This window comes from Pseudomonas sp. Pseusp88 (assembly GCF_047303955.1).
Taxonomy (GTDB): domain Bacteria; phylum Pseudomonadota; class Gammaproteobacteria; order Pseudomonadales; family Pseudomonadaceae; genus Aquipseudomonas.
The window spans coordinates 399,085-456,755 of record NZ_JBGLYM010000003.1 but is presented as its reverse complement, the minus strand read 5'-3'; the positions used below and the strand labels follow the sequence as shown (position 1 = coordinate 456,755).

45 protein-coding genes and 3 pseudogenes (2 of these 48 only partly in view) are annotated in these 57,671 nt (G+C 58.7%); 20 read left to right on the top strand and 28 right to left on the bottom strand.

Going from position 1 to position 57,671, the window contains the following annotated elements; all coding sequences use genetic code 11:
- Both ACCD02_RS06575 and ACCD02_RS06570 read right to left on the bottom strand, forming a co-directional pair.
- A protein-coding gene (locus tag ACCD02_RS06575) for an ABC transporter permease (protein ID WP_413299629.1) crosses the window boundary here: on the bottom strand, positions 1–23 show its 5' end (the start). Its footprint begins 1,486 nt before the window's first position; 23 of the gene's 1,509 nt are visible here — the first part of the coding sequence; the start codon lies at positions 21–23; its stop codon lies off the left edge, out of view.
- A gap of 108 nt (positions 24–131) precedes the next feature.
- The gene (locus ACCD02_RS06570; protein ID WP_413299627.1) at positions 132–1,094 is read right to left on the bottom strand and encodes an iron ABC transporter substrate-binding protein; all 963 of its coding nucleotides are present in this window, start codon (positions 1,092–1,094) and stop codon (positions 132–134) included.
- Between the two features lie 318 nt (positions 1,095–1,412).
- On the opposite strand from ACCD02_RS06570, the gene ACCD02_RS06565 reads away from it, so the two are divergent.
- From ACCD02_RS06565 to ACCD02_RS06555, 3 genes are all read left to right on the top strand, one after another.
- Positions 1,413–2,678, top strand: a complete 1,266-nt coding sequence (locus ACCD02_RS06565) for a sensor histidine kinase (RefSeq protein WP_413299595.1) — start codon at positions 1,413–1,415, stop codon at positions 2,676–2,678.
- A 433-nt stretch (positions 2,679–3,111) separates the two neighbouring features.
- Entirely contained in the window at positions 3,112–3,789 is a 678-nt protein-coding gene (locus ACCD02_RS06560) for a class I SAM-dependent methyltransferase (RefSeq protein ID WP_413299593.1), read from the top strand.
- Between the two features lie 186 nt (positions 3,790–3,975).
- On the top strand, positions 3,976–5,574 hold the full coding sequence (locus tag ACCD02_RS06555; RefSeq protein WP_413299625.1) for an ArnT family glycosyltransferase: 1,599 nt from the start codon (positions 3,976–3,978) through the stop codon (positions 5,572–5,574).
- A gap of 87 nt (positions 5,575–5,661) precedes the next feature.
- Here the strand turns inward: ACCD02_RS06555 and ACCD02_RS06550 are convergent, their stop codons facing one another.
- From ACCD02_RS06550 to ACCD02_RS06505, 10 genes are all read right to left on the bottom strand, one after another.
- Positions 5,662–7,029 (bottom strand): UDP-glucose dehydrogenase family protein, encoded by a 1,368-nt coding sequence (locus tag ACCD02_RS06550; protein WP_413299591.1) that lies wholly within the window; start codon positions 7,027–7,029, stop codon positions 5,662–5,664.
- Complete coding sequence (arnF, locus tag ACCD02_RS06545) at positions 7,026–7,442, bottom strand: 4-amino-4-deoxy-L-arabinose-phosphoundecaprenol flippase subunit ArnF (protein ID WP_413299589.1); 417 nt, start codon at positions 7,440–7,442, stop codon at positions 7,026–7,028. The genes ACCD02_RS06550 and arnF overlap by 4 nt, the downstream gene beginning before the upstream one ends.
- A complete protein-coding gene (gene arnE / locus ACCD02_RS06540) occupies positions 7,439–7,783 on the bottom strand; it encodes a 4-amino-4-deoxy-L-arabinose-phosphoundecaprenol flippase subunit ArnE (RefSeq protein WP_413299587.1) in 345 nt (114 codons plus the stop codon). The genes arnF and arnE overlap by 4 nt, the downstream gene beginning before the upstream one ends.
- The gene (gene arnT / locus ACCD02_RS06535) at positions 7,780–9,429 is read right to left on the bottom strand and encodes a lipid IV(A) 4-amino-4-deoxy-L-arabinosyltransferase (protein WP_413299585.1); all 1,650 of its coding nucleotides are present in this window, start codon (positions 9,427–9,429) and stop codon (positions 7,780–7,782) included. Before arnT ends, arnE begins: the two co-directional genes overlap by 4 nt.
- Complete coding sequence (gene arnD, locus ACCD02_RS06530; protein WP_413299583.1) at positions 9,426–10,310, bottom strand: 4-deoxy-4-formamido-L-arabinose-phosphoundecaprenol deformylase; 885 nt, start codon at positions 10,308–10,310, stop codon at positions 9,426–9,428. Before arnD ends, arnT begins: the two co-directional genes overlap by 4 nt.
- The gene (gene arnA, locus ACCD02_RS06525; protein WP_413299581.1) at positions 10,310–12,301 is read right to left on the bottom strand and encodes a bifunctional UDP-4-amino-4-deoxy-L-arabinose formyltransferase/UDP-glucuronic acid oxidase ArnA; all 1,992 of its coding nucleotides are present in this window, start codon (positions 12,299–12,301) and stop codon (positions 10,310–10,312) included. The genes arnD and arnA overlap by 1 nt, the downstream gene beginning before the upstream one ends.
- Positions 12,298–13,317 carry an undecaprenyl-phosphate 4-deoxy-4-formamido-L-arabinose transferase gene (gene arnC / locus ACCD02_RS06520; protein ID WP_413299579.1) on the bottom strand — a complete coding sequence of 340 codons (1,020 nt, stop codon included), beginning with the start codon at positions 13,315–13,317 and terminating at the stop codon, positions 12,298–12,300. The genes arnA and arnC overlap by 4 nt, the downstream gene beginning before the upstream one ends.
- A 5-nt stretch (positions 13,318–13,322) precedes the next feature.
- Positions 13,323–14,462 (bottom strand): UDP-4-amino-4-deoxy-L-arabinose aminotransferase, encoded by a 1,140-nt coding sequence (gene arnB, locus ACCD02_RS06515; protein ID WP_413299577.1) that lies wholly within the window; start codon positions 14,460–14,462, stop codon positions 13,323–13,325.
- A 949-nt stretch (positions 14,463–15,411) separates the two neighbouring features.
- Positions 15,412–16,467, bottom strand: a complete 1,056-nt coding sequence (locus ACCD02_RS06510) for a DNA topoisomerase IB (RefSeq protein WP_413299575.1) — start codon at positions 16,465–16,467, stop codon at positions 15,412–15,414.
- 188 nt (positions 16,468–16,655) lie between these two features.
- Positions 16,656–18,047, bottom strand: coding sequence for an aldehyde dehydrogenase family protein (locus ACCD02_RS06505; RefSeq protein WP_413299573.1), 1,392 nt, complete (start codon positions 18,045–18,047; stop codon positions 16,656–16,658).
- 368 nt (positions 18,048–18,415) lie between these two features.
- Here ACCD02_RS06505 and ACCD02_RS06500 point away from each other — a divergent pair, with 368 nt between their 5' ends.
- Positions 18,416–18,676: a hypothetical protein gene (locus ACCD02_RS06500; RefSeq protein ID WP_413299571.1), complete on the top strand. Its 261-nt coding sequence runs from the start codon at positions 18,416–18,418 to the stop codon at positions 18,674–18,676.
- Between the two features lie 120 nt (positions 18,677–18,796).
- Positions 18,797–19,126, top strand: a complete 330-nt coding sequence (locus ACCD02_RS06495) for a hypothetical protein (RefSeq protein WP_413299569.1) — start codon at positions 18,797–18,799, stop codon at positions 19,124–19,126.
- A gap of 231 nt (positions 19,127–19,357) precedes the next feature.
- Here ACCD02_RS06495 and ACCD02_RS06490 read toward each other — a convergent pair whose 3' ends face one another.
- Complete coding sequence (locus ACCD02_RS06490) at positions 19,358–20,986, bottom strand: methyl-accepting chemotaxis protein (RefSeq protein WP_413299567.1); 1,629 nt, start codon at positions 20,984–20,986, stop codon at positions 19,358–19,360.
- A 339-nt stretch (positions 20,987–21,325) separates the two neighbouring features.
- Here ACCD02_RS06490 and ACCD02_RS06485 point away from each other — a divergent pair, with 339 nt between their 5' ends.
- A complete protein-coding gene (locus tag ACCD02_RS06485; protein WP_413299565.1) occupies positions 21,326–22,336 on the top strand; it encodes an AraC family transcriptional regulator ligand-binding domain-containing protein in 1,011 nt (336 codons plus the stop codon).
- Between the two features lie 162 nt (positions 22,337–22,498).
- Here ACCD02_RS06485 and ACCD02_RS06480 read toward each other — a convergent pair whose 3' ends face one another.
- Positions 22,499–23,395 carry a LysR family transcriptional regulator gene (locus ACCD02_RS06480; RefSeq protein ID WP_413299563.1) on the bottom strand — a complete coding sequence of 299 codons (897 nt, stop codon included), beginning with the start codon at positions 23,393–23,395 and terminating at the stop codon, positions 22,499–22,501.
- 109 nt (positions 23,396–23,504) lie between these two features.
- On the opposite strand from ACCD02_RS06480, the gene ACCD02_RS06475 reads away from it, so the two are divergent.
- From ACCD02_RS06475 to ACCD02_RS06450, 6 genes are all read left to right on the top strand, one after another.
- Positions 23,505–23,930 (top strand): VOC family protein, encoded by a 426-nt coding sequence (locus ACCD02_RS06475; protein ID WP_413299561.1) that lies wholly within the window; start codon positions 23,505–23,507, stop codon positions 23,928–23,930.
- A gap of 314 nt (positions 23,931–24,244) precedes the next feature.
- Complete coding sequence (locus tag ACCD02_RS06470; RefSeq protein ID WP_413299559.1) at positions 24,245–25,096, top strand: CAP domain-containing protein; 852 nt, start codon at positions 24,245–24,247, stop codon at positions 25,094–25,096.
- Between the two features lie 394 nt (positions 25,097–25,490).
- Positions 25,491–26,318 (top strand): ABC transporter permease, encoded by an 828-nt coding sequence (locus ACCD02_RS06465; protein ID WP_413299557.1) that lies wholly within the window; start codon positions 25,491–25,493, stop codon positions 26,316–26,318.
- Entirely contained in the window at positions 26,308–27,672 is a 1,365-nt protein-coding gene (locus ACCD02_RS06460) for an ABC transporter ATP-binding protein (protein WP_413299555.1), read from the top strand. The genes ACCD02_RS06465 and ACCD02_RS06460 overlap by 11 nt, the downstream gene beginning before the upstream one ends.
- Positions 27,656–32,113: a glycosyltransferase gene (locus ACCD02_RS06455; protein WP_413299553.1), complete on the top strand. Its 4,458-nt coding sequence runs from the start codon at positions 27,656–27,658 to the stop codon at positions 32,111–32,113. Before ACCD02_RS06460 ends, ACCD02_RS06455 begins: the two co-directional genes overlap by 17 nt.
- On the top strand, positions 32,110–33,102 hold the full coding sequence (locus ACCD02_RS06450; protein WP_413299551.1) for a methyltransferase domain-containing protein: 993 nt from the start codon (positions 32,110–32,112) through the stop codon (positions 33,100–33,102). The genes ACCD02_RS06455 and ACCD02_RS06450 overlap by 4 nt, the downstream gene beginning before the upstream one ends.
- Before the next feature lie 49 nt (positions 33,103–33,151).
- Here the strand turns inward: ACCD02_RS06450 and ACCD02_RS06445 are convergent.
- Together ACCD02_RS06445 and ACCD02_RS06440 are read right to left on the bottom strand one after the other, a co-directional pair.
- Positions 33,152–33,649, bottom strand: a pseudogene (locus tag ACCD02_RS06445) (methyl-accepting chemotaxis protein); the annotation flags it as partial.
- A 786-nt stretch (positions 33,650–34,435) separates the two neighbouring features.
- Positions 34,436–34,705, bottom strand: a pseudogene (locus tag ACCD02_RS06440) (PAS domain-containing protein); the annotation flags it as partial.
- Positions 34,706–35,054: 349 nt separating this feature from the next.
- On the opposite strand from ACCD02_RS06440, the pseudogene ACCD02_RS06435 reads away from it, so the two are divergent.
- The 3 genes and pseudogenes from ACCD02_RS06435 to ACCD02_RS06425 all read left to right on the top strand — a co-directional run.
- Positions 35,055–36,209: pseudogene (locus ACCD02_RS06435) on the top strand (FIST signal transduction protein); the annotation flags it as partial.
- Between the two features lie 372 nt (positions 36,210–36,581).
- The gene (locus ACCD02_RS06430) at positions 36,582–37,076 is read left to right on the top strand and encodes a methyl-accepting chemotaxis protein (RefSeq protein WP_413299623.1); all 495 of its coding nucleotides are present in this window, start codon (positions 36,582–36,584) and stop codon (positions 37,074–37,076) included.
- 203 nt (positions 37,077–37,279) lie between these two features.
- Positions 37,280–37,960, top strand: coding sequence for a GNAT family N-acetyltransferase (locus tag ACCD02_RS06425; RefSeq protein ID WP_413299621.1), 681 nt, complete (start codon positions 37,280–37,282; stop codon positions 37,958–37,960).
- 96 nt (positions 37,961–38,056) lie between these two features.
- On the opposite strand, the gene ACCD02_RS06420 is transcribed toward ACCD02_RS06425, so the two are convergent.
- The 11 genes from ACCD02_RS06420 to ACCD02_RS06370 all read right to left on the bottom strand — a co-directional run bounded on the left by ACCD02_RS06420 (position 38,057) and on the right by ACCD02_RS06370 (position 50,022).
- Positions 38,057–38,488 carry a nuclear transport factor 2 family protein gene (locus tag ACCD02_RS06420; RefSeq protein WP_413299549.1) on the bottom strand — a complete coding sequence of 144 codons (432 nt, stop codon included), beginning with the start codon at positions 38,486–38,488 and terminating at the stop codon, positions 38,057–38,059.
- Between the two features lie 241 nt (positions 38,489–38,729).
- Positions 38,730–39,668, bottom strand: a complete 939-nt coding sequence (locus tag ACCD02_RS06415; protein WP_413299547.1) for a carbohydrate kinase family protein — start codon at positions 39,666–39,668, stop codon at positions 38,730–38,732.
- A gap of 17 nt (positions 39,669–39,685) precedes the next feature.
- Entirely contained in the window at positions 39,686–41,167 is a 1,482-nt protein-coding gene (gene xylB, locus ACCD02_RS06410; RefSeq protein WP_413299545.1) for a xylulokinase, read from the bottom strand.
- Positions 41,168–41,174: 7 nt separating this feature from the next.
- Positions 41,175–42,659, bottom strand: coding sequence for a mannitol dehydrogenase family protein (locus ACCD02_RS06405; RefSeq protein ID WP_413299543.1), 1,485 nt, complete (start codon positions 42,657–42,659; stop codon positions 41,175–41,177).
- 33 nt (positions 42,660–42,692) lie between these two features.
- The gene (locus tag ACCD02_RS06400; protein WP_413299541.1) at positions 42,693–43,796 is read right to left on the bottom strand and encodes an ABC transporter ATP-binding protein; all 1,104 of its coding nucleotides are present in this window, start codon (positions 43,794–43,796) and stop codon (positions 42,693–42,695) included.
- Positions 43,797–43,823: 27 nt separating this feature from the next.
- Complete coding sequence (locus ACCD02_RS06395) at positions 43,824–44,657, bottom strand: carbohydrate ABC transporter permease (protein WP_259105250.1); 834 nt, start codon at positions 44,655–44,657, stop codon at positions 43,824–43,826.
- An 11-nt stretch (positions 44,658–44,668) separates the two neighbouring features.
- Positions 44,669–45,601, bottom strand: coding sequence for a carbohydrate ABC transporter permease (locus ACCD02_RS06390; RefSeq protein ID WP_413299538.1), 933 nt, complete (start codon positions 45,599–45,601; stop codon positions 44,669–44,671).
- Positions 45,602–45,677: 76 nt separating this feature from the next.
- Entirely contained in the window at positions 45,678–46,991 is a 1,314-nt protein-coding gene (locus tag ACCD02_RS06385; protein ID WP_413299536.1) for an ABC transporter substrate-binding protein, read from the bottom strand.
- A 238-nt stretch (positions 46,992–47,229) separates the two neighbouring features.
- Positions 47,230–48,135 carry an AraC family transcriptional regulator gene (locus ACCD02_RS06380; RefSeq protein ID WP_413299534.1) on the bottom strand — a complete coding sequence of 302 codons (906 nt, stop codon included), beginning with the start codon at positions 48,133–48,135 and terminating at the stop codon, positions 47,230–47,232.
- 215 nt (positions 48,136–48,350) lie between these two features.
- Positions 48,351–49,670, bottom strand: coding sequence for a glycosyltransferase (locus ACCD02_RS06375; protein WP_413299532.1), 1,320 nt, complete (start codon positions 49,668–49,670; stop codon positions 48,351–48,353).
- Positions 49,663–50,022, bottom strand: coding sequence for a response regulator (locus tag ACCD02_RS06370; protein ID WP_413299530.1), 360 nt, complete (start codon positions 50,020–50,022; stop codon positions 49,663–49,665). The genes ACCD02_RS06375 and ACCD02_RS06370 overlap by 8 nt, the downstream gene beginning before the upstream one ends.
- Before the next feature lie 268 nt (positions 50,023–50,290).
- Here ACCD02_RS06370 and ACCD02_RS06365 point away from each other — a divergent pair, with 268 nt between their 5' ends.
- The 5 genes from ACCD02_RS06365 (at position 50,291) to ACCD02_RS06345 (ending at position 57,026) form a co-directional block, all read left to right on the top strand.
- Positions 50,291–53,803 carry a response regulator gene (locus ACCD02_RS06365; protein ID WP_413299528.1) on the top strand — a complete coding sequence of 1,171 codons (3,513 nt, stop codon included), beginning with the start codon at positions 50,291–50,293 and terminating at the stop codon, positions 53,801–53,803.
- Between the two features lie 153 nt (positions 53,804–53,956).
- Entirely contained in the window at positions 53,957–54,778 is an 822-nt protein-coding gene (locus ACCD02_RS06360; protein WP_413299526.1) for a CheR family methyltransferase, read from the top strand.
- Entirely contained in the window at positions 54,775–55,380 is a 606-nt protein-coding gene (locus ACCD02_RS06355) for a chemotaxis protein CheB (protein WP_413299524.1), read from the top strand. Before ACCD02_RS06360 ends, ACCD02_RS06355 begins: the two co-directional genes overlap by 4 nt.
- A complete protein-coding gene (locus ACCD02_RS06350) occupies positions 55,374–56,555 on the top strand; it encodes an ATP-binding protein (protein WP_413299522.1) in 1,182 nt (393 codons plus the stop codon). Before ACCD02_RS06355 ends, ACCD02_RS06350 begins: the two co-directional genes overlap by 7 nt.
- A 93-nt stretch (positions 56,556–56,648) precedes the next feature.
- Positions 56,649–57,026, top strand: coding sequence for a response regulator (locus tag ACCD02_RS06345; RefSeq protein WP_259105237.1), 378 nt, complete (start codon positions 56,649–56,651; stop codon positions 57,024–57,026).
- A 55-nt stretch (positions 57,027–57,081) separates the two neighbouring features.
- Here the strand turns inward: ACCD02_RS06345 and ACCD02_RS06340 are convergent, their stop codons facing one another.
- Positions 57,082–57,671 carry the final stretch of a response regulator gene (locus ACCD02_RS06340; RefSeq protein WP_413299519.1) on the bottom strand. 1,444 nt of this gene lie beyond the right edge of the window, so the window shows 590 of its 2,034 coding nt (coding positions 1,445–2,034); the start codon falls outside the window, past its right edge — the gene reads right to left on this strand; it ends in the stop codon at positions 57,082–57,084.

Sequence of the window (57,671 nt, the reverse complement as noted above, 5' to 3'; positions counted from 1 at the left end):
ATGGCGCTGCTGCTGATCCACAGGGGCGGGCGCTTGCCATTGGAGCGTCGCGCACGCAAGGCCGCCGGGGTGGCGTACAAGGCCTCCCCGGCGGCGGTATGCGTCAGCGCTTGAGTAGACTCTGGCAGCACTTACAACAGTCCTGCCTGGGTCATCAGCTCAACGACTTTCTTGCTGTCCAGTTTCGAGCTGTCCAGTGCCGGAGCATCGAGCTGCTCCAGAGGTACCAGCTTGCTGTTGGACTGGGCACCTGCGCCAACGGCGTATTCAAACGAGTTGCCATCCTTGAGGATAGCCTGGCCTTGTTTGCCGGTGATCCATTTCAGCAGCGCCTGGGCCTGTTCCGGATGTTTGCTGGAGGCCAGCACGCCGCCGCCGGAGATGCTCATGTAAGCGCCCGGATCCTTGTGCTTGAAGTAGTACAGCGAGGTGTTCTTGCTGTTCTCACCGGTCTTGGACTGATCGATCAGGCTGTAATAATGGAAGATCACGCCACTGTCGATCTGCCCGGCATTGACCGCCTTGAGCACGGTGCCATTGCCACGATAGGCAGTGGCATTGGTTTTCATGCCTTTGAGCCATTCCAGTGTGGCGGCTTCACCCTTGAGAGCGAGCAGGGCGCCGACGATGGCCTGGAAGTCGGCACCGGCAGGCGAAGCGGCCCAGCGGCCTTTCCAGTTTGGCTGGGCAAGGTCCAGCAGGGACTTGGGCAGCTCAGCCTCTTTGAGTTTGTCCTTGTTGTAGACCAGTACGGTCGAACGCGCGGCGATGCCGACCCAGGTGCCATGGGCCGGGCGATACGGAGCGTCGACCTGGGACAGGGTGGCAGGCGCTACCGGAGCGAATAACCCGGCCTTGTCCACCAGCACCATCGAAGGCGAGTTTTCAGTCAGGAATACGTCGGCCGGCGAGGCTTTGCCTTCCTGGACGATCTGGTTGGCCATCTCGCTGTCATCGCCGTTGCGCAGGGTAACCTTGATGCCGGTTTCCTTGGTGAAGCCGTCGACCCAGGCCTGGGTCAGGCTTTCGTGCTGGGCGTTGTAGACGACGATGCCATCATCGGCGGCATATACACAGGACGTGCCCAGAAGCATGGCGGAGAACAGCACGCTATTGACGAATGAATGAGTCTTGCTAGGCATGTCGTGTCGATTCCTGACGGGGGGAGGGAGAATTGCCATATCTTAGCCAATGCGAATCATTAGCAGTTAAAAGTCGCAGCAAACTAATTCCAGGCATGAGAAAAAAACGTCAAAACCGTGTCGAATTCGTGTCAGTTGTTACAAAGCTGAAAAAGTCCGGGGATTTGACGAAACCATGACATCGCTCATTCGATAATCGTCACCTGCCGTTGACGTCGACAGGTTGGGTGTTGGTGTCGTCTACATGAGTATGGGTATGTCTGGACCCCGATGGATATCAAGCACAGCTTAAAACAACGAATCGTGATCGTTTTTGCCCTGATGAGCGCATTGGTGGCAGGGACCTTCGCGGCCGGCATCTTTGTCACCGTGCATATTGTCGAGAAGCGCCTGACTGCCATCAGTCTGGGGAGCGATCTGCGGCGCATGTTGACTCAGGATGATATGAACGCCTGGCGCCATCGCCCGGAAAAAGAAGAGTTGTTCTATGTCGAGGGCGGCCAGGGTGACCTTGCCCTCAGCGATGATCTCGTTGATCTGCAGCCTGGTTACCACGAGTTGGACCGGGGCAAGAAAAGCTATTACGTGATTGTGCAACGGGTTGATGATCGTCGTTATGTACTGCTGCGCGATCAGCGCAAGTTCGCCAAGCGTGAGCGTATCCTGTTCGGCGTGGTGTTCATCGGCTTTATCCTCAGCGTGTTGTTGGCAATCCTGCTGGGAAGGCTGCTGGCTTCGCGGGTCATGGCGCCGGTCATACGTCTGGCCAGGCAGGTCCGCCATCGCGACCAGATCCTCGAAGTGGCCCCCAGGCTGGCCGAGGATTATGCCAAGGACGAGGTCGGTGAATTGGCGTTGTCCTTCGACCAGACCCTTGGGCGTCTGCGTGCGGCCCTGCAGCGGGAGAAACTCTTTACCAGCGACGTCAGCCACGAGCTGCGCACGCCTTTGATGGTCCTGGCCAGTTCCTGCGAGCTGCTTTTGGAACACCCGGGCCTGGATTCGCGTTCGCGGACCCAGGTCAGCCGCGTCAGTCGGGCGACCCTGGGCATGCGGCAGCTGGTCGAGACCTTTCTGTTGCTGGCCCGCACGGAGGTCCAGGCACCACGGTCTGGCTGCCTGCAAAGTCTGAGTCAGGTCGCCGACGAGTTGCTGGAAACCTGGCGCCAACCCATTGAGGAAAAGGGCCTGCAGCTTATCTATGTGCCTTGTGCGTCGGCGACCGGGTTGTACAACCCGACTCTGTTGCAGTCGGTGATGGGCAACTTGCTGCGTAATGCCTGGCACTACACTGACACAGGCTTCATTCGCCTGACGCTCAGCGAGCACGGTTTTACGGTCGAGGACAGTGGTATCGGTATTCCCCTGGAGAAACAGCAGGCCATGTTCCAGCCCTTTGTTCGCGGCGATGAGCAGCGCGGCGAAGGGCTCGGTCTGGGCTTGTCACTGGTACAGCGGATTTGCGACAACCAGCGCTGGACGGTTTCCCTGACCACTCGCGAACCTCACGGCTGCTGCTTTACGGTGGGGCTGTAGCGCGACCGATGTAACTATGTCTGCGCAGGAGCGGCCTTAGCCGCAAGGGCGCCTGCGGCTGGAGCTGCTCTTATCGGACAACGCCTGACCTGCTGAAACACGGGAACTCGCTACAGGGTCCAGTCCTGCTTCCCCGCCAGGGAGTGCCGCGCGACAGCACGACGTCGCGGACGCGGCGAGATTTTCTAGAGAAAACGCATCCAGTTCGATCTGTAGTGATACGGACACGTTTTTGTCGCTGTTATAGGAGGGGAAGTGTGCGACAAGTTTAACTGGATATATATCTTGTTACATATTTATATGGCCGTTCGTCGATGTGTAAGTTAATCATTACATTGATTTTTTGAAGTTGATGAAATTTTCACATGTGCACAACTTATTGTTTACGTCATATCGATTAGAGTGCATTGCACGCTCAAGGAGGCAACTTGCCATGACTCAGATCAAACTCAAGTTTTCCGAAAAGTATAACGACGAACACGCACAACAATACTTGCACAAACACCGTAATGGTCTTTCACGTCGACTGTCCAACTGGCGGGATATGCAACTGGCCCGCAAGGCGCTGGAAATAGCCGGTGATCCTGGACTGGTTCTGGACCTGCCCTGCGGGGCCGGGCGCTTCTGGCCGGTGCTGGCGGAAAAGAAAAACCGCGTGATCATGGCCGCCGATAATTCGGAAAGCATGCTGCGTACGGCCGCCAGTGGTCAGTCGATGGAGATCGTTGAGCGTATCGAGTTGAGGCAGATGTCGGCGTTTGATACCGGTCTGTCGGACAATTCGGTCGACACCATTTTCTGCATGCGCCTGCTGCACCATATCGGTGAAGCCGAGCACCGCAAGGCGCTGCTGGCAGAGTTCCATCGCGTGACCCGCGAGACGGTGATCATATCCTTATGGGTCGATGGCAACTTCAAGTCCTGGCGACGCAAGCAACAGGAGAGGAAACGCCTGGAGCAAAACAAGGTACATGGCTATCAGAACCGTTTTGTTCTGCCCGAGGCGACCGTCGAGGCCGAGTTCACTCAGGCCGGGTTCGATATCCAGGCCCGTCTGGATTTCATTCCGCTGTATGCCATGTGGCGGGTGTATGTTTTGCGCAAACGGTGAAGGGCAGGTTGGCATTTATTAACGGTGCAACGGGTCCATTGATTAATTTATGTGCATTGAACCGAACAAGCAGGTAAAACCCTGTCTACCGTCCGGTTCTTTCGACAGCGCCGGGAGGAACAGGTGATTCATTGAGAATAAGGAAAGTGTGCAGTGTCATTCTTCGCATCTGGTCGGAACTCTGTTCTGTCTGCCCCTGATATTCATCTGCATGCCATATTGGTCGGTGTGCTGGCATTGATCGTGTTTATTGTCGGTGATCCGCATCAGGCGGCCATCGGCTTCGATTCACGTTTTGTCCTGTTTGCCCAGGAAATGCTTCGCCACGGTCCCGGCTTTTTTCCGACCACCTATGGCGAGCCCTACGCGGATTACAGTTCCACTTCGACCTTCCTTATCTATCTGTTCTCGTTGCCGCTGGGACGGGTGACCAGCCTGACGGCCTGGTTGCCCACGGCCATCTCCTCGGCCTTGCTGGTCATGCTGATGTACCGCCTGCTGGCGCCGTACTCGCGACAGTGGGCGTTGCTCAGCATCACCCTGCTGATGCTCAGCACCACCTTTATCAGCGAGACGCGTGCCGTTTCCCTGGACCAGATGCTCGCCACTGTTGCCTTTGCCGTGTTCTACCTGGGCTACGCCGCCGATCATTTCGGTAAATCCCGGCGCCTGCCCTGGATCTTTGTTCTGCTGGTGCTGGGCTTTGCCATTCGCGGACCGATAGGACTGGTTGTGCCGACGGGGATCCTGTGCAGCTATTACATGCTCAACGGACAGTGGCGGCGCATGTTTATTTTCGGGGTCGTCGCAACCGTGCTACTGGCAGCCTGCATCGCGTTGTTGCTGCTGCTGGCCAAGGTCAGTGGCGGCGGCGATTTCGTCGCTGAAGTGGTGCGCATGCAGTTCACTTCGCGGATGGATGGCAGCGAAGGGACAAGCAGCCCGACCTATTACTTCACCAGTTCCCTGGGCAACTTTGCCATTGCCTACCCCTTGGCCATTGTCGTGCTGTTGACGCTCGTGTTGAGCCGCTGGCGCCATCAGGGGCCGGAGTTGCGCCTGGTGTGGGCCTGTCTGGCGGCGGGGCTGATCGTCATGGTCGGCCTGTCGGTGCCCCAGGCCAAGAAAGCCCGCTACATGCTGCCGATGGTGCCCATGGCCGCGATCATCGCGGCGTATCCTTTCCAGGCGGTCGGCAACCGGTGGCTGGTCGGGCTGCGGGCTCTGGTCATGGCCATTCTCTGTGTGCTACCGGGGCTGTTCATCGGTTTGCTGCTGGTGGCTCGCCAGCGCTTTCCCGAGCAGTTGACCAGCATCGGCGGCGTGCTGGTTTTCCTCGGGTTGTTGCAGATTCTTGCCCTGGCTTCGCTGTTCAGGCCACGGCTGCGAGTCTACAGTCTGGCGGCGTGTGCAGTGCTGGCGGTGTGGTCGAGTTACATCTGGGTGTTCGAACCGGTCGAGCGCAATCTGTATGACACTCGCAGCTTTAGCCTGGAGGCGGACCAGGTCATGCAGAAGGACCCGCTGCCCCTGGTCCTGCATGTCATGGGCAAGGACGCCAAGGCGATCAAGTTCATGGTCAACCTGGATCATGACCTGCAGCCGCAGTTCACCCAGACGCCACAGCAGTTGGCGGCGGTGACCGAGCCGGCCTATGTGATGATGAGCAACGCCAGTTACATGGCCTTGCAGGGCACTCGGATGGCTGACTCGCCGGTGTTGCTGCACGGGCGATTCGATAAGGAAGACTATGTGTTGCTGAAGGTGAATGGGCCGGTCAGGTAGGAGCCATCGCCTTGGTAAGCAGGGGGACGCGGTACGTCGGGTATAACGCCTCGCGACCCCGTTTGCTCTCCTGGCTTGCCACCTGTATTACGCGGCGACCCACTGATGCTGCGGAATCGGCAGGCTGCACGATTCGCCACGGCCGATCGGGAAGTAGTGGAAGCCATTGGCGGACAGGCGCTCGGTGTCGTAGAGGTTACGGCCATCGAAGATCACCGGAGCGCTGAGGCGTTGCTGAATCAGGTCGAAGTCCGGCGCTTTGAACTGCTGCCACTCGGTGCAGACGATCAACGCATCGGCGCCATTGAGGGCAGACTCCGGGGTGCCCATCAGCATCAGGTCCGGATGGTTACCATAGAGACGCTGAGTCTCCTGCATGGCTTCCGGGTCAAAGGCGCGAATGCTGGCGCCAGCCGCCCACAGTGCTTCCATCAGTACCCGACTCGGGGCGTCGCGCATGTCGTCGGTGTTTGGCTTGAAGGCCAGGCCCCAGATAGCGAAGGTCTTGCCGCGCAGATCGCCCTTGTAGAAGGCATTGACCCGATCGAATAGCTTGTTCTTCTGGCGCTCATTAATGTTTTCTACCGCGCGCAACAGGTCGTTGGAGCAGTGGGCTTCAGTGGCGCTGTGGATCAGGGCGCGAATGTCCTTGCCGAAGCATGAGCCGCCGTAGCCGCAGCCGGGATAGATGAAGTCATAGCCGATACGCGAGTCGGCGCCGATGCCCAGGCGCACGGATTCGATATCGGCGCCCAGGTGTTCGGCCAGTTCGGCGATCTGGTTGATAAAGCTGATCTTGGTCGCCAGCATGCAGTTGGCGGCGTATTTGGTCAGCTCGGCACTGCGTCGGTCCATGAACATGATGCGGTCGTGGTTGCGGTTGAACGGGGCATATAGCTCGCGCATGACCTTTTGCACTTCATCATTTTCACAGCCGATGACGATGCGGTCCGGGCGACGACAATCATTGACGGCAGAGCCTTCCTTGAGGAATTCGGGGTTGGATACCACATCGAATTGCAGAATCCTGCTGCCTTGGCGCAACGCTTTCTCAATGCAGTTAACCAAGGCGTCACCGCTGCCGACCGGTACCGTCGACTTTTCCACTACAATCACCGGCTCGACACGGTGACGGGCGATAGCTTCACCGACGGCGAAGAAGCCGCTCAGGTCCGCTGAGCCATCTTCCTGGGGCGGAGTGCCTACGGCGATGAACAACACTTCGCCATGTTCTACCGCGAGCTTTTCTTCACAGGTGAAGCGCAGGCGGTTTTTTTCCAGGTTCTCCTTCACCAGACTGGCCAGCCCAGGTTCGAAGATGCTGACCTGGCCTTGGCGCAGTTGCTCAACCTTGGCCTGGTCGATGTCCATACAGATCACGTCATGGCCGACCTCAGCCAACACTGTGGCCTGCACCAGACCTACATATCCGCTACCGAAGACACTGATTTTCATGGGGTTAGATCCTGGGTTTCATTACGAGGAGTGCGGCGAAAATTGATCGTCAGTACGCCAGCGACGATCAGGCTGACGCCCAGCGTCCGGGAGACGCTGAACGCTTCATGGAAAAATGGCAGGCACGCGGCGATCAGGTAGACCAGCGCGTAACTGAGGCTCAACAGTGAATAGGCGCGGCTCAGGGGCAGCTCGCGCAGGGCCAGCAACCAGCACAGCATGGACAGGGCATAGGCGAGGATGGCAATGGCGACTACTACCAGTGGCGCGACCTGCAACAGACCCTGGCTCAAGGCTTCGGGCCACTGTTCAGGCGTGGGCAGGCGCAACATGCTCCAGCGCATGCCAAGTTGAGCGGCGCTGACCAGCACGACGCTGCTCATGGCCAGGGCAATGCCTGACGTGCGGCTCATGCCTGGCGCCCCAGCAGCACGACGCCAATGAGAATCAGGGCGATGCCCAGCCAGTGCCGGGCGTCGACCTTTTCCTTGAACAGGTAGCGGCTGGTCAGGGTAATCAGCACGAAGTTCAGGCTCAGCATCGGATAGGCGATGCTGACCTCAAGCCGCTGAAGGACCAGCAGCCAGACCAGCAGACCCAGGCCCAGACACAACAAGGCCAACCACAGCCAGGTGTTTGTCATTGCCCTGGCTATACCAGGAAAACCACTGCGCCATTGTTCCACTGCCAGCTTTTGCGCAATCTGCCCAAGGCAGGTGAGCAGGCAGGCGGTCAACAGCAATACCAGGCTCATGGTGCGGTTTTCTCGAACAGGAGAATCAGCATGTTGCCCTGGGCAAAGCGCTTGCCGTCTTTTGGCAGCAGATCGATTTCCTGTTTTTCGGCATCGCCATCGCCACGGATGACCACGCCGACGGAGCCCTTGCGCCGAGCCTGATCCATCCAGGTCTGGACCGTGTTGAGATCGACCTTGCGGGCCTCGCCTTCAGGGTAGTCAAGCCCATACTCCAACTCGCCTACGGTGTTATAGAAGACCACGTCGTTGCGCTTGAGAGTCCAGGCCAGAGACGAGGCCGCGCCCAGGTCGTTGGACAGCAGACTGGTACTGGTCGCCAGTTCCTGTTCGTGTTGTTGAATGAAGAGCTGCGGGGTTTTGCTCAGGACCGTGGCCTTGGGCAGGGCATTAGGCAGCAGCGCCACCAGCAGGCCGATACCCAGGGCCGGGCTGGCCCAGCCACGGGCCGGACGCAGGGCCTGGAACAGGTTCGTCAAGACCCAGCCCGTCAACACGATGATCAGCAGCAGCTTGGCGACAGGCTCCTGGTTATAAACCGGTTGCTTGAATTGCAGCCAAGTCAGTGCAACCAGGCCAATCGCGCCCAGCAGGGCATTGAGCAACCCGTTCAGGCGCAGTGCTCCCAGGCGCTGATGCTGTAACAGGTTGACCACCGTATGGCCCATGAGCAGGGCCAGGGGGACCAGGCACGGCATGATGTAGGTAGGCAGCTTGCCCCGGCTCAGGCTCAGGAACGCCAGGGGCAGCAGCACCCAAAGCAGCAGGAAGCCGACAGACGCCAGGCGTTTATCCTGCCAGCTCTGTTTTATCGTGGCGGGCAGAAGTGCTGCCCAAGGCAGGCTCGAGACCACCAGGATCGGCAGGTAGAACCAGATCGGCTGAGCGTGCTGAGCGTCTTCGGCGGCAAAACGGCGGATATGTTCATGCCAGAAGAAGAACCGCCAGTAGTCCGGTTCCCTGCCATGCACAACCAAAACCCAGGGCAGGCAGACGGCAATGGCGACTGTCACGGCCAGAGGACCGTACTTGAGCAGTTCACCCAGGCGTCGCTGCCAGGCCATGTAGGGCAGGGCAATCAGCACCGGGAACAGCCAGGCCAAGAAGCCCTTGGTCATGAAGCCCATGCCGCAGGCAACGCCGAGCAGCGCCCAGTAACCCAATCGCCGGTTGCCCGTGCTGCCCTGGGCCAGCCAGAAGGCCAGCAGGCTAAGGTTGACCCACAGGCTGAACTGCGGATCGAGATTGGCGTAGCCGGCTTGCCCGGCGATCAGGCCGAAGCTCATGTAGATCAGGGCGCAGGCGAAGCTTTTGCGCGGGTCGTTCCATAGATGTCGGGCCAGCAACCAGGCGATCAATACACTGAGACCGGTGCTCAGGGCCGAGGCGATGCGCACGCCGAACAGATTCTCACCGAACAGTGCCTGGCCCAAGGAGATCAGCCAGTAGCCGGCGGCCGGTTTTTCAAAGTAACGCAGGCCCATGAAGTGCGGTGCTGCCCAGTTACCGCTATGGAGCATTTCCTGGCTGATCTGGGCGTAGCGGGTTTCGTCCGGAATCCACAGGCCGTGGCTGGCCAGTGGCAACAGATAGGCGAGCACGAAGGCCAGCAGCAGTAAGGGGATGTACCAGTTTCGGGTGGTCATGCTTGTTGCACTCCCAGCCAGCCTTCACGACCACTGAGGGTGCCACGGCTCAGGCGGGCTGTCGGTAGACTGTCTAGATCCTCGGGCAACAGTTCGCCCAGGGGACAGAAATGAATATTGCGCTCGCGGGCCTGGGCCAGCAGTTGCCGAAAGTCATCGGCCAGCAGAATGCCTTCCACTTCCGCGTGGACGGTGTAGACGTTCAGGCCATCGGGCTTGAAGCGCTCCAGAATGAAACGATTGAAGTCACGGCTGGCCAGATCGGCGCCGACGACTTCATCGTAAGTGGGCAGATCGACCGGGACCTGCACAGTGCCCGGGCGCCCGTTGCGCAGGGTCGGACGAAACAGGCTGGTGCCCCGGCAGTCACTGTTGTAGCGCAGGTTGAAACCTTGTTTGGCCTGCACCACATGTTCGTCGGCGCGCCAACCGGCGGCAGCGGAGCAGGTCACGGGCTCACCGAGGATAGCGCTGAGGCAGTCCAGGCCCTGGCGCATCTGTTCGGTCAGTTGTTCCTCGCTCCAGCGTCCGGCGTTGGCCTGCCAGCCGTGGTGATCCCAGGCATGCAGGCCGACCTCATGGCCGGCGTCCCGGGCCTGGCGCATCAGATGGCCGAAGTCCTTGCCGATCGGCTTGCCCGGCCAGGCGGTACCGGCCAGCAGAATGTCCCAGCCATACAGGCTGGCAGCTTTGGAACGAAGCATCTTCCAGAAAAACTGCGGGCGGATCAGGCGCCATAAATGGCGCCCCATGTTGTCCGGACCCACGCTGAAGAAAAACGTCGCCTTGATCTGTGCTTCAGCCAGTATCTCCAACAGCTGCGGCACCCCGTCGCGCGTGCCGCGGTAGGTGTCGACATCAATTCGCAAACCCGCTTGCATCAACGCTTTTCCGCTTTTTCGGCCATGGCTTCACGCAGGAAAAAGTCCAGTGTCTTGCCGATGGTTTCGCTCAGTTCGATGCCCGGCTTCCAGTCGATCAGACGACGGGCGTTGTCGATGCTTGGCTTGCGGTGGCTGACGTCCTGGTAGCCTTTGCCATAGAAAGACTGGCTTTCGACTTCGCGGAAACCGGCAAACGGTGGGAAGTTACTGCGCAGTGGATGAGCCTCGAACTGCCGCAGCAGCTCTTCGCCCAGTTGGCGGATGCTGGCTTCGTTGTCCGGGTTGCCGATATTGATGATCTGGCCGTTGCAGGCATCGCCACGGTTTTCAATGATCCGGGCCAGTGCCTCGATGCCGTCGACGACGTCGGTGAAGCAGCGTTTTTGTGCCCCCCCGTCGACCAGACGAATCGGCGTGCCTTCCACCAGGTGCAGGATCAATTGGGTAATGGCCCGCGAACTGCCAATACGCGCCGAGTCGAGGCGGTCCAGGCGCGGCCCCATCCAGTTGAACGGACGGAACAGGGTGAACTTCAGGCCTTTCTGGCCGTAGGCCCAGATGACCCGGTCAAGCAGTTGTTTGGATACCGAGTAGATCCAGCGCTGCTTGTTGATCGGGCCGACCACCAGGTTAGAGGTGTCCTCGTCAAAGCTTGGGTCCTGGCACATGCCATAGACTTCCGAGGTCGACGGGAAAATCACCCGCTTGTTGTACTTGACGCAGTAGCGGACGATTTTCAGGTTTTCTTCGAAATCCAGTTCGAATACGCGCAATGGATTGCGGGTGTATTCGATCGGCGTGGCGATGGCAACCAGGGGCAGAATCACGTCGCACTTCTTGATGTGATACTCGATCCACTCGGTATGGATGCTGATATCGCCTTCAATGAAGTGGAAGTTTGCATTGCTGCGCAGGCGCTCGATGGCGTCGCAGCCGATATCCATGCCGTAGACTTCGTAGCGGTCGTCCCGCAGCAGGCGCTCGGACAGGTGGTTGCCGATAAAACCGTTGACGCCGAGGATCAGCACACGAGTGCGACGCACCGGTTTGACGCTGTCGTTGCTGACCAACCGTGAGCCTGCCACCAGACCGAACTCACGGGCCAGTTGCGGGCCACTGAGGTACAGACCATCGTCACCACGCTGACCGGCGCTGATGATCAGCGAGCCTTCGCCGCAGGCGACACGCAATGGGTCGCAACTGATCACGGTGCCGGGGGCCAGGCCTTCGTTGCCGCTCTGGACCTTGGCGCTCCAGACGACCAGTTTGTGCTCGCCCGCCAGATAGAACGCACCGGGGTAGGGCTGGGTAACAGCTCGCACAAGGTTATGCAGGGTGGTGGCGGGCAGGTGCCAGTCCATGCGGCCATCGGCCGGTGTGCGGCGGCCGAAGTAGCTGGCCAGGGACTCGTCCTGCGCCGTGCCGTTGAGTTGTCCACGACCCAGCACAGGCAGGGTTTCCGACAGCAGTTCAGCGGCCGCCTGACGCAGTTTGCCGTGCAGGCTCAGGGCGTCGTCGCTGATATCGATGCTGACCCGTTGCTGAGCCAGGATGTCGCCCGCATCGGCGCGCTTGACCATCTTGTGCAGGGTAACGCCGGTTTCAGTTTCGCCGTTGACCAGCACCCAGTTGGCCGGGGCCCGGCCGCGATAGCGTGGCAGCAACGAGCCGTGCAGGTTGAAGCCGCCATTTTTTGCCTGGGCCAGCAGGGTGTCGCTGAGCAGGTGGCGATAGTAGAAGGAAAAGATGAAGTCAGGTGCCAGCTTGCCCACGCGCTCGATCCACAGCGGGTGGTTCACGTCTTCCGGAGCGTGCACGGGGATGTCGTGACGGGCGCAGAGCTGGGCGACAGAGGCGAAGAAGGTCTTCTCCTTCGGGTCATCGGCATGGGTGAATACCGCGCTGATCTCATAACCGGCATCCAGCAGAGACTGGATACCGACGCAACCGATATCGTGATAGGCGAAGACAACAGCTTTCAGGCTCATGGTGCAACCTTGCTCAAAGAAGAATGGAGAGTCGACGATTCGATGGTGGTGGTCGAAGGCGTGGGAGGGACGCTGCGTACGACTTTTTCGATGAAGAAACGCGGACGGGCGCGCACATCGCTGTACATGCGGCCCAGGTATTCGCCCAGCAGGCCCATGCCGATGAACTGGCCGCCGGTGAAGACGAACAGCACGGCGAACAATACGAAGCTGCCGTTACCCGCCCAGGGCGCGCCGAAGATCAGGCGCAGAACGATCAATGCCAGAGCGAACAGGCCGCCGAGCAGGGCCATGCTGAAACCAATGATGCTCAGCAGGCGCAGGGGCGTAGTGGTCATGCAGGTGATCAGATCGAACATCAGATTGATCAGGCGCATCGGGCTGTATTTGGAGTCGCCGTGCTCGCGCTCGGCGTGCTCGACCAGCACCTCGGTGGTGTGGCGGGCAAAACTGTTGGCCAGGATCGGGATGAAAGTGCTGCGTTCGCGGCAGGCCAGCATCGCGTCGACGATGGTTCGGCGATAGGCACGCAGCATGCAGCCGTAGTCGCTCATGGCGACCCCGGTGGAACGTTGCACGGCCAGGTTGATCAGGCGCGACGGCCAGCGGCGCCAGGCAGAGTCCTGACGGTTGTTGCGTACGGTGCCGACCACGTCGTAGCCCTGCTCGGCACACTTGACCAGGCGCGGGATTTCTTCGGGCGGGTTCTGCAGATCAGCATCCAGGGTGATCACGACGTCGCCCGTACACTGCTCGAAACCGGCCATGATCGCCGCGTGCTGGCCGTAGTTGCGATTGAGGATCACGGCCACGAACGGGCTGCCTTCGCGGGAGGCGGCGTCTTGCAGGATGTCGGCGGAATCATCACGGCTGCCATCGTCGACCAGTACGATTTCGTAGGCGTGGTCCAGCTGTGCGCAGGCTGCCTCGGTACGGCGCAGCAGTTCCGGAAGGCTTTCATGTTCGTTGTAGACCGGTATGACGACGGATACGCGGTTGATCGGATAAGGTCTCACAGGCGTTATTCCACTATCGATTCAATGGCACTGACGACGCGCTCGACATCGTCGAGGGACATCTCCGGGAACAGCGGAATCGAACATATGCGTGATGAGTTCCATTCCGTGTTCGGCAGGTATACGTCGGGATAGCGTTGGCGGTACCAGGTGTGCAGGTGGGTGGCGATGAAGTGAATGCCGCTGCCGATATCCTGTTCCTGCAGGGCCTTCATGAAGGCGTCTCGGTCCAGGCCGCAGCGTTCGGGGTCAATACGCAGGATGAACAGGTGCCAGGCATGGTGCTGGTCGTAGTGCGGCTGGGCCAGAGGCAGTACAGGTGAGCTGGCCAGGCGCTTGAGGTAGTGCTCGGCGAGTAACTGGCGCTTGGCATTGATGGCTTCCAGGCGCTCCAGTTGTACCAGGGCGATGGCGGCATTCATGTCGGCCAGGTTGTACTTGAAGCCCGGTTCGATCACCTGGGCCTGCGGCTTGCGGCCGTGGGTCATGCGGTCATAGGCATCCACACCCAGGCCGTGGAACTTGAGCATGCGCACGCGATTGGCCAGTTGCTCGTCGTCGCTGACGAACATGGCACCTTCGGCACAGGTCATGTTCTTGATGGCGTGGAAGGAGAAGATTGCCGTGCCGTGGGCGCCCACCGGACGGCCTTTGTAAAGGGTTCCGGCAGCGTGGGCGGCGTCCTCGATGACGCGGATGCCATGACGTTCGGCCAGAGCGTAAAGCGGATCAAGATCGAACGCGGCCCCGGCGTAATGCACCGGAATGATCGCCTTGGTGCGCGGGGTGATGGCTTGTTCGATGGACTCGATATCGCTCATCAGGGTATGCCGGTCTACATCGACGAATACCGGTGTGGCGCCGAGCAGGCAGATCATGTTGGCGGTGGAGACCCAGGTCTGGGACGGGGTGATCACTTCATCGCCTGGGCCGATGCCAAGGGCCAGCAGGGTGACATGCATCGCACCAGTGGCCGAGGACAGGGCAATGGCATGGGCAGCGCCGGTACGCTCGGCAAATTGCTGCTCCAGCTTCTGGCATTCCGGTCCGGTGGTGATCCAGCCGGAGCGCAGCACCCGGCTCACGGCCGCGATCTCTTCATCGCCGATGTCCGGGCGAGAAAAGGGAAGGAAGCGCTGACTCATAAGTATCCTCTGGCAGACAAACACCTGCGGGCAAACCTGGGTCGGTCTGACCGCTACTAAATATTCAAGTGCGCACAAAATGCGGGCGAGCCAATTCCTCGGTACCGGCCATGAATAAACAAACAGTTCATTTTACTGTGTTCATTTCGGCAGGCTGCTGGCGAATGTCAAGACTCAAGGATTTACACTGCTTCGAAGAGTACGAGACCAATAATGAAAATTGCGTTCATAACCTGTTGGTTTTTCATGTTGGTTCGTTTTTTTAACGCTATATCGTTGTTTTTAGGCAAATTCACGCGTGACGTCCAGTTGTCATAATCCTGTGCTAGCTCGCTGTAGATCTGGCTGTTAGCCATGTCGAGCTTTATAAACCCGATCATTTTAGTATGTACAGCGCCATTCCACTTTCCAACAGCATCCGTTCAGGATAGTGGCAATTTCGTAGATCGCAAGAACAGGAAATAAGTTGAGCACAGTGCTCGGATACGGTGTGGCATAGGTTTTAGTGATGTATCGCTTGCGGACTGCGAGTAGGACGCAATTAACAAGTTGCTAGCACAATCTGGCTAATTGGCAAGGAGGGTGGCAGCAGAAAGTGACTGAATTATTAACAGGATGTGACTCCAGTAGCTAGCGTCCTGTCTTGCAAATACGTTCACTCTGGTCGAGTGGCTGGTTTTGTCAGGCAACGCAGCCTGGCGAAATCAGGCGCCGTCCAGACTGAACAGCTTATTTGCGAGACCGGACACTAGAGGTCCACCAATAAGGGGATCAATGGCGTCTGACCCGCCATCGCTGTTGGACGCCTCTCATGCGCTGCAGCAAACCTTCAGACATGTCCCGGTCATCGTCCGTAGCGACAGCGCGCCAATCATCGTTAGCGGTCTGCCGGACAATTTCTACGTCCCCGTTACCCTGCGTCGCGTCTCAATATCGAGTGGAGTCGGGGTCAAGGCACGGCGTCGGGATCTGGCGTGGTTGAAGTATCTGTAAGACTCTGCAGAAACATCGCCAGTGCCACTTCCTCCAGGCGCAGGCCCTTGCGCTGACGAGTGCGTGGCAGCCTGGCCAGTTGACCTTGCAGAAAACCTTCGAGCACGGCGGGGTGGATGTAGCATTTGCGGCAGATTGCTGGCGTATTGCCCAACTGTCGGGCGACTGCCTTGACCATTTCGACGATGTGTTTTTTCGCATCAGCCTCCGGCTCCCACTCCAGCTTGCGCAAGGTCGCCAGGGCCAGGGCGCTGCCGGCCCAGGTGCGATAATCCTTGGCTGTGAAGTCGGCACCGGTCAGCTCATGCAGGTAGGCGTTGATATCCGCCGAGCTGACGGTATGCCGCGCACCCTGGTCATCCAGGTACTGGAACAGGTTCTGGCCGGGCAATTCCATGCAGCGCTTGATCACCCGGGCCAGGCGTCGGTCGGTGATGCTGACCTGATGCTCGACGCCGCTCTTGCCGCGGAATTGAAAGAGGATATCGGCGCCGTGTACCTCGACGTGCTTGTTGCGTAGTGTGGTCAGACCGTAGGAGCGGTTGTCCCGGGCGTACTGGCTATTGCCGATGCGGATCAACGTGGCATCGAGCAATGACACCACTGTGGCCATGACCTTGTTGCGACCCATCCCCGGCTCGGCCAGTTGCGCTTCAATCTGTTTGCGAACCTTGGGCAGGGCCAGGCCGAACTCGATCATGCGCGAGTACTTGTTCTGATCGCGGATCTCGCGCCAGCGTGGATGATATCGGTACTGCTTGCGGCCACGGGCGTCGCGGCCGGTGGCTTGCAAGTGGCCGCGTGGGTCAGGACAGATCCACACATCGGTGTAGGCGGGCGGGATGACCAGAGCGTTGATCCGCTGAATCTCATCGGTATCACGAATGCGTTGGCCGTCAGTATCGAAGTAGACGAATTTGCCGCGCAAAATCTTGCGGCTGAATCCGGCCTGGGTGTCTTCGACGTAGTGCAGGTCAGGGGGTAATTCGATGGGGGTGATTGAGTCAGGCATGGCACGCAGTCCGCAGTTCGTTACTGGATTGACCGCGTCATGTGGCAGGGGTGCCGAGGATTTTTCGCAGTGCAAACCTGTTTGCCTGAAGGGATGAAATGCGGTGATGGAATTGGAATCCACCCCCGTTGAAGTCAACAAGCCCGGGGCACTATATATACACCGGGCCTTTCGTTTATCGGCCTGATTTACCTACGATCCAGCCACACCGTCTGAGCATTGCAGAACTCGCGCACGCCGAAGTGCGACAACTCGCGACCGAAACCGCTTTTCTTCACGCCGCCGAAGGTGACGCGAGGGTCGCTGGCGAAGTAACCGTTGATAAATACGCCGCCAGCTTCCATTTCGGCCGCCAGCTCTTCGGCCAGGGCGACGTTGCGGGTGTAAATGGTTGAGGCCAGGCCGAACTCGCTGTCATTGGCCAGTTCCAGGGCGTGGCGTGCGTCACGGGCGGTGATGATCGACGCTACCGGGCCGAACAGCTCCTGGCGGAACGAGGTCATTTGGTCGGTGACATCCCCCAGCACCGTGACATCGTAGAAATTGCCGTTACCTGACGTTTTGCCGCCGCCCAGCAGAAGGGTCGCGCCTTGCTCCAGGGTGTTTTGCACTTGCTGGTCGAGTTCATCGCGCAGATCGAAGCGGGCCATAGGGCCGATATAGGTTTCACGTTGCAATGGATCGCCCACGGCCAGTTTGCGAGTGGCTTCGACGAATTTGCGGGTAAAGGTCTCGACCACGCCTTGTTCGACGATGATGCGCTTCGAAGAGGCGCAGACCTGGCCGGTATTCTGGTAGCGACCGATGACCGCAGCATTGACCGCTTCATCAATATCGGCATCGTCGAGCACGATAAACGGGTCGGAGCCACCCAGTTCCAGTACACATTTCTTCAGCGCGGCACCGGCCTGGGCACCGATGGCCGAACCCGCACGCACGCTGCCGGTGACAGTGACGGCCGCGATACGGTCATCCTTGATGGCCGCAGAAACACCGTCGGGCGTGACATTAATGACTTCGAAAACCCCGGCAGGGAAGCCGGCATCCTGGAATGCCTTGAGCAGCAGATAGGCGCTGCCCATGACATTTGGCGCGTGTTTGAGCACATAGGTGTTACCGCCTATCAGGGCTGGAACGGCGCCGCGCAGCACCTGCCAGATCGGAAAGTTCCACGGCATGATCGCCAGTATTGCGCCCAGGGGACGGTACTCGATGCGTGCCTTGTTATCGGGAACTTCAGTGGCTTCGGCGCTGAGCATGGCCGGGCCCTGGGCGGCGTACCACTCACACAGATTGGCGCACTTCTCGATTTCACCTTCGGCCTGGGCAATCGGCTTGCCCATTTCCACGGTAATCATCTGCGCCATCGGCCCGGCGGCTGCGCGAAGCGTTTTTGCCAAGGCAATCAGAGCCTGAGCCCGTTGTTCGACCGGCGTGCGTCTCCAGGTGGCAAAACCCTTGGCAGCGCGGCCCAGAGCGGCATCCAGGTCGGCGGCGGATTCGAAGGGGTAATGTGCGACCTGTTCACCCGTCGCCGGATTAATTGAAATCGCGTGAGTGTGGGGCGTGATCGTAGTCATGGCACCAATTCTCTGGGAGTGGGGTGGAACCAGACTAACGTTGGCGAGGATGTCATTAAAACTGAATAATTAAGATGGATTTATTCTCTTTTGGAGAATGATTGTTTGGATTTTGTCGTGCCATAAGTTCCGTGGATTGCCAGATCGGTCACATTTTTCCGTGAGATGGGGGCTGGATGGCCTGTTGCTTGGATGGCCACCCACGCCATGGGCTATTAATTTATTGAATCATTACGTTGCGCAAGACTCATTGACAATGAGTGCGAGAGCTCCCCCGGCAGTCTGTACGTCGCTGTCTCCTGCCGGGGTTATCGGTTTTGAGTCCATGGACGGTATATCCGTATATGGCAATTCAACGAGGTGCCGTGATGACGAATTCCGAGCAAGTGCGGTTTCTGTCTGCTGATGTCGCTGTGGCGGCTTCGAATGCGTTGGAACGGATCCACTGTGCAGGCGGGACTCTGGAGGTGGTGGAAGCCGGGATTTCCTCCGCCATACTGGTCCATGCGCTGCGGCTGTCGGGTAACTGTGTGGATGCCGAACTGGATCGCTTGCTGCTGATATTTGAAGCCGCGGTCGATGTTCGGCTAGGGATTGTCAATCGGATCCGCTGCCAAAACAGCATGTGAATGCCGCTAAACAGGGCGGACAGTCCGGGGACTTTTTACAATAATTGCACCGGGCCTTGTAATATGAGCGCCGACTGTTGAATATTCCCGTCTTTCACCAACGGCAACGAGAAAATCGCAATGAGTACAGGACTGACTGAGGAAGAGATGCGCCAGGCGCTGTTCGGCTCCTCGACCCCACCGGCCCCCAAACCGCCGGCCCCTGAACCTGAAATAGTTATTATCCCGCCAGCAAAGTCCAACGCCACCAGCAAACCCCGCGCAAAACCGCTGTCCCCGAAGTTACGCGTGACGATGAATGTCACCAAAGAATTCGAGGGCGAGTTGGAAGTCTTTGTCTACGACGCCAACACCCTTAGCACCCTGACCGCCGAACTGGACGCCAAGAACGAGGCGAAAAAGAAGAAGTATAAATATTTCGAAGTGGTCTCGATCAAGCCGATTGGATGAATGTGTTTCGCTTTTAATGCCGCTGTTGCGCAAACGCCAGGCAGGGTGGGACTGAATTCATTGGCTCTGTCTGCGTCAGGTGTTGCAGATAGGGATTTATCCGCGAAAAAGTCATGATCGTGCAGACTTCTTCTTGGATAAATCAACTCCCACAAAATTCGCGATACATCGTACGCAACACTTGACCCAGGCAGAGCCGACAAAATCACTCCCGCAGTCGCGCGCCGGAACTTATAACTGAAACTGGCGTAACGACACATTCAGGTCATTGGCCAGCCCGGCCAGTGACTGGCTGGCACTGGTCGTCTGGTCGGCCCTGACGGCTGTCTGGGCCGATAGATCGCGGATACGCACCAGATTGCGGTCCACTTCCCGAGCGACCTGTGCCTGTTGCTCGGAAGCAGCGGCAATCAAAGTGTTGCGGTCGGTGATGCTCAATACCGAGTCGGCAATCAACGCCAGCGCGTCGTTGGCGGCCTCGGCCTGACTCTGGGTCAGCAGCGCCTGCTGTGAGCTGACGGCCAGGGCCGAAACAGTATTTTGGGTGCCTTCCTGGATCGACTCGATCATGTCCTCAATTTCCTTGGTGGACTCGCTGGTGCGATGAGCCAGGGCTCTGACCTCGTCGGCGACCACCGCAAAACCACGCCCGGCTTCACCGGCCCTGGCAGCTTCGATGGCGGCATTGAGGGCCAGCAGGTTGGTCTGTTCGGAAATCGAGCGAATGACTTCCAGCACCCGGGTGATCTCGCGGATCTTCAGCGACAGCAACTGCGCCTGATCGGAGGCACGAGTGACGTTCTGTGCCAGTTCCAGTACCGAACCCACGGTCTGTTTCAATTCGGCCTGGCCGCGGCGTGCGGTGCTGGACGACTCCTGGGATTCGGCTGAGGTCGAGACCGCATTGCGCGCCACTTCTTCGACCGCCTGACTCATCTCGGTGACCGCCGTGGCAGCCATCTCGATTTCGCCATTCTGCACCGTCAGGTCGGCGGTGCTGTCGCGCATCACCGCGCCCATTTCCTCGGCAGCGCTGGAGAGTTGCTTGGAGGCATCGCTGACCTGAGTCAGGGTGGATTGCAGGTTGGCGCGCATCAGCTCCATTGATTGCAGCAGGCGCGCCGGCTCGTCGGTGCCCCGTGTATCCAGGGTGCCGGCACGCAGGTCACCGGCGGCAATGGCCTGGGATACGCTCAGGGCTTCGGCGATGGGGCCGGCCAGGCTGCGCGTCAATTGCCAGGCGAGCAGCAGGGTAAAACACATCAGCAGGGCGATGACCGCATAGGTCACCTGACGAGTGCTGTCATACACGTTGCTGGCGTTGGTTGATGCCTGTTCCTTGGCATCGTCATTGATTTTTTCGAGTTTCTTCAACTGGCTGTTTATACCTGCTGCCAGGTTGGTCATAGACCCGGCGATCAGGCTCCGGGCTTCGTCACGCTGGCTGTTTTTCAACAGTTGGTGGACGTTATCGGCGGCCGCGCCATATTGCCTGTACAGGCTGGTCAGTTCGCCAAGTATGTCCCTTTCCCCGGATGTATTGATCAGCGGCATATATAGCTTGATGGCATCGTTGAACGCTGCGCTTCGTGTTTGGTATTCGTCATGACTGGTTTGCAATGCAGCATCGTCGGCCGCCGCAAGCATCTTCATGATCGCCACACGGGTATTGGCGAAACTCAGTGCTATGTCATCGCCCAGGGCAATACCTGGCAGGGCGCTGTCTTCGATGATCAGGCCTTCGTTACGCACGCTTTCAAGTTTGGCCAGGCTGAAGATACCCAGGCCAATGACACACAGAATCATGACAGCAAACGAAGCGACGGTGCGTTTGGCAATAGAGAGCTTTCTCAGATACATGTATCAGTGTCCGCAGGCAAGTAGAAGTGAGTGGTGGCAGTAAAGTTAGGCATCGATTATCCCTGTCTGAGTCGTCAAGTTACGTTCGCTCACGTCAAGCATTGCCGCAGTTCCAATGACAGCAGGAAGATTTAAGTCGGTTTTATTTTTTGATTGGTTAATTGTGGTGATGGCAATGTGGAACCAATCTATTCTCACTCGTTCCCCGCCAAACGTATAGTGTCCTGAGGAACCTTTCGATTGTCCCAGGATACTCCGCGTCTTGACGGATAGGCATTGTATGTAAGTTGGTGCTTGGCAGAGGGGAGCGACCCTGTTATTGAATTCATGGAAGTTTATATGCCGACGATCATCAACTCCTGTTTGCAGTCAATATGTGAAGCATTGATGGAGAACGGCATCGATATTTCCCGGTTGCCAGGCTATGGACGGGATTGGGACTTGAATGGGGCGGGTGATCAGCGCGTCGATCTGAAGGTCGTTTATGCGTTGCTTGCTGCGGCTGCCAGCCAGTGCAATCGCCAGGACATCGGCCTGCTAGCCTACAACCATGCTCATCCGGGTAATTTGAATACCCATGGCTATGCCATCATGTCCAGTGCGACCCTGGGTCAGGCCCTCGATCGATTCGCCCGTTATCATCCATTGACCACTGACGGTTCGCGTATTTTTATTCGACGCTCGCGGGGTATGGTCAAAGTCATGGCGTATGAAATGAGTGTCAGTCCCACCGAGTCACGGTATTTGATCGATGCGGGTATGGCCATGTTGTTGGGCCTGATTCATTGGCTGGTGCCGGGCAAGAAGTTGGTGCCAGTGGGCGCTGAGTTCAGTTATGCGAAACCGACCGATCTGACCGGATTGAACGAGTTGTTCGGCTATAATCTCAGCTTTTCGTCGCCCTACAATTCCGTGATGTTTGCCGCAGAAGTAGACAACTTTTCTGTTTTTACTGCGAATGCGCTGCTCAGCACCATTCATTGTCAACACTGTGATGCGCTCCTGCAGGAGTTAGAGGACAAGAGCATTATCCTGGATGTTAAAAGAGTCCTGGTCGAAGGTCTGATGAAAGGCGAGCTGTTAACCCTGGCCGAGGTCGCTGCAGTTTTGCATGTCAGCGCGCGCAGTGTGCAGAATCATCTGTTGATGGCCTCGACCAACTTCTCGATGTTACAGGAAAGCTGCCGACGTGAGCTGGCAAACTATCTGTTGTGCCACACCCACAAGAGTTTCAAATATATCTCTGCCACCCTCGGCTATCGTGATCCCAGCAGTTTTCACAAGGCGTGTCAGCGCTGGTTCGGCAAGACCCCTGGAGCATTCCGCGAATCGGCGGCGGCGGAGTCGTGATGGGGCAGGTCACGTGTAGTACCTCGCGCAATAACCAACTGTGCTTCGAACTGGATCAACTGTCACGGGAGCTGACACCGGGTTGTCGTTCGGCAAACACAAATCAACAGATGTGGGACCGGCTAAAACCGGTCCCACGGATCTCATCCAATTCGAATGGTTTTACACGATTGAATGAGTTGCAGGGTGGTTCGCCCGGGTCCGTTCCGTCAGCAGGCGGATCAGCATATTCACCGGCTCGCTCAGGGTGCCCGGCGCCCGATGCACCAGGCCGACGTCACGGTGGAAGGTGTGGCTGCCCAGATCCAGCACCCGCACGCTGTCGGGCCAGCCCTTTTGCGCGGTAGTCTCGGGCACCAGGGCCACGCCCACCCCATTGGCGACCAGTTGGACCAGGGCTTCCAGTTCGTCGAGCTCGCAGACCTCGCGCAGGCTGAAATGCATGCGCCGCAGAAAGCGATCGACCTGACGACCGCCGAACGAAGAGCGGTCGTAGCGCACCAAAGGCTGAGTGGACAGCAACTGCGCCCAGTCATCCCCCGGCTGGTCCGCCGGTACGATCAGACGGTAGGGTTCCTGTGCCAGGCTGGTCCAGCGCAGGTCGCTTTGCAGCGCGAAGGGCGGGCGGATGATCGCCGCCAGGTCGATATCCCCGGCATCCGCCAGATTCAGCAGTTCCATGGAGACCCCCGGCATGATCCGGCTGCGACAGCCGGGCCATTCGCGGTGGAAGCGGGCCAGGGCATCGGGCAGCAGGGCCCGTTGCACCGAGGCGATGGCGCCGATGCTGACCAGGATGTTGGCGGCTTCACCGCCGTCGGCGGAGCCCAGGTTGTCGTACAGGCGAATCAGTTCCTGGGCCTGCAACAGCGTGTGATGCCCTTTGCGATTTAACTGCGCCGAGCGGCCCTTGCGTTCGAACAGGGCAAAGCCCAATTCCGCTTCGAGCCGTTGCATCTGCGCACTGACCGCTGCCTGCGTCAACCCGATGCGGTTGCCTGCAGCGGCAAAAGTGCCTTCACGGGCGACGGCGACCAGGGTTTTCAATTCGCGGATCATTCATAAATTTCCTTTGTGTATATGAGAAAAATATATTGATTTTATTGTTTGGTCACGCGCCTTAGCATGAGTCTGCAGTTCATACCTAAAACAGATCCTGGAGCACCTGATGAGCCTTTCGCCCTTTCACCTGGCAATTCCCGTCTACGACCTTGGCGCCGCACGTGCTTTCTATGGCCAGACTTTCGGCCTGGAGGAGGGCCGTTCCAGTGAGCAGTGGGTCGACTTCAATTTTTACGGTCATCAGTTGGTGATTCACGAGCATCCGCGCACCTCGTCCCAGGAACACGCCCACAGCAACGCAGTGGACGGCCATGACGTGCCAGTGCCGCATTTCGGCATCGTTCTGCAATGGGAAGAGTGGGAAGCGCTGGCCGAGCGGCTGCGTTCGTTTAACACCCGGTTCGTGATAGAACCCTACATCCGCTTCAAGGGCCAGGTCGGCGAGCAGGCCACCATGTTCCTCTTCGATCCATGTGGCAATGCCCTTGAATTCAAGGCGTTCAAGGATATCGGGCAGCTGTTCGCCAAGTAATCACTGGCATGGCGCAATGTCTTTGGGGATCGGCTTTAGCCGGGAAGTCGAATGCGGGATCGAAGCATTTCTATCGTTCATCACCTCGTCTTCCCGGCTAAAGCCGGTCCCACAAGCCAGCTGCCAGGCTTCTGAGAGCATTGCTCAGGGAACTTGTCCGGCCAAATTCCCGTCTCACACCCCAGTATCCGCTGCCGCCTCGCGCCAGCGGATAGACCGCATCTATTCAATACGTGCTGCTTCTTTCTCAAAGGCATTGCCCTGAAGGGGGGTAAATCGCGATCATCGGCGCAATCTGCCTGAAGGGGACTTCCATGCGCGTTATCTCATCCGTTGTGCATCTCACCGCGCTGTCGTTGGGCCTGGTATTTGCCACTTCAGCCCTGGCCAGTGAAGAAACGCAGCTGATTGACTCGATCAACGCCTACCGCGGCCAATTGCATCAGTGCGGCGGACAGGTCTCCCACGAGCTCCCGCCCCTGACCAGCGACCCGCGCCTGGTACTATCGGCGCGCAATATCGGCGACCTGCAACAGGCCCTGGCCCGTGCGACCTATCCCATGGTCAACGTCCAGGCCATCAGCCTCTCCGGCCCCCGGGATGCCCAGGCGGCGATGAAGGCCGTGGAAGAAACCTTTTGCCAGGTCGTCCTGGACCCGCAGTTCGTCGATATCGGTGTCAGCCGTGAAGACCGCGAGTGGCGCATCGTTCTGGCACGGCCGATGCTGACGGCGCGTCTGGGTGATGGCCAGGGCGAGGGGCAGAAGATGCTGGCCATGATCAATGGTGCCCGGGCCACGCCGCGCAATTGCGGGCCCGAGTCGTTCTCTGCGGCGCCGCCGATGACCTGGAACGCCATTCTGGCGAATGCGGCTGAGGCCCACAGTCGTGACATGGCCAACCATAACTACTTCGACCACACCGACGGTGACGGTCATACCCCTGGCGATCGCGCCGAACTGGCGGGATACGGCGGCACCCAGGTCGATGAAAATATCGCCGCCGGGCAGGACTCCACCCGTAAAGTGGTCGAAGGCTGGCTAGGCAGCCCGGAACAATGCGCCAATCTGATGAATCCGCTGATCAACGAACTGGGCGCGGCTTATGCGACCGATCCCAAGAGTGACGCGGGGATTTATTGGACGGCAATGTTTGGAGCTAAATAACGACTGCCAATCAAGGTCGATGCGGTAAGTTGCATCGGCCTTGATCAAGTGTTGCGTTATCTACACACTTCCTGCCGTTGTATTGTATCAATAATGATTATTCTAAATAGTTGTTTCAGTGACTTATCAAGTTGCCTACCACTCATCGACTCTTTCGTGCAGGCACTCTATTGACTGCCACACTGCGTTACAACAAACCACCATGAAAACTATCTGACCGGTACGGCATTCAGTGGCGGTAGCTATTGTGCTGCCGTACAACAGGCACGAGCAGCACAGGGTCGTCTTCAACCGGGAGAACGTCTGCCATGATCCAGAAAATCCTGCGGATATACAGGCCCACTCCCGGTTAAAGCCGGTCCTGCGGATCTCATCACTGGAGACTCACATTAACGTGAACCCTCATCATGTCCCGGGGGCTGGCCCCCTGCATCTTGTTCGAACGCTCTGGTATTACCGGCAATTAATCAGTGTGATGATCGTTCGCGAAATAAGCGGGCGTTACCGTGGCTCGGTGATGGGCCTGGCCTGGTCGTTTTTTAATCCGGTATTGATGTTGGCGGTGTATACCTTTGTCTTTTCCGAAGTGTTCCAGTCGCGTTGGCCCGGGCAGGATAACGGCAAGGGTGGATTTGCCATTCTGCTGTTTACCGGAATGATTGTGCATGGCCTGTTTGCCGAGTGCGCCAATCGTTCGCCTTCATTGATCGTCAGTAATGGCAACTACGTCAAGAAAGTGGTCTTTCCCCTGGAAGTGCTGACGGTGGTGACGGTGGGGGCGGCGCTCTTTCACAGCTTTATCAGCCTGATGGTCTTGCTGGCGGCGCAATTGATCCTGACCCAGCAACTGCATTGGTCGGCGGTCTTCCTGCCTTTGGTGTTGCTGCCGTTGCTGATTGCCACCCTGGGCTTCAGTTGGTTGCTGGCAGCCCTGGGTGTCTACTTGCGGGACATTGGCCAGGTCATCACGGTGCTGACCACCGTCCTGCTGTTTCTCTCGCCAGTGCTCTATCCGGTAGCAGCGCTGCCCGAGACCTATCAGTCCTGGCTCAAGCTCAATCCTCTAACCTACATCATCGAAGAAAGCCGCAACGTCCTGCTGTTCGGCCAGCCGCCGCAATGGGACAGCCTCGGCCTGGCACTGCTGATTGCCTTGTTGATCGCGGCGGCCGGCTTCTGGTTCTTTCAAAAGACACGCAAGGGGTTCGCCGATGTCATCTGAGGACATTGCCATCAGCGTGCGGGATATCTCCAAGTGCTTCTACACCTACGAGAAACCGTTCGACCGCCTCAAGCATTCCCTGATCCCACGCCTGCAGCGTCGTCTTGGCATGCAACAGACAGCCTATGGTCGTGAGTTCTGGGCGCTGCGCAATATTGATTTCGAGGTCATGCGTGGTGAGACCGTGGGCATTGTCGGCCGTAACGGCTCGGGCAAATCGACGCTGCTGCAGATCATCTGCGGCACCCTGATGCCTACGGCGGGAGCGGTGCAGACCTATGGGCGGGTGGCGGCGCTGCTGGAGCTTGGCTCGGGCTTCAACCCCGAGTTCACCGGGCGCGAAAACGTGTATCTGAACGCTTCGGTGCTGGGCCTGAGCCGTGAGGAAGTCGATGAGCGCTTTGATGCCATCGCCGGGTTCGCCGATATCGGTGATTTCATCGAGCAGCCGGTCAAGGCCTACTCCAGCGGCATGGTGGTGCGCCTGGCGTTTGCCGTGCAGGCGCAGATCGATCCGCAGATACTCATCGTCGACGAAGCCCTGTCCGTGGGCGACGCGCGCTTTCAGGCCAAGTGTTTCGAGCGGCTGCGACAGCTGAAAGAAAATGGCACGAGCATCCTGCTGGTCACCCACGCCAGCGAGCAGGTGGTAACCCACTGCAATCGCGCCATTTTGCTGGAGCAGAGCCGGGTCGCCATGATCGGGCCGTCCCGGGCGGTGATCAATCGCTATCTGGATCTGCTGTTTGGCCGGGAAAAACCGGTCGACATGCCCTCTGCGCCGGAGATCGCCCGCAGGCTCGAATCAACCGTCCTTGAAGCGGACCAACCGCTGTTGAGTTTTGGCAGTGAGGTCTTCGCCACACGCCCGGGCTTCAATCCCCACGAGTACCGCTGGGGTGACGGCGCCGCCAGTCTGCTGGATTTTCGCCTGACCTGCGACGGTCACGAATTCAGCGCCGCTATCGATTCCGGTGCCGAAGTCGTGCTGTATCTGGCCATTCGCTTCAACCGCACGATCATCAATCCGATCCTGGGCTTCACCGTCAAGACCAAAGAGGGCGTCACGGTCTATGGCACCAACTCCTTGCTGCTGGAAAGCCCGACCACCCATGCATTGGGTACTGCGGGCAGCAGCGCCAGGGCCTGCCTGAGCTTCGTCAATCGTCTGGCCAGCGGTGATTACTTCATCTCTGTTGGCGTTGCCTCCCGCCATGGCAACGACATCGTGCCCCACGACCGGCGCTACGACGCCATTCATTTTGTCGTGCCAACTACCCCGCAGTTACTCGGCCTCATAGATCTGGCCGTCACCATGGAAATCGATCAGGTGCTCAATGACGCTCATGCTTGAAGGGACGCCTTATGACTTTGATCCACAATTGGGGCTGTGGCTGCGGCCCGGATACCAGGGCCTGGCCTATAGCGATGGCGATGAAAGCGAAGAGCGCATCGCGCGGATTATCGAGCAGGCCCGTGACCTGTCAGTGCTCTCCAGCGAACTGAGCCGACACTGTACCGACTGGCCATCGCTGTACCACCTGGGCACCGCAAGGGGCAATATCCTGCGGCCATTCGAGCATTGCCTGTCGGGGCGAGTCCTGGAAATCGGTGCAGGCTGCGGCGCCATCAGTCGTTACCTGGGTGAGTGCGGGGGCCAGGTGTTGAGTCTGGAAGGCAGTGTGCGGCGGGCGCGGATCGCGGCCAGCCGTACCCGTGACCAGGACAACGTCACGGTGCTGGCCGAGCGTTTCGACGCTTTTGACAGTGACGAGCGCTTTGACGTCATTACCCTGGTCGGTGTACTCGAATATGCCAGCATGTTCAGCCGTGACAGCGACGCGGCGTTGAGCATGCTCAAGCGGGTTCATCAATTGCTGCGGCTTGATGGCAAACTCTTTATTGCTATCGAGAACCAGCTAGGCCTGAAGTATTTCGCCGGGGCGCCGGAGGATCACCTCTGTGTGCCCATGTACGGTATCGAGGGCCGCTATATCAAAGGCCAGCCGCAGACTTTCGGCCGCCGCCGACTGGCGCAACTGATCGCTGCGGCCGGATTTGAGCAGACGCAGTTCCTGTATCCGGCCCCGGATTACAAACTGCCGCATTCCATCACCACCGAGCGCGGTTTTACCGTACCGTCATTCGATGCCGCCGCCCTGGCCTGGCAGAACGTCAAGAAAGACCCGCAACTGCCGGGTGCTACTGGTTTCAACCTGGAAAGAGCCTGGCCGGTGGTGATCGAAAATGGTCTGGGCATGGAGCTGGCCAATTCGTTCCTGATCGCTGCGTCGAATACTGCCGAGCCAGTCGTGGCGGCAGACATCCTGGCGTATCACTACAACACCAGTCGCCAGCCGGCGTTCTGCAAGGCGTCGCTATTCATCGAGACGGCATCAGGCATTGAAGTGCACCATAAGCCTCTGCGTGCCGAGGCGAGCCCCGACGGTGAAGGGGAGGTGCGCCACAGGCTGAGCGAGGTCGATGCCTATGTCAGCGGCAAGCCCTTGAGCCAGCGTTTTTTCAATATCGCCACGACCCCTGACTGGGGCATTCAGGATTTTGCCCTGTTCATCCGCCAATACCTGGATACCTTGCGCATGTTGCTGGCAGAGCAGGGGCAGAGTTGCGAACTGCGTGATGCCAATGAACGGCTGCCGGGAATATTCATTGATGCCGTACCGCATAACATCCTCATGGGCCGCGATGGCTCGCCCACGCTGATCGATATCGAATGGGAAGCGACCGCGGGCGTGGAGCTGGGCCATTTGTTGTTGCGCTCGTTGCTATTACTGATCGCCAGCGCCACACCGTTTTATCCCAGCGTCATGCCTCCCACGCGCAGGCAATTCATCATGGAAACCCTGCGTGCTGCCGAACTACCGGTGATGGACGCCGATCTGGGGCGCTATATCGCTCGCGAGGCACTGTTCCAGTCCTTTGTCACGAGCCGGGATGCCGTCGAATTTCTGGACTGGAAGCCCGATCAGCCGCTCAATCAGAAAGTCGTGCACGTTCCGCCGCCGCTGCGGGCCAAGTTGTACTACAGCAACGGCGATGGTGAGTTTCGCGAGGACGCCAGCCTCGCTCTGGAATTGGAACCGGGCGCACAACGGCTGGAATTCAACTTCTCTACGGTACAGCCAGGCGCGAGGCGTCTGCGTCTGGATCCGGTGGATCGGCGCGTATCCTTTTCCCTGACCACTATTCGCTTGTACGGCGCGGCAGGGGACGTCTGGACCTGGGACCGGCAGATCGACAGTCTGGCCGCCACTTCCGGGCTGATGAAAGTGGAGAAATCCGGGGCTGCGGTGTTTTTCATGAGCCTGGATGACGATCCCTATCTGGTGCTGCCCCTCGATCTTGCCGGGCGCGAGGACCTGCAAGGGCTGACCCTGGCACTGGACATGGTGGTGTACACCGATGAAGTCATGGCGCGACTGATCAGCCTTGAACTCAACGCCGTCAACGAATACCAGCAGACTTTGCAGGGCGCTTTACAACCCCTGGCCCGGCAGCTCCAGACCATGACCGAGCAGATGAGCGAGCTGGACAAGGTCACTCATACCCTGGCCGAGAGCGTCATTGAGTCCGAACACGAAACCATTGAGACGGTGGAGCGCCTGCTCACTGACCATAACCTCGTTACCCGCGACCGCCAGGCATTGATTAACGAACTGGAAGAGACGCTGGACAGGTTGCGGCGCGAAAAAGACCAGGCCATTGCTGAACGCGATCATGCGCTGATGATTCAAGGGGCGGAGAAGGATACCCATATCCACCATCTGAACCTGCAGATCAGGGCGCTGGAATCCTCCTATAGCCGGCGCCTGAGCGCGCCGGTCCGTGCCTCGGTCCTCACTGCCCGCCGCCTCAAGCGCGCCTCGGTCCTGTTACCCGCAGTGATTCGCCGGGGCGGTGGGTTGCAGGCGACCCTGCGCAAGTCGATCAGGGTGCTGCGCCAGCAGGGCATTGAGGGTTTGCTTGCGCGATGGCGCTGGTTCAGCGCTAGCGCGTCGCCGGTCGTAGCAGAAGCGATCAAACCTTCGACGGTTCCCGATCGTAATGACTATACGGCCTGGATCGAACGCTATGACACTCTCGATAATCTGGCCCGTCGACAGATCCGCGAAGAGATTCGCGGCTGGAGCGAGCCGCCGCTGATCTCCATCATCATGCCGGTCTACGACCCGCCTCTGGACCTGTTGCGCCAGGCCGTCGACAGTGTGCGGGCTCAGCTCTACCCGAACTGGCAGCTATGCATCGCCGACGACGCCTCAACCAACCCGCAAGTGCGAACGCTGCTGGAGCGCCTGCAAACGGAAGAGCCGCGGATCAGCCTGGTTTTTCGTAAACAGAACGGCCATATTTGCGCCGCCAGCAACTCGGCCATCGCCATCGCTGACGGCCAATACCTGGCCCTGATGGACAACGACGACCTCATCCCCGAACACGCGTTGTATTGGGTGGCGCGGACCATCATCGAACATCCGGATGCCGGATTGATTTATTCGGACGAAGACAAGATCGATACCCTGGGGCGGCGTAGCGGGGCGTATTTCAAACCGGATTGGAACGAGTTTCTGTTTCGGTCGCAGAACATGGTGTCGCATCTTGGGGTTTATCGACGCGATCTGGTCAGCCAGGCAGGCGGCTTTCGCAGCGGCTTCGAAGGGGCTCAAGACTACGATTTGGCGATGCGCTGCATCGAGCGGCTTGAGCCGGGGCAAATCGTCCATATCCCTCGGGTGCTCTATCACTGGCGGGCGCATCCCGGCAGCACGGCCATGGCCACCGATGAAAAGCCCTACGCAGTGCAGGCAGGCGTCAAGGCCCTGAATGAGCATCTGCAACGCTTGGGCGTCGCGGCCCGTACCGAATTACTGCCGATAGGCATGTACCGTGTGCGCTATGAGCTTCCCCAGCGCCGCCCGCTGGTCAGCCTGATCATCCCAACCCGCAACGCCCATGGATTGGTCAGGCAATGCATCGACAGCATTCGGGCCCTGACCACCTATCAGCATCATGAGCTGATTCTGATCGATAACGGTTCGGATGAGCCTGAGTCGCTGGAGTACTTCGCCCGGCTTGAACAAGAGCCAAACATCAGAGTACTTCGCGACGACGGGCCGTTCAATTATTCGGCACTGAACAATAGCGCGGTGAGGCTGGCGCGGGGCGAGTTGGTGGGGTTGATCAATAATGACATCGAAGTCATTACCCCTGAGTGGCTGGAGGAAATGGTGTCCATCGCCCTGCAGCCAGGTGTCGGCGCAGTCGGCGCGCGCCTGTGGTTTGCCGATGATCGTTTGCAGCACGGCGGGGTGATATTGGGCGTTGGGGGGATTGCCAATCACGCCCACAAGTTCTTGCCCAAGGGGGAACACGGTTACTTTGGTCGTGCCAGTTTGATCCAGTCGCTTTCTGCTGTGACGGCAGCCTGCCTGGTCATTCGCAAATCCATCTACGAGCAGGTCGGCGGCCTTGATGAAGTGCACCTGAAGATCGCTTTCAATGACGTCGACTTCTGCCTGCGCGTGCAGGAGGCCGGTTACACCAACGTCTGGACTCCCTTTGCAGAGCTCTACCACCATGAGTCCGCCACCCGCGGGTTGGAAGATACGCCGCAGAAGCAGGCGCGCTTCGTGCGCGAAGTTGAATATATGCAACAGCGTTGGCCGGATATTGGAAGCGATGGCGCTTACAACCCTAATCTGACGCTGGAGCATCATGATTTTGGTCTGGCGTGGCCACCGCGTACTTCAACTTCCTATAGGGAAGGAGGTCATGCATGAAACGTAAAGTCGCTGGGCCAGCTGCCGATGCCCCTGCCTATCCAGGAGCATACTGCATTGATCGTTTTTCAATATTCCAGGGAACGCTGCGATTGAGCGGGTGGATATACAGCCCCGCCTTGCAAATCGCCAGGCTGCTCTTGCAGGTTCCCAATGGTGGAACCTATGCGGTTGCGTTCGGGGATAAAAGTCCGGACCTGGTACCGGTATTCGGTCCTCAAGCCAGTCACTCTCGCTTCGATCACAGTCTGGTTTTTCCGGACAGTCGAGCAGCAATGATTGCCGCCAGGTTACTGATCCTTTTCAAGGACGGCACATCAGCGGCCATCTCGCATTTGGGCAGCCCTAAAGACAGTCTGATGAGTGTGTTCAGCCAGCAAGTGCGCGATAAAGAGAATTCTGAACCCGGCCAACCTCAGCGCTTGTTGGAGATTGGCTCGCGCGCGCGCTCCGGAATAGTACGTAAAGGACTGTTGCCGGAAGGTTGGTGTTATAGCGGTTTCGATGTGCTGGACGGGCCTAATGTGGACGTTGTAGGGGATGCCCATCAACTGAGTCGGTCATATCCTCGGGATTACTTCGACGGTGTCATGGCCTTTTCTGTCCTGGAACATTTGCTCATGCCTTGGAAAGCCATGATCGAAATCAATCGAGTCATGAAGCGGGGAGCCATTGGTATATTCACGACGCATCAATGCTGGCCGTTGCATGACCAACCTTGGGATTTCTGGCGATTCTCGGAAGATTCGTGGAAGGCTTTGCTGAACGAGCCTTTGGGCTTTGAAATACTGGAAACACGTATGGATGAGCCTGCTTATATTGTCGCGGCCCGCTGTCACGCCGTTACCGCATTTGCCGAACAGCCGGAAAGTTTTCTGGCGTCATCCGTTATTTTTCGTAAAACCGGCAACACCCTGCTGGAGTGGCCGGTTGAACTGGAAGACATCATCAGTACCCGATATCCGGCTATGACGACAAACCTGCGATAAATAGTGTTCTCACTGTAACTGTCGTCCGTTCTTCAGCAAAGGCGAAGTCTCAGCGATTAAACCGCTCCGCCAGACTGTGCAGATACTGCGCCATCTCCTCCAGCTCCCGGCTGATCTTCGAGCCTTGCTCCGCCTGCCCGGCGCTCTGATCGCAGAGTTGGGCGATTCGGGTGATCTGTTGGCTGATGCTTTCCGCGACATGGCTCTGTTCTTCCGACGCCGAGGCCATTTGCTGGCTCATGCCGGTGATCTGGGTAATCGCCTTGCTGATGCCGTCCAGGGCCTTTTGCACGGCTTCGACACTGGCCACGCTTTCCTGAGATATCTGCCCACCCTTGCTGGCGGTGGTCACGGCCCGTTCGGCGCCTTCGCGCAATTGCGTGATGATCTGTTGAATCTGCCCGGTCGAGGCCTGGGTGCGAGAGGCCAGGGAGCGGACTTCGTCGGCGACTACAGCAAAGCCACGGCCCTGTTCGCCAGCACGGGCGGCTTCGATGGCGGCGTTGAGTGCCAACAGGTTGGTCTGTTCGGCAATCGAAGTGATGACATCGACCACGCTGCCGATGGATTGCGTGGCGGTTGCCAGCTCGTTCACCGCCTCGGCGATTTCAGTGACGGAGTTGGCCATATGCCGGATGGCCAGCAGGCTGTCGTCGGCCAGGCCGCGGCCCTCCTGAGCCAGGCGGTCGGCATCCTCGGCGGCGTGGGCGGTGTTCTGCACGTTGTGGGCGACTTCCTGGATGGTCGCCGCCATCTGGTTGATGGCGGTGGCTGACTGATCGGTTTCGTTACGTTGCTGATCGAGGGAGCGAGCCTGCTGGGCGGACAGGCTGGCTGACTGCCCGGCCCGCTGCTTGACGCTTTCACCGGCGTCGACCAGGCGAGTCAGGGCCGTTTGCAGTCGCGCTTCTTCGCTATGAATGGCCAGGTCCAGTTGCCCCAGCGGCCCGCGTTTGTCGCTGTAGGTCAGGGCCACCAGCGGACTGCTGAACGCCTTGGGATGTTCGGCCAGAGTTTGTTTCAGACTGTTGCGTTGACGCAGTTCTGTATAGGTGCCAAGCACTACCACCACCAGCAGAGTCAGCGCCACGGCACCTGTATCGCCCAGCATCAACGTGCCCGTAGTGAGTACGGCGGCGCTGATGATCATCGGCAACTGCCGCAGCAAATGGTGGCTGATCGAGTTGAGTGCCGAAACCGGCGGCTTGCCTGCGCGTAATCGCGCATAGAGAGCATCAGCACGGCCGACCTGTTCGCGGGTGGGCAGGGAGCGCACAGATTCATAGCCGACGAGCTGGCTGTTTTCATAGACCGGCGTGACGTAGGCGCTGACCCAATAGAAATCCCCTTGTTTGGAGCGGTTCTTGACCACACCCATCCAGGGTTTGCCTTGTTTGATGGTTTCCCACATATGAGCGAACACCGATGCAGGCATGTCCGGGTGGCGGACCAGATTGTGGGGCTGGCCGATCAGTTCTTCACGGGTAAAGCCGCTCAGCGCAACGAAAGCATCGTTGCAATATGTGATGCGGCTATTGAGGTCGGTGGTAGAGATCAGTCGCTCGGACTCTGGAAAGGTTCTTTCTGTTTGAGTAATCGGCATGTTCAAGCGCATGGGCCAAACCTCTTCCTAGGAAACGACTGTAAAAAATCCTGGAACGCCTGAAAGGTTTAGCACAGATTTTTACGGTGCTACCTACGGGCGCATAACTTGTCTACGGTTGGCTGTGACTTGGGTCAGCTGGATCCGAGTGAACGGTGCTACGGTGTAATTGACTGCGGGCCATTGGCCCTTCGGCCGATAGCTTTAAAGAGGGAATCCGAGTCATGCCGTCGGATTTTAAGGCTCAACGGTTAAACAAGGATCCTATACACGGGTATCGGTTTGCAGCAGTGCTCGTCGTTCAAACGGGTTTTCGCATAATTACAATGATTATTCTGTGGGGTGTTTTATGAATCCTTTGCGTATGTTCGGCAAGGCCGTTACTGCTTCACAAGGGACATTTAGTCTGGCCTGTAAGGCCGGGGAACTGGAAGGCAGCCTGCACGCCTTGCGTTTCAATCCGGTATTGGTTAGTGGATTCATTTCCCCGCATCTGGATATCGACCAGGTGGCGCGCCAGCTCAAGCAGCGGTTCCCGACCTGCGCCATCAGCCTTTGCACTACCTCCGGCGAGTTGAGCAATGTCAGCGAGCAGTTGTACTGCGCCACTGGCGAGCACTGGGATCGGATAGTACTACAGTTGTTCGATAGCAGCGTGGTTGCGTCGGCCGAGGTGGTGATGGTGCCGCTGAGCTGCGAAGACATTCGCGGTGGCGGCAAACGCCTGCCGATGCGTGAGCGTATTGCCCGGCTGGTGGCCAATATCAGGCAGGTCCAGGTGCAGACGGCCATCGATCACCGTGACACCCTGGCTTATGTGGTGTTCGATGGTTTGTCGGCGTCCGAATCGTTCTTCATGGAGGCGCTGTATGAGTCCGGGCGTTTTCCCTGCCTGTTTGTCGGCGGTTCGGCCGGTGGCAAGGGCGATTTCAAGAAGACCCTGATCCATGACGGCCAGCGCAGTTATGAAAACCATGCGCAGATCGCCTTTATCAAGTGCCCGCCGGGCGTGCGTTTCGGTGTGTTCAAAAGCCAGAACTTCCAGCCGGCAAACTTGAGCTTCAGCGTGCTGACGGCATCCCTGGAGGACCGTACTATCCATCAGGTCATCGACGCCAAGGGCGATATCAAGACCATGGTCCAGGCACTGTGCGAAGCCTTCAAATGCGAGCCGCAGGCCCTGGAGAAACACCTGGCCGATTATTCGTTCGCTATCCGTGTCGGCCAGGAGTTGTTTGTCCGCTCCATTGCCCGCATCGACTACGCGCAACAGATCGTGCAGCTGTTCTGTGATGTGGCTCCTGGAGAAGAGCTGGTGATGGTCAAGCGCACGCCGATCCGTGAAGCCACACACGCCGATTACCAGCGCTTTTTACAGGGCAAGGAAGGCCAGCCGATTGCCGGGATTCTCAACGACTGCATTCTGCGCCGGCTGAATAATGCGGCCGATCTGCGCAGCATGAACGGTATTTTCGGCCAGGTGCCGTTGTCCGGGTTTTCTACATTCGGCGAGATTCTCGGTCTTAATCTGAACCAGACCCTGACCGCGATCTTCTTCTTTCGGGTCGGTCGCAATACGCGCTTCAGCGATGAATATGTCGATAATTTCATTGCCCATTATGGCGAGTTCAAGGCGTTCTTTCTGCGTCGCCAGATCAAGAAACTCGCCGGTCTCAACCAGGTGATCGTCAAGCAGATCGAGGCGTTCAAGAGCAATGACTTTTCCAGCACTGTGGATATCACCGGACTGGACGAAAACATCCGCCCGGTATTTGCCGGGCTGGCCGATCTGGGACAGGTGCTCGCCCAGGCCGGTCAGCAGCAGGAGGAGATTGCCGGACAGCTCAGGCATTATTCCGGTGAGTTGCACCTGTCCATGGATCAACTGGCCTCGACCATCGACCGGCAGAGCAGTGTGGCGGCCGATGCCAGTGCCACGGTCGAAAGTCTTTCGAGCCAGTCCGGCGAAGTGGTCGGTGGCGCGCGGGAACTGGCACAGTCGAGCCTGCGCATTCAGTCCATCGTCCAGGTGATTCAGCAGATCGCCGGGCAGACCAACCTGCTGGCCTTGAATGCGGCTATCGAAGCGGCGCGCGCCGGGGAGATGGGCCGGGGTTTTGCGGTGGTGGCGGATGAAGTGCGTAAACTGGCGGAAATCACCCGCAAGAACGCCGGAGAGATTGGCGTCGATATCGACTTGCTGTCTGCGGAGATCCAACGGGTTGCCCAACAGATCGAGGACCAATCCACAGCCGTCAGCGACCTGCGCGAGATGCTTGGCAGCCTGGCTGAATCCAGCCGCCAGACCGAGGGAACGTCGCAGCGGACCAAGGCCATTGCCGATACGCTGACGGGTCTGACTCACACGTGAGAATACTGATGCGGGTATGATGCGCGGCAACAAGCTGGACGCGAATGTGTGGGAGATTCTATGTTTGCCGTAAAGCCAGAGCGGCCCCTTCGCGGATGAATCCGCTCCCACAGATATCGATGATATTCACGCGCTACTGTGGGAATTCATTCGCTCCCACACAAGTGCTGCCAGTCAGATATTCATGCATGAGTCCCTATCCAATGTTCACCCTGAGTCATTACGGCAGTCCGCCCCCAGAGTCGGTCAAGAGTCAGATCATGCAGTTGGTGATCGATAACGTCACCGGTCTCAGTGCCGTCGCCATTGCACCGAGCAATCCGTTGTACCGCTTGTATCAGTACGGGCTCGGCCTTGAGGTCAACCTGTATCAGGAGGCCATGGATGGTTCGAAAGGGATCGCAGTGGAGTTGATTGTGGCGCTGGATGAGCAGGAGCCGTCGACGGTAGTGGGTTTCCTGCTGTATCTGCCTGCCAGGGACGATCCCCAGGCCTGTGCAGTGGCCTATATGGCGGTACAGACATCGTGCCGCCGCCAGGGCATTGCCCGGGCAATGATGACCGACATGCTCAACCGTTACCCCCACGCGGAGCTGGCGTGCTTCGTCGCCAAGGTACCGTATTTTGCGGCGATGGGTTTTCAGGTGCTGAGCGCTCGTGGCCCGCAGGTCGTGATGAATAGCCGTGATCATGCCACTGACGGGCTTGTCGCTGTGCTGGATACCGCGCCTATCTATCGCACCCTGGAAGTGCGGCAGATTCATACCTATCTGCTTCAGCAGCACGGCAAGCGGGCGATGGTCGATGCCGAGAAGCAGCGTGACCGTCATCTGGATAGCTTGACCCGTCAGGCCAGGGCGTTTGTTGAAGGGCTGCTGGGATAACCCGGATATTGTGGGACCGGCTTTAGCCGGGAAAGCGTCCTCAGGAACGTCTTCCAGGCTAAAGCCGGCCCAACTGCCAGCGCGATATGAGTGTGCTTAGAACTTGAACGCCTGACGACCGATCAGCAGCCAGTGGCCTTTCTGTTTCTGCCAGACCTGGAAGTTTTCGATTTCAGTCGGTACCACTTTGCCACTATTTACCGCTTCGGCGGAGAAGTGGTTACGCACCAGAGCGGTGTCGCCGTTCAGGAAGATTTTCTGATTGAGCATTTGCAGGGTATTGAAGCCGCTGCGACCGGTCTCGATGTCGGCAACGAATTCTTCCTTGTTCTGCACCTTGCCACTGGAGTGGCCGTAAGTAACGTTGTCCGAGGTCAGGGTCTTGAGCTTGGCAATGTCCTTATGCAGCATGGCCTGGGTCATGCTGTCGACCGCAGCGGCGACGTCTTTTTCATCGGAAGCGGGGGAGGCGGCGGCATAGCCAGCGAACAGGCAGAGAAAACCGGCGGCCAAGGTGAGCTTTTTCATGGAGGATCCTTTTATTTTTGTGGTTGGAACGGGCTGACAAGAGGTGGTATGTCTGTCGTCGTACAACTTAAACTATTTTTTCGATCAAGCAAGAGCGAAATAGCCACTCGCCGATTGGATTGCAGTTTTATGGGAGTCGGCTTGCTGGCGATAGCGGTGTACCAGGCAACATTTTCATCGATTGACCTGAAGCCATCGCCAGCAAGCCGGCTCCTACGAGTCTTGCGTTTGCTTTGTGTTCTCAGCCCAACTGATTGCGGTACGGCAAATCCGGCCCGGTGCGTGTACAAGTCACGGCCGCAGCGCTGATGGCGAAACGGACCATGTCATCAAGTTGGTCGCGGCTCAGAGATGCAAGGCCTTCAGGGGTGTCCAGCTGGTGTTCGGTAAGGTAGGTGATCAGCGCAGCCTGAAAGGTGTCGCCGGCGCCGACCGTATCGGCCACTTCGACCTTCTGCGCCGGTACGCTCCAGTTGCCGTGCTGACGGCTGAACAGGCTGGCGCCTTCGCCTCCACGGGTCAGGATCACCAGTTGGCAGCGTTGGTTCAGCCAACTGGCCGCTACCGCTTCCGGCGCCTGCTCGGGGTAGAGCAGGTGCAGGTCTTCGTCGCTGACCTTGATCAGATGGGCGTGAGTGGCGAAGGCGCTGATCTGTTCGCGCCATTGCTGGATATCCGGCGCCGGGTTAAGCCGTACGTTGGGGTCAAGGCTGATCAGGCGCTGGCTGCTTTCACGGGCGACCAGGGCCAGCAGGGTATCGGCGATCGGCTGTACGACCAGAGAGAACGAGCCGACATGAATGCCGCGCACACTGTCATCCAGTTTGGGCAGATGATGCAGGCGCAGTTGCCGGTCTGCGCAGCCTTCGCCACGGAAGCTGTAGACCGGCGAACCGTCGGCCCCCACAGCGACCATGGCCAGGGTGGTTGGGGCGTCGAAATCCAGGAGGAAGTCGGCGCGTACACCTTCCTTGTCAAGGACAGTTCGCAGGCGACGGCCCAGGTAGTCATTGGATAACCCGGCGAAGAATGCCGAATCGACGCCGAGCCGACGCAGGCCGACCGCGACGTTGAACGGTGAGCCACCGGCGATGGCCTTGAAGTCCAGGGCATTGGCCGGGCCGCCGGTGTCCGGCAGGGTGAAAAAGTCAAACAGGGCTTCGCCACACACAAGAAACATAAAGGCTCCCTTGGGAATTAGAGATCACGCAACTGATTACGGTAGCGTTCGTAGACCTCTTGATAGGCCGCGACATGCCCGGCAATGGGCCTGGTTTCGCTGGCTGCGTCAAGTCGTACGCAGCGTTCACAGAGGGCTTGCAGGCTGTCATGCGGGGCATTCACGGCCGACCAGCACCAGGCCGCCTGGATCGCAGCCCCCAAGGCAGCCGCTTCGCCATATTCGGCGCAGATCACCGGAGTGTCCATGATGTCGGCAACTATCTGCCGCCACACTGCGCTTTTCGCGCCACCGCCGATCAGGCGGATCTTCTCGCTCCTGATGCCGCTGTCGCGCAATAGATCCAAGCCGTAGCGCAGACCGAAGGTGGTGCCCTCGACTACGGCGCGGCAGAGGTTTTCGCGGTTGAGGTTGGTGCTGTCCAGCCCGAGAATGCTGCCGGTGGCGTGGGGCAGGGCGGGCACTCGTTCGCCATTGAGGAACGGCAACATCGACACGCCCGCCGACCCGATGGGCGCTGCAGCGATAGCGCGGTTGAAGGTGTCGATGTCCATCTCGAACAGCTCGCGGATCGCGCTGGTGGCGTTGGTCAGGTTCATGGTGCAGATCAGCGGCAGCCAACCGCCGGAAGACGAGCAGAAGGTCGCCACCGAAGCCTGCTCGCTGACCCGGGCTTCGTCGCTGTAGGCGTAGACCGTGCCTGACGAACCCAGGCTCATGGTGATGGCGCCGGGCTGGATATTGCCGGTGCCGATGGCGCCCATCATGTTGTCGCCGCCGCCGCTGGAAACGATGGCATCGGTGTTGATGCCCAGGCGCTGGGCGATGTCCGGCAGGATCCGGCCCACGCTCTGCTGTGCCTCGATCAGCTCCGGCAGGGCGCGGTTCAGACGGCCGCTGGGGTCGATATGCATCAGCAGCGGGATATCCCAGCTGCGGCTGCGCACGTCGAAATAGCCGGTGCCCGAGGCGTCGCCGAACTCGGTGCAGCAACGTCCGGTAAGCCAGTAATTGAGGTAGTCGTGGGGCAGCAGGATCTTGTCGATTTGCGCGAATAGAGTCGGGTGCTGCTCCAGTGTCCAGAGCAGCTTGGATACCGTATAGCCCGGCGCAATGGCTACGCCCAGACGCTCCAGCGACCCCTGCGGGCCGCCTAGGTAGTCCAGCAGGCGCTGGTTCTCGGCGCTGGTTTCGGTGTCACACCACAGTTTGGCCGGACGCAGCACCTGGCCCTGGGCGTCCAGCAGCACCAGGCCGTGCTGCTGGCCCGATACGCCGATGCCCTGGATCTGCAGTCCCGATACCCCGGCCTGGCTCAGGGCAGTGCGCGTCGCCTGCTCAAGGGCGTCCAGCCATTGCTGGGCATTCTGTTCGCGGCGGCCGTTGGCGCCGCTGATCAAATCATGAGGCGCACCGCCTTCACCCAGGACTTTACCGGTGGCAGAGTCGAGGATAATGGCCTTGGTGCCCTGGGTGCCGCAGTCGATTCCGAGAAACATGCTCACCTCAAGCGGTTTTGCCCAGCAGCTGTTTGAGGGTCTTGTCGACGCCCAGCTGTTTCAGGCTGTTCAGGTTTTTTTCGAACGAAGCGATGAAGGCAGCCGACTGCGGGATGGCCGCACCGAAGATTTCTTCCACGCCGAGCAGACGCTGGGTAAGCAGCGTTGCATCGGCGACCAGGCCCTTGCAGAAGTCGACGCGGGGATCGACGATCTTGTACTCGACGCCGTTTTCGCCCTTGTTGCCCTGAAGATACAAGGCCCAGGCGGCGACCACCAGAGAAGCGCGATCCAGATTGGCCTGGTCCAGAATCAGGCGATTGATGGTCGGTACGGTGAACTTGGGGAATTTCGACGAGCCATCAGAGCACACGCGCTCCAGCTGGTCGGCAATTGCCTGATTGGAGAAACGCTCGATCAGCTTGGCTTTGTAGGCCGTCAGGTCGATACCCGGTACTGGTGCCAGTTGCGGGGTAACGTCCAGGTCCATGTAGGTGCTGATGTACTCTACGAACAAGGGGTCGTTCATGGTCTCGTGAACGAAGCGATAGCCTTTCAGGGCGCCCAGATAAGTCAGCGCCAGATGGCTGCCATTGAGCAGTTTGATCTTCATTTCTTCATAAGGCGTGACGTCGTCGGTGAACTGTACGCCGACCTTTTCCCAGGCCGGACGACCGTTGACGAATTTGTCTTCCAGTACCCATTGCACGAAGGGCTCGCAAACCACCGGCCATTCGTCGTCTATGCCTTTTTCGTCATGCAGCTGCAGGCGATGGGCGCTGCTGGTCATGGGCGTGATGCGGTCGACCATGGCATTGGGGAAGCTGACGTTGTCGGCGATCCAGTCGTGCAGCTCGCGGTCACGCAGGGCCGCAAAGGCCAGCAAAGCCTTGCGGGTGACCGCGCCGTTATGCGGCAGGTTATCGCAGGACATCAGGGTGAAGGCCGGGGTGCCCTCGGCGCGGCGTCTGGCCAATGCGGCACAGAGAAAGCCGAATACGGTTTTCGGCGTGGCCGGGTGGTCCAGGTCGTGCTGGATCTGCGGCAGGTGGCTCATGAATTCGCCAGTGCTGTCGTCGATGCAGTAGCCGCCTTCGGTGATGGTCAGCGAGACAATGCGGATATCCGGGCTGGCCAGTTTGTCGATCAGTGCCAGGTCACTGTCGCTGGACATGAGCATGTCGCTCATGGCACCGATGATGCGGGTCTCAGTGTCCGGGGTGTCGCCGAGTTCGAACAGGGTGTAGAGGAAGTCCTGATTTTTCAGGGCCTGATAGTTATTACGGTCTTCCTCGCGCAGGCTTACCCCGCAAATGGCCCAGTCCAGACCTTCGCCTGTGTTCATCAGGGCATCGGTATAGAACGCCTGGTGGGCGCGATGGAAACCACCGACGCCGATATGGGCGATGCCCTGGCGGCGATCGCCGAGGGCGTAGGCAGGCACGGCAACACCGGGGCCCAGGTTCGACAGGTTTTGTTTATTGAGTTTCATCACAACACTCTCTAAGGCTTCGAATTCGGTGGTTCAGGCGGCGGCCTGCAGGGCCTTGGCAATCACCAGGCCCTGGGCGTCGAACAGGTGGCAATGGTTGCTGTCCAGGTGCAGGTTGAGGGTCTCGCCATACTGGCTGGCCATATCGCCGCGGATACGCAGGGTCAACGCCTCGCCGGAGCGGGTGTTGACGTGGCAGAAGGTGTCGCTGCCCAGGCGTTCACTGACGTCGGCAATCACCTGCAGCTGGCAGTCACCCGGCTTGGCCAGGTCCAGGTGCTCGGGACGAATGCCCAGGGTCACGCTGTCGCCGACACTCTGTTGCGCGTTGGTAAATGGCAGGCTGATGGTGGTCCCGGCATCCAGGGTGACTTCGCAGCCACCGGCACGCACGCTACTGACCTTGCCTTTGAGGAAGCCCATTTTCGGTGTGCCGAGGAAGCCTGCAACGAACAGATTGGCCGGGTGGTGATAGAGCTCCAGAGGCGAGCCGACCTGTTCCACTTTACCGCCATTTAGGACCACGACCTTGTCGGCCAGGGTCATGGCTTCGACCTGGTCGTGGGTCACGTAGATCATGGTGGCCTGCAGCTCTTTGTGCAGGCGCGACAGTTCCAGGCGGGTCTGTACGCGCAGGGCGGCATCGAGGTTGGACAGCGGTTCGTCGAACAGGAAAATCTTCGGGTTGCGCACGATGGCGCGGCCAATGGCAACGCGCTGGCGCTGGCCACCGGAGAGCTGCTTGGGCTTGCGTTCCAGCAGCGGGCCGAGTTCGAGGATACGTGCGGCCTCATCGACCTTGCGCTTGACCTCGTCCTTGGGCACGCCGGCCAGATCGAGGGCGAAGGACAGGTTCTTGCCCACGGTCATGTGCGGATACAGTGCGTAGGTCTGAAACACCATGGCCAGGTCGCGCTTGGCCGGGGTCACCTGAGTGATGTCGCGGCCATCGAGTTCGATGGTCCCGGAGGTGACCTCTTCCAGCCCGGCGATCAACCGCAGCAGGGTGGATTTGCCGCAACCGGACGGACCGACAAAGACTACGAACTCACGGTCGCGCACGTCCAGGTCGATACCCTTGATGATCTGATGGCCGTCAAAGCCCTTTTGCAGGTTGCGAATGATGAGGTTAGCCATGTTGGGCTCCTTTTTATTATCTGAGGGCTATTTGACTGCGCCGAATGACAGGCCGCGCACAAGTTGTTTCTGGCTGATCCAGCCGAAGATCAGGATCGGCGCACAGGCCAGGGTCGAGACGGCCGACAGCTTGGCCCAGAACAAGCCTTCAGGACTTGAGTAGGACGCGATCAGGGCAGTCAGTGGTGCAGCGCTGGAGGAGGTCAGGTTCAATGACCAGAACGCTTCGTTCCAGCACAGGATCAGCGACAGCAGCGCCGTGGACGCCAGGCCGCCCTTGCAGATCGGCATCAGCACGCGAAAGATTTCCTGGCGCGTGGTGGCGCCGTCCAGGCGTGAGGCCTCGAGGATTTCCGGCGGGATGTCCTTGAAGTAGGTGTAGATCATCCACACCACGATGGGCAGGTTGATCAGGGTATAGATCACGATCAGGGCCAGGCGCGAATCCAGCAGGCCGAAGGTCTTGGCCAGCAGATAGATCGGCATCAGCACGCCCACCGGCGGCAGCATCTTGGTCGAGAGCATCCACAGCAGGGTGCTCTTGGTCCGCTTGGTCTCGAAGAAGGCCATGGAGTAGGCCGCCGGTACCGAGATCAGGATGCACAGGATGGTTGCGCTGAACGAGATCAGGATCGAGTTCCAGGCGAAGTGGAAGTAATCACTGCGCTCCTGGATGTGCAGGTAGTTTTCCAGGGTCGGAGTAAAAAACAGTTGTGGCGGTGTGGCGAAAGCGTCCAGTTCGGTCTTGAAGCTGGTCAGCACCATCCAGAAGATCGGGAAGAAAATCAGGGCCGCGATCAGCCACGACAGGGTACCGAGCAGCAGGCTTTGCAGGCGGCGGGATTGCTTGAGCGTCATCATCGGCTGGGCCCTCATGACTTGTCGGTGAGGTTTTTGCCGATCATCCGGATCAGGATGATGGCGGCAATATTGGCGATGACCACGGCAATCAGACCGCCGGCCGAAGCCATGCCGACGTCGAATTGCAACAGCGCCTGGTTGTAGATCAGGTATGCCAGGTTGGTCGAAGCGAATCCCGGACCGCCGTTGGTGGTGGTGAAGATTTCCGCGAATACCGACAGCAGGAAGATGGTTTCAATCATCACCACCACGGCAATCGGCCTGGCCAGGTGCGGCAGGGTCAGGTGCCAGAAGATCGCAATGGGGCCGGCACCGTCCAGGCGTGCGGCTTCTTTCTGTTCCTGGTCCAGAGACTGCATGGCGGTCATCAGGATCAGGATCGCGAACGGTAGCCATTGCCACGAAACAATGATGATGATTGCCAGCATCGGGTAGTTGGCGAACCAGTCGATGGGCTGGGCGCCGAACAGCTTCCATACCCAGGCGAGGATGCCGGACACTGGATGGAAAATCAGATTCTTCCAGATCAGCGCGCTGACCGTGGGCATGATGAAAAACGGCGAGATCAGCAGCACGCGCACGATACTGCGGCCGAAGAATTCACTGGCTTCGAGCAGGGCGGAAATCAACACGCCGAGAATGACACTGATGGCCAATACACTGCCGACCAGCAGCAGGGTGTTGAGGGCGCCGGGGATGAAACCGCTGTCGGTGACGAAGAACTCGAAGTTCTCCAGGCCGACGAACTCGTTTTCACCGGGATTGAGCAGGTTGTAGCGAATGAGCGAGAAGTAGATGGTCATGCCCAGTGGCACGATCATCCATACCAGCAGCAACAGGACCGAGGGGCTGACCAGGAACCAGCCGGGTTTGCTCAGGCGGCCTTTGCCTGGCGGGGTAGCGCTGGCGGACTGCTTGGAGGAGGAGAGGGTCGAGGTATTCATGGGTGACTCCGGGGCGATGCAGGAACGGTCAGGACGCGTTGTCGCGTCCTGACATCAAGGGACTGGCAGACCCTAGTCAGTTCTTCTTCGGGTAACCGGCCCGCTTCATTTCGCGTTCGGTGCTGCTTTGCGCGGCTGCCAGGGCGGCATCGACCGTGCTGTTGCCGGTCAGGGCGGCAGCGAACTGTTGGCCGACCGAAGTACCGATGGCCTGGAACTCAGGAATGGTAACCAGCTGGATACCGACATAAGGAACCGGCTTGAGGGTCGGCGCCTTCGGCGTTACCGATTTCAGTGATTCCAGAGTGATGGTGGAGAACGGTGCCGCCTTGGCGTAGGCATCGTTGTAAGTCGAAGCACGGGTGCCTGGCGGCACGTTGGCGACGCCGTCTTTCTCGGCAACCAGCGCGGCGTACTCTTTCGAGGTTGCCCACTCGGTGAACACCTGGGCGTCTTTGCTGTTCTTCGCGCTCGCCGGGATACCCAGCGCCCACGAGTACAACCAGGCCGAGCCTTTGTCCGTTTCCTGGTGCGGGGCATAGGTGAAGCCGACGTTGTCAGCCACCTTGCTCTGGGATTTGTCGGTCACGAAGGAACCGGCCACGGAAGCGTCGACCCACATGGCGCACTTGCCGCTGTTGAACAGCGCCAGGTTTTCATTGAAACCGTTGCTGGAAGCGCCGGGCGGGCCGTTTTTCTTCATGGCGTTGACGTAGAAGTTCAGCGCGTTTTTCCACTCGGGCTGGTCGAACTGTGGTTTCCACTGCTCGTCGAACCAGCGTGCGCCAAAGGCGTTGGCCACAGTGGTGATCAGGGCCATGTTCTCGCCCCAGCCCGGCTTGCCGCGCAGGCACAGGCCGTACTGCTCCTTGGACTTGTCGGTGAGCTTGTCGGCGAACTCGCCGATCTGGGTCCAGGTCGGACGCTCCGGCATGGTCAGGCCAGCGGCCTTGAACAGATCCTTGCGATAGTAGGTAATCGAGCTTTCGGCGTAGAACGGCAGCGCGAACAGCTTGCCGTCGACGGACAGGCCGTCACGCACGGAAGGGAAGACGTCATCCAGTGCATAACTGGCTGGCAGGTCTTTCATTTCCTTCAACCAGCCCTTGGCGCCCCACAGCGAAGCTTCGTACATGCCGATGGTCAGCACGTCGAACTGGCCGCCCTTGGTGGCGATATCGGTGGTGACGCGCTGACGCAGGACGTTTTCTTCCAGGACCACCCACTTGAGCTTGATGTCCGGATGCTGCTCTTCAAACGTCTTCGAGAGCTTCTGCATGCGGATCATGTCGCTGTTATTGACGGTGGCGATGGTGACGTCGCCAGCGCTGGCGATTGCACTGATGGACAGACAGGTACCGGCGAGTAGCAGTTTTGCTGAGGTCTTCATCGATCACTCCTCTTCTGCGCCAGGGGCTACAGAAGCTCGGTTATTGTTTTTGTATCTTCCGGAGGGTTGGAAGATGAGCACTGATTACAACGGTCCGGCGCCGCCAAGACAAATCCTGCGGCACACTTCAACCGATACTATTTTGCACTGCCAGTGGAGGGCTCAATACGTGACAACTGCGCTCGAACAAGGTTCGGCGCAGATTCAGCGTAGTTCAGCGGGATGGGGGTGGGGAGAATCAGTACAGGTTTTGTTCGGTCAGGCGCTGAACGGCCAGGCGTCGGTAATGCGAAGGCGTCATGCCCTTGAGCTGCTGGAAGCGCCGGTTGAAGTTGGAAATATTATTGAAGCCCGACTCGAAGCACACGTCGGTAACGGGGCGGTCGCCGTCGGCCAGCAGCTCGCACGACTTGCTGACCCGCAGGCGATTGACGAACTCGACGAAGCTGCGTCCGGTGGCCTGTTTGAATACTCGGGAGAAATAGGTCGGTTTCATGCCCAGATAGCTGGCCACTTCTTCCAGAGGCAGGTCCCGGGCGTAGTGGGTAAAGATGTAATCCACTGCGCGGTTGGTGCGATCGATGCTGTGCTCATCGGCCATCTGCGGCGCCTTGGTGCCGGACAGCAACTGATAATCATCACTGGCAGCCAGCAACTCCAACAGGATCAGGAAATGCCCCAGGCGAGTAATACCCTTGGTATCGGCGATTTTCTGCATCAGGCGGGCAGCCTGGGCGATGGTGCGTGGGCAACGGAACTCGACACCGTACTGCGCCCGCTCCAATAGCGGCGCCAGGGTGCGTAGTTCGGCAAACACCTGAATGCCGCTTTCCAGCAGCTCATCGGTGAAGTTCACCAGCATGTCGCGCTTGGGCACGACTTCGTCCTCCTCAACCTGGCTGATCCAGTTATGGGGCAGGTTGGGGCCGGTAAGAAACAGGGTCTGCGGGTAGAAGTTGCCGATGTAATCGCCGACAAACACCTTGCCGGAACTGGCGACGATCAGGTGCAGTTCGTACTCTTTGTGGAAGTGCCAGCGCACCAGCGGGCAGGGGAAACCGTGCTCGCGGTAAATGATCGACAGACCGTTATGGTCATCCATCAACTCATAGGATGGATCGGTAACTCTTGTTGTTTTTGTCATGGCGTGACCGGTTAGTCGGAATGGTCAAGGCGCTTAATGTGCATGATTTTTCTTGCAGGAGCGAATTTGTCGCGAGGCGACGTGCCTGAGAGCGCGCGTTCACCTGTAGGAGCTGCCGAAGGCTGCGAATCTGCTGTATCAGCTAGACCCATTCGCAGCCTTCGGCAGCTCCTACAAGAATTGGATTTCAATTCAGATGGTTGCAGTATGTTTGATCAGGCCAACCGATTCTTCGCCTCAATCCACTGCGCCATGTACTGGGTACTTTTATGGTGGTGATGACGCAGCATCGCACCGATAAAGTTGGCCGTGCGTCGTTGGGTCAGGTGCTGGCGACAGTCGGCGATGCGCTCGATCAGGCTGGCGCAGTGCTGACGGTACTGGTAGCGCGCGGCCAGAATTGTCAAACCATTGGCCTGGGCCTTCTGCCATAGGCTTTCGTCCTGATACAGACGCACGGCGGCGTCGGCAATGCCCTGAGCGCTGTTGGCAATCAGGCCGGGCCAGGGCAAATCGCCGCTCATGGCTTCTGCGCCAATGTTCGTCGTGACATTGGGTGTGCCGCAGGTCATGGCGTCGACGATCTTGCCCTTGATCCCGGCGCCGAAGCGCAATGGCGCCAGACAGACCCGGGCGGCCGACATGACTTGCAAGGCATCCTCGGCCCAGTTCTTGATATGAAAACCCTGACTGGCATTGTGCAGCGCGGTGGCCTTGGGCGGGGTATAGGCGCCGTAAATATGCAATTGGGCGCCGGGCAGTTGCTGGCGGATCAGCGGCCAGACGGCACTCTTGAGCCAGAGCACGGCGTCCCAGTTTGGCGCATGGCGAAAGTTACCAATGCTGAGGAAGTTCGCCCGCTCGGCAAAAGGACGGAGATTCTCGCTGGCTACGTCCGGCAGCATCAGCGGACACCAGTGCAGCAATTGATCCGGCAGGCCGAAGCGCGCCTTGAGCAGCTGTATCTCGACGTCGGAGGTCATCAGGTTGAGATCGCAGCGGTACAGCGAAGCGATTTCCCGCTGCGCCAGGTCGCTGCGCGCCATGGTCTCGAAGATACGGGCCTCGGACTGCTCGAAGAACGCGTCCAGCTCATCGGCCTGGCCCTGGCTGTTCAGGTAATCCTTGAGCTGCTGATGGCGACCATGGCGCAGGCTCTGCAAGTCCGACGTTTCGAGGATGCGTAAGGCTTGGGGGCAGTGCTTTTCCACTCGCCAGCCAAACTGTTCTTCGATCATGAACTGATCGAACAGGACGATATCGGGCTGCAGCTCGCCGATAAAAACGTCGAAACTGCTGCTGTTGAGTTCGATATGGGTTTCGTGAATGCCCAGCGCGGTAAGGTCGGCGCGCTGCTCGCCTTCTGTGGCCGGGCTGGCGAAGGTAATGTCCCAGTCCTGGTCGAGAAAACACTGGATCAACTGCATGACATGGCCACTGGCCGCCGAAGAGCGCGGCTCGGGCCAGACGTAACCGATGATCAGGAGCTTGGTCCGGGCCACTGGAGCGGGGTGCTGCGATTCATCGTTAGCCAAGAATTTCTTTCACTTTGTCGCGCAGTTGATCGATGGAGAACGGTTTGCCCAGGGTGTAGGCGCCCGGATGCATGTCGATACTGTCGCCGTAGCCACTGGCGATCAGTACTTGCAGGCCAGGGCGCAATGCCAGCGCTTTGCTGACCAGCTCGCTGCCGGTCATGCCGGGCATGCCATGATCGGTCATCAGCAGGTGGATGGGCTGGTCCGGTTTTTCCAGTTGGGCAAGGGCTGCATCGCCGCCATCTGCCTCCAGCACCTGATATTCCAGCTCTTCGAGGACGTCGACGATCAACATGCGAACGATGGCGTCGTCTTCGACCACAAGGATCGTGCTGGCGGTGACAGACATGGGGTACTCCCTTGAACAATACAGTGATGGGGTAGAGATGCGGCAGACTCGATTCAGTGAGGTAAATCCCGAAGAAAGTTCCAGATAATCAACATGACACACCTGATTGATTGGTTTTTTCCGTTCAAAACAACAAAAGACGCTGGCTTACCTAAGAAACCGCGAATTTTTATGTCTGAAATTTCAATCTGATGTGTCAGAAACCAGAGCCTTATTCTAGAGTTTACGGCAAACTCCATCGCCTTGATGTAATCGCCTGGGAATTCTCATGATTCAACCGTCGATTGTCGATGAACAACGCTTTCGCAAACTCCTGAGTCGCAACGTTGGCCTGCCCCTGGCGGTCGGCGTGCTCAGCGGCGTGTTTTTCGTTGTCCTGATCACTTATCTGCTCTCGGTGATCCAGTGGGTCGAGCATACCGACCGGGTGATCAACAACGTCAATCGTTCGCTGAAGCTGTCCGTAGACATGGAAACCGGCATGCGCGGCTTCCTGCTCACCGGCGATGAGCATTTTCTTGACCCTTACGAAGTGGCAAAGCCCGGCGTGCGTGCCGTGCTCAAGGGCTTGCAGGATCTGGTCGCGGACAACCCGGCTCAGTCCGACCGTTTCCGTCGCATTCTCGCCTTGCAGAACGACTGGAACGACTTCGCTCAGGAAATGATCACCCTGCGCCGCCAGAATGGCGATTACGCTTCGGCGATCCAGGCCGGGCGCGGCAAGCGCCTGACCGATGAGATCCGCACCGAATATGACGATGCGGTGGCGATGGAGCAACAACTGCGCCTGAACCGCAACGCCGATGTGACCCGTACGACCATCTTCCTGGTCACGCTATACCTGATCTTCGTACTGACTGTCAGTGGCGTGCTGGCCTGGATCGGTCGTCGTGACATGTTGAGGTTATCAACCACCTACAGCGAAAATCTGCGTCGCCAGGAACTCGATAGCGAGCGCCTGCAAAAGGTCGCCTGGCTGCGCAACGGCCAGAGCGAACTGGCCGAGCAGATGTTGGGGCAACTGACGCTCAACAACGTCGGACGCAATGTCCTGCAATTCTTCTCCACTTTCCTGGGGACAGTGGTCGCCGCCGTCTATGTGCGCCAGGAGCATGGCGGCCTCAAGCGTATTGCTTCCTACGGCTTCTCCCGAGAGCAGGAGCAGCAGGACCAGTCACTGTTTGGCGACGAAGGTATCGTTGGCCAGGTCGCGCAGCAGAACAAGACCATTACCCTGACCGATGTGCCGGCCAACTACTTCAAGGTCAGCTCCGGTCTCGGTGAAGGGTTGCCGCGCAATGTCGTGGTGGTGCCTACCCATAACGACGATCAGGTCAATGGCGTGGTCGAACTGGGCTTCCTGCGTGAGTTGACCGAACGGGATATCGAGTTCCTCGAGATCATTGCCAATAACGTCGGCACGTCCCTTGAAGCCGCCCGTTATCGCCAGCGTTTGCAGGAAGTATTGGCCGAAACCCAGCAGCTCAACGAGGAGTTGCAGGTTCAGCAGGAAGAACTGCGTACCGCCAACGAAGAGCTGGAAGAGCAGTCGCGGATTCTCAAGGAGTCCCAGGTCCACCTGGAAACCCAGCAGGCGGAGCTGGAGCAGACCAACGAACAACTTGCCGAGCAGGGCCAGGCCCTGGCCGATCAGCGCGATGCCCTGGACCGCAATAACGAAGAGTTACATATCGCCCAGATCGAGCTGGAAGCCCGCGCCGAAGAGTTGCAGCGTTCAAGCAAGTACAAATCCGAATTCCTTGCCAACATGTCCCACGAGCTGCGTACGCCGCTCAACAGTTCGCTGATCCTGGCCAAGTTGCTGGCGGAAAACCCGACGGAAAACCTCACGGAAGAACAGGTGAAATTTGCCGAGTCGATCTATTCGGCGGGCAACGATCTGCTGCACCTGATCAATGACATTCTCGATATTTCCAAGGTGGAAGCCGGCAAGCTGGAAATGCGCCCGGAAAACAGCAGCGTCATGCGGCTGGTCGAGGGGCTGCGCAATATGTTCCAGCCGTTGGCGACCGAGAAGAATCTGGATTTTCAGGTGGAGGTACAGGCCGGTGCGCCGACCATGCTGTTCACCGACCGCCAGCGTCTGGAGCAGATTCTCAAGAACCTGTTGTCCAACGCCATCAAGTTCACCGAAAGCGGTGCTGTGAGCATGACGGTGTCACGTCAGCCCAACGCTGGCATTGCCTTTATCGTCCGCGATTCGGGCATCGGTATCGCCGAAGATCAGCAGCAGAGCATCTTCGAGGCTTTTCGCCAGGCTGACGGCACCACCAATCGCCGTTATGGCGGCACCGGTCTGGGCCTGTCGATCTCCCGGGATCTGGCCGGTCTGCTGGGCGGCTCCATCAGTGTGACCAGTGCGCCGGGGCAGGGCAGTATTTTTACTCTGATCCTGCCAGAGCAGTACGTCGAGCCGGCACCTCAGGCGGCGGGTCAGGAAAGCGTTATCGTCGTTTCGCCCGTTACCCCGTTGCCCCAGGCATTCGTCCCGGCAAGTCAACCCGCTCCTGCGGCGGCTGTTCCCCAGGTGGTGGTGCCGACCTTTGCCGACGATCGGGACAAGGCGCCATTCACCAAGCGCTGCATCCTGGTTATCGAAGATGAACCCGGTTTCGCCCGCATCCTCTACGATCTGGCCCATGAACTGGGCTATTACTGTCTGGTGGCCCATGCCGCAGACCACGGCTTTGACCTCGCTGCGCAATACATTCCCGACGCGATCCTGCTGGACATGCGTCTGCCCGATCATTCCGGCCTGACCGTACTGCAACGTCTCAAGGAACATGCGCCGACCCGACACATTCCAGTGCATGTGATCTCGGTGGAAGACCGCCAGGAAGCGGCCATGCACATGGGGGCCGTCGGTTATGCCGTCAAGCCAACCACCCGCGAGGAGCTCAAGGATGTCTTCGCCAAACTGGAAGCCAAGCTGACCCAGAAGGTCAAGCGCGTCCTGCTGGTGGAAGACGATGCATTGCAGCGCGACAGTATTGCTCGCCTGATTGGCGACGATGACATTGAAATCACCGCCGTGGGCTTTGCCCAGGATGCCCTGGACCTGCTGCGCGACAATATCTACGACTGCATGATCATCGACCTGAAGTTGCCGGACATGCTTGGCAACGACCTGCTCAAGCGCATGTCCACCGAGGACATCTGTTTGTTCCCGCCAGTGATCGTCTACACCGGGCGCAATCTGACCCGCGACGAAGAAGCCGAACTGCTCAAGTACTCGCGTTCGATCATCATCAAGGGCGCGCGCTCTCCGGAGCGTCTGCTCGATGAGGTCACGCTGTTCCTGCACAAGGTCGAGTCGCAGCTGTCCAACGAGCGGCAAAAGATGCTCAAGACCGCCCGTAGCCGCGACAAGGTCTTCGAAGGCCGCAAGATCCTCGTGGTGGACGATGATGTGCGCAATATCTTCGCCCTGACCAGTGCTCTGGAACACAAAGGCGCGGTGATCGAAATCGCCCGCAACGGTCTTGAAGCCATTGCCAGGCTTAACGAAGTCGAAGATATCGACCTGGTGCTGATGGATGTGATGATGCCGGAGATGGATGGTTACGAAGCGACCGCCGAGATCCGCAAGGATCCGCGCTGGCGCAAACTGCCGATCATTGCGGTGACGGCCAAGGCCATGAAGGACGATCAGGAGCGCTGCCTGCAGGCCGGCTCAAACGATTATCTGGCCAAGCCCATCGATCTGGACCGGCTGTTTTCGCTGATTCGCGTGTGGTTGCCGAAAATGGAACGTATTTGAATGGGTGTGGCCAAAGGCCTTACTGATGTAAATCCATGAGGCGAGATTGCAGGAGCTGCCGAAGGCTGCGAAGAAGGTGAATCTGATCGCAGCCTTCGGCAGCTCCTGCAAGCGCAGATTTTAGTTGTATTGCAGGAATCACCAGGTTTATCCATGCACCCTGAGCGAAACATCGATATCGAAGTACGTTTGTTGATCGAGGCCATTTACCTCAAATACAGCTACGATTTTCGCGATTACTCCGGCGCCTCGATCAAGCGTCGGATCAACCATGCCTTGCGCCAGTTCGACTGTAATACGGTTTCCGCGTTGCAGGAGCGGGTCATGCATGATCCCTCGGTGTTCCTGCAACTCTTGCAGTTCCTGACCATTCCGGTCAGTGAGATGTTTCGTGACCCGTCGCATTTCCTGGCGATTCGCCGAGAAGTGGTGCCGGTACTCAAGACCTATCCGTCACTGAAGATCTGGATTGCCGGTTGCAGTACGGGCGAGGAGGTGTACTCCATGGCCATCCTGCTGCGCGAGGAGGGCTTGCTCGACCGGACCATCATCTACGCCACCGACATCAATCCAACCTCTCTGGACAAGGCCAAGCAGGGCATCTTCTCCATGGAGAGCATGCGGGCTTATACCGAGAACTATCAGAAGGCTGGTGGTCAGCGTTCATTTTCCGACTACTACACATCAGCCTACGAATATGCGATTTTCGATAAATCCCTGCGTGAGAACGTGACCTTCGCCGATCACAGCCTGGCCACTGACAGCGTGTTTTCCGAAACACAGCTGATTTCCTGCCGTAATGTATTGATTTATTTCAACAAAAAGCTTCAGGATCGTGCTTTCGGGTTATTCCATGAGTCGCTGTGTCATCGCGGCTTCCTGGTCCTGGGCAGCAAGGAAACCCTCGAGTTCTCCGGTTACAGTGGTGATTTCGAGCCGTTGGTCAAACAGGAACGGATTTATCGCAAGTCATGAACACCTCCGTGACCGAGCCGCCCAGCCTGCCTGTGGTCGATGCCATTGTCGTCGGCGCTTCTGCCGGTGGCGTAGAGGCATTGCTGAAAATCTTTGCCGTCATCGGCCCTGATTTCAGCCTGCCGATCATCACCGTCCTGCATCTTTCGGATGAGCGCCGCAGTCAGCTGGCTCACGTTTTTCAGGCGCGCCTGCCGATTACGGTCAAGGAGGCCGACGACAAGGAGTCCATCGCTCCCGGCACGCTGTATTTCGCCGCGCCCGGTTACCACCTGTCCGTGGAAATGGATTTGAGCCTGTCCTTCAGCCAGGAAGAGCGGGTGTTTCATTCGCGCCCAAGCATCGACATTCTCTTTGCCTCCGCCGCCGATGCCTACGGCCCACGACTGGCCGGCATATTGCTGACCGGCGCTAACAATGATGGCGCCCGGGGCCTGTTTCAGATCAAGCTTGCTGGTGGCCTGACCGTGGTCCAGGACCCGACGCAGGCTCAGTCACGGACCATGCCCGATGCGGCTCTGGCCCTGCAAACACCGGACTATCTATTGCCGCTGCACGATATCGGTCAGTTGTTGATCGATCTGGAACGAACCGCATGTTGAGACATATAAAAGCCAAGCTGCTGATCGTCGATGATCTGCCGGAAAATCTGCTGGCCCTGGAAGCCCTGATCAAGCGCGAGGACCGCGCGGTATTCAAGGCGCTGTCGGCGGATGAGGCGTTGTCGCTGCTGCTCGAACATGAATTTGCCCTGGCCATTCTCGATGTGCAGATGCCCGGCATGAACGGTTTCGAGCTGGCGGAGCTGATGCGCAGCACGGAAAAGACCAAGAGCATTCCTATCGTGTTCGTCAGCGCGGCCGGGCGCGAGCTCAACTACGCCTTCAAAGGCTACGAAAGCGGTGCCGTAGACTTCTTGCACAAGCCGCTGGATATTCACGCGGTCAAGAGCAAGGTCAATGTCTTCGTCGACCTCTATCGTCAACGCAAAGCCATGCGCTTGCAGGTCGAGGCCCTGGAGCAGAGTCGCCAGGAGCAGGAAGCGCTGCTCAAACAGTTGCAGGCGACCCAGAACGAACTGGAGCGTGCCGTGCGCATGCGTGACGACTTCATGTCCATCGTCTCCCATGAAGTGCGTACGCCGCTCAACGGCCTGATTCTCGAGACCCAGTTGCGCAAGCTGCACCTGGCCAAGGACAACGCCGATGCCTTCACCATGGAGAAGCTGCGCGGCATGGTCGATCGCGATGAGCGACAGATCCAGAGCCTGATTCGCCTGATCGAAGACATGCTCGATGTCTCGCGTATCCGTACCGGCAAGCTGTCGATCCGCCCCGGCCCGTTTGACCTCAGCGAGCTGGTCAGCAACCTGATAGAAGGTTTTTCCGCACAGATCACCGCCGCGCAATCGACCATCAGCCTGCACGCCGACGAACCGGTAATCGGCGTCTGGGACGAGTTCCGCATTGAGCAGGTGATTGCCAACCTGCTGACCAATGCGCTGCGTTATGGCGCACGCAAGCCGATCGAAGTGATGGTCTACTGCCAGGATGGCGAGGCCCGGGTCGAGGTGCGTGATCAGGGCATCGGTATCAGCCCGGAAAACCAGAAACGTATCTTCCAGCAGTTCGAACGGGTCGCGTCCAATCATGCGATTGCAGGTTTGGGCCTGGGATTGTTTATCTCCGAGCAGATAGTCGCCGCCCATGGCGGGCAGATCAGCGTGCAGAGTGTGGAGGGCGAAGGTTCGCTGTTCCGCGTCAGTCTGCCGCTATAATAAATGCCAGTTTGCGGAATTATCTGACAGTTAACGCAACCTCCAGAACCGCCCATGGTCGTAATGGCAGCTATTTGAAGAGAAGATCGTTCCATGAGCGCTGATGCTGAAAATGTCGTACTGATCGTTGAAGACGAGCCGCTGATTCTGATGCTGCTCAGCGATTACCTGTCGGGCGAAGGCTACAGGGTCCTGCAGGCGGAAAACGGCGAGCAGGCTTTCGAAATCCTCGCCACCAAACCCCATCTGGACCTGATGATCACCGACTATCGCCTGCCGGGCGGGGTGTCCGGGGTGATGATCGCCGAACCTGCGGTGAAGCTGCGTCCAGAGCTAAAGGTGATCTTTATCAGCGGTTACCCGGCGGAAATCCTCGAGTCCGGCAGCCCCATCGCGCGCAAGGCGCCTATCCTGGCCAAGCCGTTCACCATGGAAACCTTGCACACCAAGATTCAGGCGTTGTTGGCCTGATTTGCGCTATCGCGCGGCAAACAATGTGGGACCGGCTAAAACCGGCCCCACAGGTTCAATCAGTCCCAATCATCTCCCGCACCTTGGCCGTCAAATGGTCAAAGGCAAAGGGCTTGGTGATCATTTGCATGCCCGGATCGAGAAAACCGGCGCGTACGGCGGCATGTTCGGCGTAGCCGGTGATAAACAGCACTTTGAGTTCCGGGCGCAGTTGTCGGGCGATTTCCGCCAGTTGTCGGCCGTTCATGCCAGGCAGGCCCACATCGCTGATCAGCAGGTCGATACGCTGACTTGATTCGATGATCGGCAAGGCGCTATCGGCGTCGCCAGCCTGGACGAAGCCGTAGCCCAGCTCCCCCAATACTTCACTGACCAAGGCCCTGACTGCCGGATCGTCTTCAACGATCAATACAGTCTCGCCTTCGCGAGCGCGTATTGCCTGATTGGGCAGGGCCTGTTCGTCCTGACTCTGCTCGCCCCGATACCGCGGCAGGAACAACTGCACCGTGGTGCCCTGGCCTACATCGCTCTTGATTGTCACATGACCGTGGGACTGCTTGCAGAAGCCATAGATCATCGACAGCCCCAGGCCGGTGCCCTGGCCGATGGGTTTGGTGGTAAAGAATGGATCAAAGGCCCGGCTGA

Excerpts from the sequence above, each read along its gene's own strand:
- ACCD02_RS06570 (WP_413299627.1), bottom strand. The coding sequence starts at position 1,094 with ATGCTTCTGGGCACGTCCTGTGTATATGCCGCCGATGATGGCATCGTC.
- ACCD02_RS06565 (WP_413299595.1), top strand. The coding sequence starts at position 1,413 with ATGGATATCAAGCACAGCTTAAAACAACGAATCGTGATCGTTTTTGCC.
- ACCD02_RS06560 (WP_413299593.1), top strand. The coding sequence starts at position 3,112 with ATGACTCAGATCAAACTCAAGTTTTCCGAAAAGTATAACGACGAACAC.
- ACCD02_RS06550 (WP_413299591.1), bottom strand. The coding sequence starts at position 7,029 with ATGAAAATCAGTGTCTTCGGTAGCGGATATGTAGGTCTGGTGCAGGCC.
- arnF (WP_413299589.1), bottom strand. The coding sequence starts at position 7,442 with ATGAGCCGCACGTCAGGCATTGCCCTGGCCATGAGCAGCGTCGTGCTG.
- arnE (WP_413299587.1), bottom strand. The coding sequence starts at position 7,783 with ATGAGCCTGGTATTGCTGTTGACCGCCTGCCTGCTCACCTGCCTTGGG.
- arnT (WP_413299585.1), bottom strand. The coding sequence starts at position 9,429 with ATGACCACCCGAAACTGGTACATCCCCTTACTGCTGCTGGCCTTCGTG.
- arnD (WP_413299583.1), bottom strand. The coding sequence starts at position 10,310 with ATGCAAGCGGGTTTGCGAATTGATGTCGACACCTACCGCGGCACGCGC.
- arnA (WP_413299581.1), bottom strand. The coding sequence starts at position 12,301 with ATGAGCCTGAAAGCTGTTGTCTTCGCCTATCACGATATCGGTTGCGTC.
- arnB (WP_413299577.1), bottom strand. The coding sequence starts at position 14,462 with ATGAGTCAGCGCTTCCTTCCCTTTTCTCGCCCGGACATCGGCGATGAA.
- ACCD02_RS06510 (WP_413299575.1), bottom strand. The coding sequence starts at position 16,467 with ATGCCTGACTCAATCACCCCCATCGAATTACCCCCTGACCTGCACTAC.
- ACCD02_RS06505 (WP_413299573.1), bottom strand. The coding sequence starts at position 18,047 with ATGACTACGATCACGCCCCACACTCACGCGATTTCAATTAATCCGGCG.
- ACCD02_RS06500 (WP_413299571.1), top strand. The coding sequence starts at position 18,416 with ATGACGAATTCCGAGCAAGTGCGGTTTCTGTCTGCTGATGTCGCTGTG.
- ACCD02_RS06495 (WP_413299569.1), top strand. The coding sequence starts at position 18,797 with ATGAGTACAGGACTGACTGAGGAAGAGATGCGCCAGGCGCTGTTCGGC.
- ACCD02_RS06490 (WP_413299567.1), bottom strand. The coding sequence starts at position 20,986 with ATGTATCTGAGAAAGCTCTCTATTGCCAAACGCACCGTCGCTTCGTTT.
- ACCD02_RS06485 (WP_413299565.1), top strand. The coding sequence starts at position 21,326 with ATGCCGACGATCATCAACTCCTGTTTGCAGTCAATATGTGAAGCATTG.
- ACCD02_RS06480 (WP_413299563.1), bottom strand. The coding sequence starts at position 23,395 with ATGATCCGCGAATTGAAAACCCTGGTCGCCGTCGCCCGTGAAGGCACT.
- ACCD02_RS06475 (WP_413299561.1), top strand. The coding sequence starts at position 23,505 with ATGAGCCTTTCGCCCTTTCACCTGGCAATTCCCGTCTACGACCTTGGC.
- ACCD02_RS06470 (WP_413299559.1), top strand. The coding sequence starts at position 24,245 with ATGCGCGTTATCTCATCCGTTGTGCATCTCACCGCGCTGTCGTTGGGC.
- ACCD02_RS06460 (WP_413299555.1), top strand. The coding sequence starts at position 26,308 with ATGTCATCTGAGGACATTGCCATCAGCGTGCGGGATATCTCCAAGTGC.
- ACCD02_RS06455 (WP_413299553.1), top strand. The coding sequence starts at position 27,656 with ATGACGCTCATGCTTGAAGGGACGCCTTATGACTTTGATCCACAATTG.
- ACCD02_RS06450 (WP_413299551.1), top strand. The coding sequence starts at position 32,110 with ATGAAACGTAAAGTCGCTGGGCCAGCTGCCGATGCCCCTGCCTATCCA.
- ACCD02_RS06430 (WP_413299623.1), top strand. The coding sequence starts at position 36,582 with ATGGATCAACTGGCCTCGACCATCGACCGGCAGAGCAGTGTGGCGGCC.
- ACCD02_RS06425 (WP_413299621.1), top strand. The coding sequence starts at position 37,280 with ATGTTCACCCTGAGTCATTACGGCAGTCCGCCCCCAGAGTCGGTCAAG.
- ACCD02_RS06420 (WP_413299549.1), bottom strand. The coding sequence starts at position 38,488 with ATGAAAAAGCTCACCTTGGCCGCCGGTTTTCTCTGCCTGTTCGCTGGC.
- ACCD02_RS06415 (WP_413299547.1), bottom strand. The coding sequence starts at position 39,668 with ATGTTTCTTGTGTGTGGCGAAGCCCTGTTTGACTTTTTCACCCTGCCG.
- xylB (WP_413299545.1), bottom strand. The coding sequence starts at position 41,167 with ATGTTTCTCGGAATCGACTGCGGCACCCAGGGCACCAAGGCCATTATC.
- ACCD02_RS06405 (WP_413299543.1), bottom strand. The coding sequence starts at position 42,659 with ATGAAACTCAATAAACAAAACCTGTCGAACCTGGGCCCCGGTGTTGCC.
- ACCD02_RS06400 (WP_413299541.1), bottom strand. The coding sequence starts at position 43,796 with ATGGCTAACCTCATCATTCGCAACCTGCAAAAGGGCTTTGACGGCCAT.
- ACCD02_RS06395 (WP_259105250.1), bottom strand. The coding sequence starts at position 44,657 with ATGATGACGCTCAAGCAATCCCGCCGCCTGCAAAGCCTGCTGCTCGGT.
- ACCD02_RS06390 (WP_413299538.1), bottom strand. The coding sequence starts at position 45,601 with ATGAATACCTCGACCCTCTCCTCCTCCAAGCAGTCCGCCAGCGCTACC.
- ACCD02_RS06385 (WP_413299536.1), bottom strand. The coding sequence starts at position 46,991 with ATGAAGACCTCAGCAAAACTGCTACTCGCCGGTACCTGTCTGTCCATC.
- ACCD02_RS06380 (WP_413299534.1), bottom strand. The coding sequence starts at position 48,135 with ATGACAAAAACAACAAGAGTTACCGATCCATCCTATGAGTTGATGGAT.
- ACCD02_RS06370 (WP_413299530.1), bottom strand. The coding sequence starts at position 50,022 with ATGTCTGTCACCGCCAGCACGATCCTTGTGGTCGAAGACGACGCCATC.
- ACCD02_RS06365 (WP_413299528.1), top strand. The coding sequence starts at position 50,291 with ATGATTCAACCGTCGATTGTCGATGAACAACGCTTTCGCAAACTCCTG.
- ACCD02_RS06360 (WP_413299526.1), top strand. The coding sequence starts at position 53,957 with ATGCACCCTGAGCGAAACATCGATATCGAAGTACGTTTGTTGATCGAG.
- ACCD02_RS06355 (WP_413299524.1), top strand. The coding sequence starts at position 54,775 with ATGAACACCTCCGTGACCGAGCCGCCCAGCCTGCCTGTGGTCGATGCC.
- ACCD02_RS06350 (WP_413299522.1), top strand. The coding sequence starts at position 55,374 with ATGTTGAGACATATAAAAGCCAAGCTGCTGATCGTCGATGATCTGCCG.
- ACCD02_RS06345 (WP_259105237.1), top strand. The coding sequence starts at position 56,649 with ATGAGCGCTGATGCTGAAAATGTCGTACTGATCGTTGAAGACGAGCCG.